General features: G+C 65.0%; 52 protein-coding genes and 2 riboswitches (2 of these 54 cut by a window edge). Of the genes, 20 read left to right on the forward strand and 32 right to left on the reverse strand.

Annotation, left to right across the window (positions count from 1 at the left end; all coding sequences use genetic code 11):
• On the forward strand, positions 1 to 768 hold the 3' portion of the coding sequence (gene panB / locus AC5LXK_RS29745; protein WP_493392217.1) for a 3-methyl-2-oxobutanoate hydroxymethyltransferase. The gene continues 87 nt to the left of window position 1, outside the view; the window shows 768 of its 855 coding nt (coding positions 88-855); the start codon falls outside the window, past its left edge; its stop codon occupies positions 766 to 768.
• 37 nt (positions 769 to 805) lie between these two features.
• On the opposite strand, the gene AC5LXK_RS29750 is transcribed toward panB, so the two are convergent.
• On the reverse strand, positions 806 to 1,297 hold the full coding sequence (locus AC5LXK_RS29750; RefSeq protein ID WP_493392218.1) for an Lrp/AsnC family transcriptional regulator: 492 nt from the start codon (positions 1,295 to 1,297) through the stop codon (positions 806 to 808).
• A 156-nt stretch (positions 1,298 to 1,453) separates the two neighbouring features.
• On the opposite strand from AC5LXK_RS29750, the gene glmS reads away from it, so the two are divergent.
• Positions 1,454 to 3,283 (forward strand): glutamine--fructose-6-phosphate transaminase (isomerizing), encoded by a 1,830-nt coding sequence (gene glmS, locus AC5LXK_RS29755; protein WP_493392219.1) that lies wholly within the window; start codon positions 1,454 to 1,456, stop codon positions 3,281 to 3,283.
• A 108-nt stretch (positions 3,284 to 3,391) separates the two neighbouring features.
• Here the strand turns inward: glmS and AC5LXK_RS29760 are convergent, their stop codons facing one another.
• From AC5LXK_RS29760 to AC5LXK_RS29800, 9 genes are all read right to left on the reverse strand, one after another.
• Complete coding sequence (locus AC5LXK_RS29760) at positions 3,392 to 5,188, reverse strand: ADP-ribosylglycohydrolase family protein (RefSeq protein WP_493392220.1); 1,797 nt, start codon at positions 5,186 to 5,188, stop codon at positions 3,392 to 3,394.
• Positions 5,185 to 5,877, reverse strand: a complete 693-nt coding sequence (locus tag AC5LXK_RS29765) for a DarT ssDNA thymidine ADP-ribosyltransferase family protein (RefSeq protein WP_493392221.1) — start codon at positions 5,875 to 5,877, stop codon at positions 5,185 to 5,187. Before AC5LXK_RS29765 ends, AC5LXK_RS29760 begins: the two co-directional genes overlap by 4 nt.
• The gene (locus AC5LXK_RS29770) at positions 5,874 to 7,274 is read right to left on the reverse strand and encodes a 3'-5' exonuclease (protein ID WP_493392222.1); all 1,401 of its coding nucleotides are present in this window, start codon (positions 7,272 to 7,274) and stop codon (positions 5,874 to 5,876) included. The genes AC5LXK_RS29765 and AC5LXK_RS29770 overlap by 4 nt, the downstream gene beginning before the upstream one ends.
• 886 nt (positions 7,275 to 8,160) lie before the next feature.
• Positions 8,161 to 8,517, reverse strand: coding sequence for a hypothetical protein (locus AC5LXK_RS29775; protein WP_493392223.1), 357 nt, complete (start codon positions 8,515 to 8,517; stop codon positions 8,161 to 8,163).
• A gap of 42 nt (positions 8,518 to 8,559) precedes the next feature.
• A riboswitch (SAM-I-IV-variant riboswitch) is annotated at positions 8,560 to 8,663 on the reverse strand.
• 163 nt (positions 8,664 to 8,826) lie between these two features.
• On the reverse strand, positions 8,827 to 10,179 hold the full coding sequence (locus AC5LXK_RS29780; RefSeq protein ID WP_493392224.1) for a sensor histidine kinase: 1,353 nt from the start codon (positions 10,177 to 10,179) through the stop codon (positions 8,827 to 8,829).
• 48 nt (positions 10,180 to 10,227) lie between these two features.
• Positions 10,228 to 10,902 (reverse strand): response regulator transcription factor, encoded by a 675-nt coding sequence (locus tag AC5LXK_RS29785; protein ID WP_493392225.1) that lies wholly within the window; start codon positions 10,900 to 10,902, stop codon positions 10,228 to 10,230.
• 8 nt (positions 10,903 to 10,910) lie between these two features.
• The gene (locus AC5LXK_RS29790; protein ID WP_493394082.1) at positions 10,911 to 11,726 is read right to left on the reverse strand and encodes a MipA/OmpV family protein; all 816 of its coding nucleotides are present in this window, start codon (positions 11,724 to 11,726) and stop codon (positions 10,911 to 10,913) included.
• A 185-nt stretch (positions 11,727 to 11,911) separates the two neighbouring features.
• On the reverse strand, positions 11,912 to 12,070 hold the full coding sequence (locus AC5LXK_RS29795) for a hypothetical protein (RefSeq protein ID WP_493392226.1): 159 nt from the start codon (positions 12,068 to 12,070) through the stop codon (positions 11,912 to 11,914).
• Between the two features lie 119 nt (positions 12,071 to 12,189).
• Positions 12,190 to 13,143, reverse strand: a complete 954-nt coding sequence (locus AC5LXK_RS29800; RefSeq protein WP_493392227.1) for a LysR substrate-binding domain-containing protein — start codon at positions 13,141 to 13,143, stop codon at positions 12,190 to 12,192.
• 109 nt (positions 13,144 to 13,252) lie between these two features.
• Here AC5LXK_RS29800 and metC point away from each other — a divergent pair, with 109 nt between their 5' ends.
• The 6 genes from metC to AC5LXK_RS29830 all read left to right on the forward strand — a co-directional run bounded on the left by metC (position 13,253) and on the right by AC5LXK_RS29830 (position 19,647).
• Positions 13,253 to 14,416 carry a cystathionine beta-lyase gene (gene metC, locus AC5LXK_RS29805; RefSeq protein WP_493392228.1) on the forward strand — a complete coding sequence of 388 codons (1,164 nt, stop codon included), beginning with the start codon at positions 13,253 to 13,255 and terminating at the stop codon, positions 14,414 to 14,416.
• A gap of 42 nt (positions 14,417 to 14,458) precedes the next feature.
• A complete protein-coding gene (locus AC5LXK_RS29810) occupies positions 14,459 to 15,298 on the forward strand; it encodes an ABC transporter substrate-binding protein (protein WP_493392229.1) in 840 nt (279 codons plus the stop codon).
• Between the two features lie 3 nt (positions 15,299 to 15,301).
• Positions 15,302 to 15,952: an amino acid ABC transporter permease gene (locus AC5LXK_RS29815; protein ID WP_493392230.1), complete on the forward strand. Its 651-nt coding sequence runs from the start codon at positions 15,302 to 15,304 to the stop codon at positions 15,950 to 15,952.
• An 8-nt stretch (positions 15,953 to 15,960) separates the two neighbouring features.
• Positions 15,961 to 16,719 (forward strand): amino acid ABC transporter ATP-binding protein, encoded by a 759-nt coding sequence (locus AC5LXK_RS29820; protein ID WP_493392231.1) that lies wholly within the window; start codon positions 15,961 to 15,963, stop codon positions 16,717 to 16,719.
• A gap of 87 nt (positions 16,720 to 16,806) precedes the next feature.
• Positions 16,807 to 17,970: an NAD(P)/FAD-dependent oxidoreductase gene (locus tag AC5LXK_RS29825; RefSeq protein ID WP_493392232.1), complete on the forward strand. Its 1,164-nt coding sequence runs from the start codon at positions 16,807 to 16,809 to the stop codon at positions 17,968 to 17,970.
• 192 nt (positions 17,971 to 18,162) lie between these two features.
• Complete coding sequence (locus AC5LXK_RS29830; protein ID WP_493392233.1) at positions 18,163 to 19,647, forward strand: aminotransferase class V-fold PLP-dependent enzyme; 1,485 nt, start codon at positions 18,163 to 18,165, stop codon at positions 19,645 to 19,647.
• 86 nt (positions 19,648 to 19,733) lie between these two features.
• Here the strand turns inward: AC5LXK_RS29830 and AC5LXK_RS29835 are convergent, their stop codons facing one another.
• A complete protein-coding gene (locus AC5LXK_RS29835; protein WP_493392234.1) occupies positions 19,734 to 20,690 on the reverse strand; it encodes a LysR family transcriptional regulator in 957 nt (318 codons plus the stop codon).
• Positions 20,691 to 20,847: 157 nt separating this feature from the next.
• On the opposite strand from AC5LXK_RS29835, the gene AC5LXK_RS29840 reads away from it, so the two are divergent.
• The 3 genes from AC5LXK_RS29840 to AC5LXK_RS29850 all read left to right on the forward strand — a co-directional run bounded on the left by AC5LXK_RS29840 (position 20,848) and on the right by AC5LXK_RS29850 (position 23,546).
• Positions 20,848 to 21,402: a flavodoxin family protein gene (locus AC5LXK_RS29840; RefSeq protein ID WP_493392235.1), complete on the forward strand. Its 555-nt coding sequence runs from the start codon at positions 20,848 to 20,850 to the stop codon at positions 21,400 to 21,402.
• A gap of 28 nt (positions 21,403 to 21,430) precedes the next feature.
• Positions 21,431 to 21,730 (forward strand): superoxide dismutase, encoded by a 300-nt coding sequence (locus tag AC5LXK_RS29845; RefSeq protein ID WP_493392236.1) that lies wholly within the window; start codon positions 21,431 to 21,433, stop codon positions 21,728 to 21,730.
• Positions 21,731 to 22,013: 283 nt separating this feature from the next.
• Positions 22,014 to 23,546 carry an amino acid permease gene (locus AC5LXK_RS29850; protein ID WP_493392237.1) on the forward strand — a complete coding sequence of 511 codons (1,533 nt, stop codon included), beginning with the start codon at positions 22,014 to 22,016 and terminating at the stop codon, positions 23,544 to 23,546.
• Between the two features lie 120 nt (positions 23,547 to 23,666).
• On the opposite strand, the gene glyA is transcribed toward AC5LXK_RS29850, so the two are convergent.
• The 3 genes from glyA to AC5LXK_RS29865 form a co-directional block, all read right to left on the reverse strand.
• Complete coding sequence (glyA, locus tag AC5LXK_RS29855; protein ID WP_493392238.1) at positions 23,667 to 24,914, reverse strand: serine hydroxymethyltransferase; 1,248 nt, start codon at positions 24,912 to 24,914, stop codon at positions 23,667 to 23,669.
• Positions 24,915 to 25,161: 247 nt separating this feature from the next.
• On the reverse strand, positions 25,162 to 25,941 hold the full coding sequence (locus tag AC5LXK_RS29860) for an SDR family NAD(P)-dependent oxidoreductase (RefSeq protein WP_493392239.1): 780 nt from the start codon (positions 25,939 to 25,941) through the stop codon (positions 25,162 to 25,164).
• A gap of 33 nt (positions 25,942 to 25,974) precedes the next feature.
• The gene (locus AC5LXK_RS29865) at positions 25,975 to 27,222 is read right to left on the reverse strand and encodes a D-arabinono-1,4-lactone oxidase (protein WP_493392240.1); all 1,248 of its coding nucleotides are present in this window, start codon (positions 27,220 to 27,222) and stop codon (positions 25,975 to 25,977) included.
• Positions 27,223 to 27,391: 169 nt separating this feature from the next.
• On the opposite strand from AC5LXK_RS29865, the gene AC5LXK_RS29870 reads away from it, so the two are divergent.
• Positions 27,392 to 28,399, forward strand: coding sequence for a helix-turn-helix domain-containing protein (locus AC5LXK_RS29870; RefSeq protein ID WP_493392241.1), 1,008 nt, complete (start codon positions 27,392 to 27,394; stop codon positions 28,397 to 28,399).
• Positions 28,400 to 28,464: 65 nt separating this feature from the next.
• Here AC5LXK_RS29870 and AC5LXK_RS29875 read toward each other — a convergent pair whose 3' ends face one another.
• The 10 genes from AC5LXK_RS29875 to AC5LXK_RS29920 form a co-directional block, all read right to left on the reverse strand.
• Positions 28,465 to 28,857 carry a 2-oxoglutarate dehydrogenase gene (locus tag AC5LXK_RS29875; RefSeq protein WP_493392242.1) on the reverse strand — a complete coding sequence of 131 codons (393 nt, stop codon included), beginning with the start codon at positions 28,855 to 28,857 and terminating at the stop codon, positions 28,465 to 28,467.
• Between the two features lie 82 nt (positions 28,858 to 28,939).
• A complete protein-coding gene (locus AC5LXK_RS29880; RefSeq protein ID WP_493392243.1) occupies positions 28,940 to 30,787 on the reverse strand; it encodes a S10 family serine carboxypeptidase-like protein in 1,848 nt (615 codons plus the stop codon).
• 710 nt (positions 30,788 to 31,497) lie between these two features.
• Positions 31,498 to 33,312 carry an ExeM/NucH family extracellular endonuclease gene (locus AC5LXK_RS29885; RefSeq protein ID WP_493392244.1) on the reverse strand — a complete coding sequence of 605 codons (1,815 nt, stop codon included), beginning with the start codon at positions 33,310 to 33,312 and terminating at the stop codon, positions 31,498 to 31,500.
• A gap of 199 nt (positions 33,313 to 33,511) precedes the next feature.
• The gene (locus AC5LXK_RS29890; RefSeq protein WP_493392245.1) at positions 33,512 to 34,453 is read right to left on the reverse strand and encodes a copper resistance D family protein; all 942 of its coding nucleotides are present in this window, start codon (positions 34,451 to 34,453) and stop codon (positions 33,512 to 33,514) included.
• Positions 34,450 to 34,830 (reverse strand): copper homeostasis periplasmic binding protein CopC, encoded by a 381-nt coding sequence (gene copC / locus AC5LXK_RS29895; RefSeq protein WP_493392246.1) that lies wholly within the window; start codon positions 34,828 to 34,830, stop codon positions 34,450 to 34,452. The genes AC5LXK_RS29890 and copC overlap by 4 nt, the downstream gene beginning before the upstream one ends.
• Positions 34,831 to 34,844: 14 nt before the next feature.
• Positions 34,845 to 35,192: a copper-binding protein gene (locus tag AC5LXK_RS29900; protein WP_493392247.1), complete on the reverse strand. Its 348-nt coding sequence runs from the start codon at positions 35,190 to 35,192 to the stop codon at positions 34,845 to 34,847.
• Positions 35,193 to 35,261: 69 nt separating this feature from the next.
• Entirely contained in the window at positions 35,262 to 36,557 is a 1,296-nt protein-coding gene (locus AC5LXK_RS29905; protein WP_493392248.1) for a multicopper oxidase family protein, read from the reverse strand.
• 1 nt (position 36,558) lies between these two features.
• Positions 36,559 to 38,055 carry a TolC family protein gene (locus AC5LXK_RS29910; RefSeq protein WP_493392249.1) on the reverse strand — a complete coding sequence of 499 codons (1,497 nt, stop codon included), beginning with the start codon at positions 38,053 to 38,055 and terminating at the stop codon, positions 36,559 to 36,561.
• Entirely contained in the window at positions 38,052 to 38,333 is a 282-nt protein-coding gene (locus tag AC5LXK_RS29915; RefSeq protein WP_493392250.1) for a hypothetical protein, read from the reverse strand. The genes AC5LXK_RS29910 and AC5LXK_RS29915 overlap by 4 nt, the downstream gene beginning before the upstream one ends.
• Positions 38,334 to 38,419: 86 nt before the next feature.
• A complete protein-coding gene (locus AC5LXK_RS29920; RefSeq protein WP_493392251.1) occupies positions 38,420 to 38,962 on the reverse strand; it encodes a hypothetical protein in 543 nt (180 codons plus the stop codon).
• 81 nt (positions 38,963 to 39,043) lie between these two features.
• On the opposite strand from AC5LXK_RS29920, the gene AC5LXK_RS29925 reads away from it, so the two are divergent.
• From AC5LXK_RS29925 to AC5LXK_RS29935, 3 genes are all read left to right on the forward strand, one after another.
• Positions 39,044 to 39,715 carry a heavy metal response regulator transcription factor gene (locus AC5LXK_RS29925; protein WP_493392252.1) on the forward strand — a complete coding sequence of 224 codons (672 nt, stop codon included), beginning with the start codon at positions 39,044 to 39,046 and terminating at the stop codon, positions 39,713 to 39,715.
• Entirely contained in the window at positions 39,712 to 41,130 is a 1,419-nt protein-coding gene (locus tag AC5LXK_RS29930; RefSeq protein ID WP_493392253.1) for a heavy metal sensor histidine kinase, read from the forward strand. The genes AC5LXK_RS29925 and AC5LXK_RS29930 overlap by 4 nt, the downstream gene beginning before the upstream one ends.
• Before the next feature lie 154 nt (positions 41,131 to 41,284).
• A riboswitch (yybP-ykoY riboswitch) is annotated at positions 41,285 to 41,459 on the forward strand.
• Between the two features lie 62 nt (positions 41,460 to 41,521).
• Positions 41,522 to 42,532: a sodium:calcium antiporter gene (locus AC5LXK_RS29935; protein ID WP_493392254.1), complete on the forward strand. Its 1,011-nt coding sequence runs from the start codon at positions 41,522 to 41,524 to the stop codon at positions 42,530 to 42,532.
• 5 nt (positions 42,533 to 42,537) lie between these two features.
• On the opposite strand, the gene AC5LXK_RS29940 is transcribed toward AC5LXK_RS29935, so the two are convergent.
• Positions 42,538 to 43,176, reverse strand: a complete 639-nt coding sequence (locus AC5LXK_RS29940) for a glutathione S-transferase C-terminal domain-containing protein (protein WP_493392255.1) — start codon at positions 43,174 to 43,176, stop codon at positions 42,538 to 42,540.
• 136 nt (positions 43,177 to 43,312) lie between these two features.
• On the opposite strand from AC5LXK_RS29940, the gene AC5LXK_RS29945 reads away from it, so the two are divergent.
• The 4 genes from AC5LXK_RS29945 (at position 43,313) to AC5LXK_RS29960 (ending at position 46,586) form a co-directional block, all read left to right on the forward strand.
• The gene (locus AC5LXK_RS29945) at positions 43,313 to 43,717 is read left to right on the forward strand and encodes a winged helix-turn-helix transcriptional regulator (protein WP_493392256.1); all 405 of its coding nucleotides are present in this window, start codon (positions 43,313 to 43,315) and stop codon (positions 43,715 to 43,717) included.
• A gap of 22 nt (positions 43,718 to 43,739) precedes the next feature.
• Positions 43,740 to 44,108, forward strand: coding sequence for a hypothetical protein (locus tag AC5LXK_RS29950; RefSeq protein WP_493392257.1), 369 nt, complete (start codon positions 43,740 to 43,742; stop codon positions 44,106 to 44,108).
• A 40-nt stretch (positions 44,109 to 44,148) separates the two neighbouring features.
• Positions 44,149 to 45,012, forward strand: a complete 864-nt coding sequence (locus AC5LXK_RS29955; RefSeq protein ID WP_493392258.1) for an XAC2610-related protein — start codon at positions 44,149 to 44,151, stop codon at positions 45,010 to 45,012.
• A 182-nt stretch (positions 45,013 to 45,194) separates the two neighbouring features.
• A complete protein-coding gene (locus AC5LXK_RS29960) occupies positions 45,195 to 46,586 on the forward strand; it encodes an MFS transporter (protein ID WP_493392259.1) in 1,392 nt (463 codons plus the stop codon).
• A 57-nt stretch (positions 46,587 to 46,643) separates the two neighbouring features.
• On the opposite strand, the gene AC5LXK_RS29965 is transcribed toward AC5LXK_RS29960, so the two are convergent.
• The 4 genes from AC5LXK_RS29965 to AC5LXK_RS29980 all read right to left on the reverse strand — a co-directional run bounded on the left by AC5LXK_RS29965 (position 46,644) and on the right by AC5LXK_RS29980 (position 52,544).
• Positions 46,644 to 47,720, reverse strand: a complete 1,077-nt coding sequence (locus AC5LXK_RS29965; protein WP_493392260.1) for a C45 family autoproteolytic acyltransferase/hydrolase — start codon at positions 47,718 to 47,720, stop codon at positions 46,644 to 46,646.
• An 87-nt stretch (positions 47,721 to 47,807) separates the two neighbouring features.
• Positions 47,808 to 49,397 carry a DUF3138 family protein gene (locus tag AC5LXK_RS29970; RefSeq protein ID WP_493392261.1) on the reverse strand — a complete coding sequence of 530 codons (1,590 nt, stop codon included), beginning with the start codon at positions 49,395 to 49,397 and terminating at the stop codon, positions 47,808 to 47,810.
• A 96-nt stretch (positions 49,398 to 49,493) separates the two neighbouring features.
• Entirely contained in the window at positions 49,494 to 50,609 is a 1,116-nt protein-coding gene (locus AC5LXK_RS29975) for a polyamine ABC transporter substrate-binding protein (protein ID WP_493392262.1), read from the reverse strand.
• A gap of 210 nt (positions 50,610 to 50,819) precedes the next feature.
• Positions 50,820 to 52,544 carry an amidohydrolase gene (locus tag AC5LXK_RS29980; RefSeq protein ID WP_493392263.1) on the reverse strand — a complete coding sequence of 575 codons (1,725 nt, stop codon included), beginning with the start codon at positions 52,542 to 52,544 and terminating at the stop codon, positions 50,820 to 50,822.
• Between the two features lie 238 nt (positions 52,545 to 52,782).
• Between AC5LXK_RS29980 and AC5LXK_RS29985 the strand changes: the two genes are divergently transcribed.
• Positions 52,783 to 53,613: a helix-turn-helix transcriptional regulator gene (locus AC5LXK_RS29985; protein ID WP_493392264.1), complete on the forward strand. Its 831-nt coding sequence runs from the start codon at positions 52,783 to 52,785 to the stop codon at positions 53,611 to 53,613.
• Between the two features lie 13 nt (positions 53,614 to 53,626).
• Here the strand turns inward: AC5LXK_RS29985 and AC5LXK_RS29990 are convergent, their stop codons facing one another.
• From AC5LXK_RS29990 to AC5LXK_RS30000, 3 genes are all read right to left on the reverse strand, one after another.
• Positions 53,627 to 54,547, reverse strand: a complete 921-nt coding sequence (locus AC5LXK_RS29990; RefSeq protein ID WP_493392265.1) for a LysR family transcriptional regulator — start codon at positions 54,545 to 54,547, stop codon at positions 53,627 to 53,629.
• 131 nt (positions 54,548 to 54,678) lie between these two features.
• On the reverse strand, positions 54,679 to 55,869 hold the full coding sequence (locus AC5LXK_RS29995; RefSeq protein WP_493392266.1) for an MFS transporter: 1,191 nt from the start codon (positions 55,867 to 55,869) through the stop codon (positions 54,679 to 54,681).
• Positions 55,870 to 55,956: 87 nt separating this feature from the next.
• Positions 55,957 to 56,933 carry the 3' portion of an NAD(P)/FAD-dependent oxidoreductase gene (locus AC5LXK_RS30000; protein ID WP_493392267.1) on the reverse strand. It continues 484 nt past the right edge of the window, so only the last 977 of its 1,461 coding nucleotides appear in the window; its start codon lies beyond the right edge, outside the window; it ends in the stop codon at positions 55,957 to 55,959.

Below are 56,933 nucleotides of genomic sequence, written 5' to 3' on the forward strand. Positions count from 1 at the left end.
TATTCCGCGCCGATGGCGAAACTCGTCGACGAAGTGGCCGACGTGATCATCGTCGGCGATTCCGTCGGCATGGTGCTGTACGGGATGCCCGATACGCTGCGCGTCACGCTCGACATGATGATTGCACACGGTGCCGCCGTCGTGCGCGGCGCCGCGCAGGCGTGCGTCGTCGTCGACCTGCCGTTCTCGACGTATCAGGAATCGCCCGCGCAGGCGTATCGCTCCGCCGCGCGCCTCCTCGCCGAAACCGGCGCGCAGGCCGTGAAGCTCGAAGGCGGCACCGAGATGGCCGACACGATCCGCTTCCTGACCGATCGCGGCATCCCGGTGATGGCGCATGTCGGCCTCATGCCGCAGCAGGCCAATGCGACGGGCGGCTTTCGCGCACAGGGGATGGACCCGCATTCGGCCGCACGGGTGTTCGACGCCGCGTGTGCGGCCGAGCAGGCCGGTGCATTCAGCGTGGTGATCGAAGGCACCGCAGAAGCGCTCGCGCGCCATCTGACCGACACGCTGACGATCCCGACGATCGGCATCGGCGCATCGCCCGCGTGCGACGGGCAAGTGCTCGTGACCGAGGACATGACCGGCGCATTCGATGCGTACACGCCGCGCTTCGTGAAGCGCTACGCCGATGCGAATGCGGTGATGCGCGACGCGATCCGCCAGTATGCGCACGACGTGCGGCAGCGCGTGTTTCCGGAGCCCGCGCATTGCTTCGGGTACGGCAAGCCGTTGCAACTGGCGGAGGCGGCCGCGGCTGCGTGATGCGTGATGCTTCTTCGGGTCGAACGGCGCAGTCGCATCACGCGCGCTTGCGCATCGCATGCGAGACGCGTGCGTTCGCTTCGAATTTCGCGCGATGCGTCGAGAAGAAGGTCCGCACGTTGCGAACGTTCGATGCGCCGGTGAACAACCGCCGTGCGAACTCGTCGTATTCGGCGACGTCGGCCAGATCGGCTACCACGACGAAATCGGGCCCCGGCGACACGCGGTAGCACTGCGTGACGGCCGGCTCCGCGCAGACGTAGGTTTCGAACGCGTCGTAGTCCTCGGCCGTCTGCCGGTCGAGGCTGATCTCGATCAGCGCGGTGACGGCCGTGCCGATCGCGACCGGGTCGAGCACCGCGACCTGCCGGCGGATCACGCCGGCTTCCGTCAGCCGCCGCACGCGACGCATGCAGGTGGGCGGCGACGACAGCGCGCGCTCGGCCAGTTGCAGGTTCGACACCGACGCGTCGTCCTGCAGGATCGCGAGGATGCGCAAGTCGAGATCGTCGAGGGTGATGCCAGCCATCGGCGGCTCCTTCCGGTCAGTGTGTGAAATTTAATTTCAACATGATCGATGATACGCCGTCCATTTCACTTTTATCTGATTTTTGAAATTTAATTCCATTTCACTGATTCTACTATCGCTCTCACGGGTCCAGACAGGACATTTACGGAGCGCGATATGTGTGGAATTGTCGGGGCGGTCGCCCAGCGGGACATCCTGCCGAACCTGGTCGACGGCCTGAAGCGGCTCGAATACCGCGGCTACGATTCGTGCGGCGTCGTGGTCTACCGCGACCGGGCGCTGGCGCGCGCCCGCAGCGTCGATCGGGTCGCCAACCTGCAGCGCGAGATCGCCGGGCAGGCGCTGTCGGGTTACACCGGCATCGCGCATACGCGCTGGGCCACGCATGGCGCGCCCGTCACGCTCAACGCGCATCCGCACTTCTCGCCGAGCGACGCAAATGCGCGCATCGCGCTGTCGCACAACGGGATCATCGAGAACTGCGATCAGTTGCGCGCGGAATTGCAGGCGCACGGTTATGTGTTCGCGAGCCAGACCGACAGCGAGGCGATCGCGCATCTGATCGACCACCTGTACGACGGCGACCTGTTCGATGCGGTCCGGCGTGCGGTGGCGCGACTGCGTGGCAGCTATGCGATTGCGGTGATGTGCCGCGACGAGCCGCACCGGATCGTCGGCGCGCGCGACGGGATGCCGCTCGTGGTGGGTGTCGGTGAAGGCGAGAATTTTCTGGCATCCGATGCGATCGCGCTGTCGGGTATCACCGATCGCATCGCGTATCTGGAGAACGGCGACGTCGCCGATATCCAGCTGCATCGTTACTGGATCGTCGATACGAACGGCCAGCGCGTCGAGCGCGCAGTGCAACGCGTCGCCGCGCATAGCGGCGCGGCCGATCTCGGGTCGTATCGTTACTACATGCAGAAGGAGATCTTCGAGCAGCCACAGGCCGTGGCCGATACGCTGCTCGACGTTTCGTCGATCATGCCGGAGCTGTTCGGCGATGGTGCGTGGCGCGTGTTCAATGATGTCGATTCGGTGCTGCTGCTCGCGTGCGGCGGCAGTTATCACGCGGCATTGACCGCGAAGTACTGGATCGAGAGCATCGCGAAGCTGCCGGCGAGCGTCGAGATTGCCAGCGAGTTTCGTTATCGCGACAGCGTGCCGAATCCGCGTACGCTGGTGGTCGCAGTGTCGCAGAGCGGCGAGACGGCGGATGTGCTCGGGGCTGTGCATGTCGCGAAACGCAGCGGGATGATGCATACGCTCGCGATCTGCAACGTCGCGACGAGTGCGCTGATGCGTGAATGTGCGCTGCAGTTCGTCACGCGGGCGGGGGTCGAGATCGGGGTGGCTTCGACGAAGGCGTTCACGACGCAGCTTGTGGCGTTGTTCCTGCTGACGTTGTCACTGGCACAGGTGCGTGGAAGGTTGAGCGACGACGAGGAGAAGGAGCATCTGCGCGCGCTGCGGCATCTGCCCGATGCGATGTCGAAAGTGCTCGCGCTGGAGCCGCAGATCATGGCGTGGTCAGAGTTGCTCGCACGACGCGACAACATGCTGTTTCTCGGGCGCGGGATGCATTATCCGATCGCGCTCGAAGGCGCGCTGAAGATGAAGGAGATTTCTTATATTCACGCGGAGGCTTATCCGGCGGGTGAGCTGAAGCATGGGCCGCTGGCGCTCGTGAGTAACGAGATGCCGGTGATCGCGGTCGCACCGAATGACATGCTGCTTGAGAAGCTCCGGTCGAACATGCATGAGGTTAGCGCGCGGAACGGGCGGCTGTTCGTGTTCGCGGATGTGGACTGCGGGTTGGTGCCGAGTGAGGGAATCGAGGTGATTCGGCTCAACGAGTACTACGGGCCGTTGTCGCCGATTCTGCATACGGTGCCGATGCAACTGCTGTCGTATCACGCCGCGCTGGCGCGGGGGACGGATATTGATAAGCCGAGGAATCTGGCGAAGTCGGTGACGGTGGAGTGAGGGGAAGCGTTGCGCAATCCCTAGCACCACCATTGCATTGCGGGGGGACTGCACGCATCGCGGCAGTCACACCTTCGAGGTTGGCACAGTACATGCACCATGATTTTCTCAATTCGTTGCATGGGCCTTTAGGCGCTCGAATACTTCGACGAGATACCCGGCAGGGTCTCGACACTCGAAAGAGCGGGTATTTCCTCGCAACACGATTTCCGAAGAGTCAACACCCGCTTCGGTCAATCTTGCCAAGCATGAGTTTACGTCGGAGACGTTGACGAAAAGTTTGACGCCCACACAAGGTTGGGGTGCGTCCGTATCTTCCCGTAAAGCAAGCGTTGATGAAAAGCGAACAACCTTTTGCGATACGCCGGTGACTTTCAGCCCCAGAAAAATTTCGTAGAATACGCGCGACTCGCCAAGGTCTATAACGAGGAGAGACATGCCAACCGCGGGTTCGAAATCAACTTCCGAGTACGGAGGAGTCTCCGCCGTCAATTCCCCCCTTCTCTGACGCTTTGTGCTCTCCGAAATGCTTTGCGGGCTGTCCAGCTTTTTGATCGACCCGCCGCCCGGAATAAACAGCGTCAACCCAGCATCCGTCGCTACTACATGCGTTTCAAATACGCGCTCGCCGAGCCGCTCGTGACGACACTCAACGGACGTCACTCGCAACCCAATCGGCAACAAGCTTCCCGATGAAACCTCGTCGCCTCTCAGTTGCCTTTTGAATTCAGCAAGGTCCCGTTTGGTTACCTGGTTGCAAGTCGCATCGGTCGTACACATGAAAACCAGATGCTTTGCAGCGTGCTGAATGTAGTCAACATCTTGAAGTTTTCTCTCATAGTTTTGCAGCCACGACGTGCCGTTTATTACACCCAGAAGACTGGCCGTCATTGACGCAAGAGTATCTGTGTCCGCCCCCTCGGACGCGGCCGCGCAACGCATGCCTTCTAACGGGGAAGCGGCATATCGGGATGCGTAGTACAGCGCTGCAACAGCGGTGGTCGTACCGGCACCATTCGTCTTTGGACTTACGCCCCCGAGTGCCTTCATGACAACCATGTCATCCGAAAGAACTCCAGCCTCCAAACCATCGATGGCATGACGACAAAGACCAACAAACTCACCTACCGTGAGACGCCAACGTTCATCGAAATCTTCTACGTGCTTTCTCGTTGCCGGAAGCCACGACAGCCACTGGTGAGAAATGTCCGGCAGTACTCCCCAGACATTTGTCTCTTCAACGCATTGGCGAAGCAAGGACCCATAGTCGAGTGTGCCGACTCTCTTGAAAGCGCTCCAGAGGATGTATCCAAAGGCGAGTGCACCTACGAGCGCCCGCGGATGGCCATGCGTCGTTACGCCGTCGGCCAGAATGTCTTCCGCCAGCGCGGAGAAGTTGACGTCTCTCGCATGAGATACGCAATGCGGCAATACACGCATCGCAACGCCATTGCCTCCGGCTTCAAAGTATCGCTTGGGAACGTCTTTGACTTTGGACTCCCACGGAGCAACTCCTGCCAGCCATGAGTTGGCTGCACGTTTCGTTGCGCCACCACCGCCGCGTTCGTAGCAAGTCCAAAAAGGCAATTCGACGCGAGCAAAATGTTCCCACCAATACTTCTCGGTCGTGCGCGAGCGCGATACGGCTAGAATAAGCTGAGTATCGTCACTATAAGCTCCTGCGTCTATTCGGTCCAAACGAGGTGAGAATCTGCTGCCGCTACGCTTCGTCCAGTCGACGAATTGACCGTTCCATTTTCGAACATCGAGTTTGCCGGCCGCTCTGCCCTCGAATGGCCAGCCGAGAGCGTCTCCGACAGCAGCACCAACAAATGCTGCAACAGCGCGTTCGGGGCTCGTAATGGTCGCCTGCTCTTCGGGACGGTTCATGATGCTTTCGCTCATACTGCGGTCTCGGCGGGGCGACGCCCCGTCCAAATATGTTGTCTCAGTTCCATTTTATCGAACAAGACCGGGGCAACAACCGTCGGCACGGTCGGTGCTGACAGGCCTAACGTGCTCCAGCGCGCTCTCTCGGTTTGGGCCTGCCTCTCCGTGCACATAGCCATGCCTTGAATGGCATCTATTGGGATGGGTCCAGGTACGAGAACTTCTGCTTGCATGTCTGTCGGTGAACAAGACAAGTGTGAGGCTTGACGCCTGAAAGACCGCCCCCCCGTCCCTTGGATTCGTGGCGCAAACATGGACTCATATCCCAACCATCCACCCGCTATCAGCGCACCGCTCTCAGCAGCTGCATTTCGCGGACAAAAGAGTGTACTGGGTGACCACAAAACCACGGGATCAATAAACAGGATCACCCAGTCCAGGAAAATCAACTCCTTTTTTGTCACGATATCAAGGTAGTAGCTATTGGGATACTCGACCGAACAGCATATCTTGTCGCGGTGTCCATCCAACCGGTATCCATCGGTCGGATTGACCTCGTCGAGGGACTCTGTGTCCAGCGTCTGACGGTCCTTCAGATATCCGGAGGCTAGGACGTGAATGAGATTTCTTGACGGCGTAAAGTGGCACAAGCGTGTAATTCCCCGCCTAGTGCAATCATTCAGGATGTCCGTGTTCGCAGTCATCGTGAACTCCTGTCGTAAAGCCAATCATCCTGTGGTAGCAATTCCGTAATGCTTCCAGTGTAGGTGAGCATTAGCGAAGTCTTTGCGCGAGTGATACCGACATAGAGGAGTCTGCTGTCTTCGGCACGTATCTCGTCCACTTCGTCCGCCTCGATGTCTTTCAAGTTCGGTATATCAGAGTCGGATAAGAATGGGAGAATTACTAGATCAAACTCAAGGCCCTTAGCAGAGTGATAGGTACCAAAGTAGGCACCATGCCCTGCCATCCAATTTGCATCTTCTCCCTTGAGTTGCGCCGCCTCGGAGGGTAAATACGGGCGGATTTCTCGAATTTTCTCGTGAGTACGTAGCAGAACTGCCACGCTTTTAGTTCGATACTGCGTTTCCACCAATTTCCCGACCAGATCGCGCTCCGCTTCCGGATCGACGAAGCGAACGAGTGCTGGTTTGGGGCCGTCGGCAGCAGACACAATCGGCGCAATCATGTCCTGGCCACCCAGAAAATACGGCATCTCTGACACTGCAACTGCTAGATTGGCAATGTTGCGCGTGTTTCGGTAATTTTTCTCGAAGCGCCAGACCTGTCGCGTTTGAAATCCAACCTCCCGCCAACTCATTCCACGACCGTGACCATAGATTCGCTGCGCTACATCCCCAAAAAATGTAATGGAGCCGCCTGCTGGAATAGTCTTCGTTAAGGACCGAATCATCTCTATTGAAAGGTCTTGTCCTTCGTCCACAATGACATGCTTGTACATCCTTGGACGCTCATCCTGGTCCAGTGAACTCGACACCGCGGCTGCAATGTCGTCCAGGTCGTAGAGCTTTCCTGATTTCGCTCTCAATTCACGGTAGCGCTCAAGTATTTCCCACATGATGGGGCGCAACACGCGATCCATCTGTGCCGAAGCTCGACCTGTCCGAGTTACTTCGTTGTAGCGGTCGACCGATTCGATATTGCGCCCGTTCAACCACTGTATCTCGTCTAGAAAAAATTTCAGCGGCCGATGGAAGAAGGCATGATCTTCATAGCTGTCTTTGATGTCTTGAAGCGCCCGTTCGATGAGCTGCTCGCGCTGACGTGGTATTGCGATACACCGGTCGGGTAGTTTGTCGCACGACTTCAGATAGCCACGAGCAAAGAGGTGGTAGTTCCGAACATCAACATTTTCTGGAATCTCGCTCCCGAAACTCTTGATGTAGTTCATCAGCGCTTTGTTGTACGTGACAATCAACGTTCTGCCCGCATCCGGCAGAAGATTGTTCGTCAGATACCTTGCGCGAGCCACTGCCATCGTAGTCTTGCCGCTACCGGCGGTGCCGAGTACTACGTGCTGCCCGGTTGCTGGTAGACACACGACTTCCAGCTGCTTTCCTATTGGTTTTGGTAATGCCATATAAATGCAACCGCCGCCTTCAGCGTTCTCCGTTTTCGTTTTAGTGGCTAGCGAATGTGCCTTACTACCATAAATTTCTGCTGAGCATCAGGCGTGATCCCGAACTATTTTTCACACCACTCCACTCGATAAGACTTGGTACATCTATCATGAAACTGCCTTTGATGCTGCTTTCAACAACGCATGCCGCATATCCCATCTCACAGTCGCTTTAGGGACGTAAAATTTGCAACACAAGACGCGATTAGGTGCATAAAATGAAAAACTGAAATTACACACCCAATGCGCCTCGATGTTTACTCTATCCCCTGATGATACCCAATACTAAGGATACTTGTCAGTGCTTGCATGATCATCGCGAGCATTGAACACTACGTCCCGTGGCCCAACCTGGATTTGGGAGTATGCCCACACATCGCTGTCAGATACATCTTGACGCCGAACACATCAATCATGATGTCAAGCCTAGCGCCTCAATTTCGAGATCAAACTATTCGGATGTGGAGCAAACCGAAAAACACGGGGAATTTATGTCTCGACAGAAAAATAACGAGTGATCATTTCTATGACGACTGCATAAAGTCTACGCAGATTGTGGGGGATATTTCTTTCGAGCAACCATTGAATCGGTAGAATCTGACCGCCTATGGATAGCATAGAGTGCTTTCCGCGACTATGCGCTTGGCCAAATCTCACGTAAAGAGAATCATTGAATACTACTTGTCTGTCGCATCGCCTTACGTTTTTGCAAAGCGTAGAGCCTCAATGGCGCAGCGCGGTGACACTGTAAGTTCTTGATTTTTCGCTGACAGCGGTCACGGAAGCGCATCCTTCTGCGCTCGCAAACAAAATTATTCAACATCGGCATCATCAACGAATGCCTCGCCTAACGCCCGCTCCCCGATGCATTTTCGGCGGTAGCCGAACCACCCCGCACGAAATGATGCTCCACCCTCGTGCGGAGCACACCCTCCAGCGCAGCAAGCCGTTCACGCAGCCGCACCGCCTGCCCTTCCGTCATTTCACCGAGAACGATCTTCTGCTCGAGCACATCACCACGCCGGGCGATGGCCCACCGATCGACCGTGGCCGTTTCACCTTCGAGCACAGCTGCAGCTGTCGAGACGATGCCCGGATTCAATCCCGATACGAGATGAACCGTGTGCGTCAGCGTAAAACCGGGAAGAAACTGCGACCAGTCTTCACAGACTGCCGGGCGGGAAGTGGAGGAAACTTGGCTCATGGTAGCTCCGGTTAAGTGATTACCGAACCGGTGCCAGCCGTGCTGCTCCCGTTTCGTTGCCGTAAATCGGCCGCATCGCCTCAGGGGCGTCCACCTTGCCCGGGAGGGCAGGTTGGCGTCGGAGAATCCGACTCTGGATGCTTGACTTCTCACGTTCGACATTTCGAACTTTGATTCATTATATCGAAAAATCGACACCGGGCAAGTGGCTATCGAAAAGCAGCACTTCTGCGGCACAGGCCCCCTCGCCCCGAGGGAACCCACGGACCTGCACGCCCCGCATAAGGGTCGGAATCCCCTCAAACCAGCCTAAAACCACACGCTGAACCGCGTCCCTGTCGCCAGCACATCGACCGTCAGTTTCCATTGATGGGCCACCGCAATCTCCTTGCAGATCGCCAGCCCGAGACCGGCCCCGTCGTACCGCGAATCCGGCGCCCGCCAGTATCGGTCGAAGAGCCGCGGCAGATGCTCCCGCTGAATGCCCGGCCCTTCATCGTCGACATGAATCGCCGTGTCGAGAACGGTCAGCACGACGACGCCGTCCGAAGGCGACGCGTTGATCGCATTCTCGAGAAGGTTCTTGAGCAGGATGAAAAGCGCCCCGCTATCCGCCCGTATGGGTGAAGCGGATTCGCGCGCTTCGATATGGAGCTTCACCTGCTTCGCATCCGCTTTTCCGGCCAGCAGGCTCACGACGTCTCGCGCAACGTCGACGCCGTTCACGTCGCCGAAGCTGAAGTTCTGCGCCTCGCTCACTTCGGCCAGATGCAGTAGCTGCTTGACCTGCCGCGCCATCAGGTCGATCTCGCGAAGGAGCAGCGCCTTCTGCCGGATATCGGGCTGCAGCTCGATCTGGCCTCTGACCAGCGTAAGCGGCGTCTGCAACTCATGCGCGGCATCGGCCAGAAACTGCTGCTGAACCGCGAAGCCGTTCTCGAGCCGGGTCAGTGCATCGTTGAACGCATCGATCAGCGGCTTGATCTCGCTCGGAATGCCATCCGGGGACAACCGCGTCTTCAGGTTACGCGGCTCGATGCCCGTCGCCGCACGCGATACCTCCCGCAACGGCTTCAGCACGCGGCTGATCGTCAACGGCAGCGTCAGCCCGAAAATGATGGTCGCAATGGCCAGCACAAACCCGACGGTCTTCGGTATCGGATCGATTCTCGCGATGATGAGCGCATCGAGCAGCTGCCTGCTTTGCGCCACCTGCACGTAATAAACGACGCTGCCGTTCGATGCGCGCTGCGTGGCAACCGAATACGCGTTGCCGTCGATCGTGGCGGGCCGTACCTTGCCGGCCGCCTTCGCGAGGTCCTCCGTCAACCACGGCCGATCGCCGTTCGAAGGCATCGACGCCAGCAACGTCTTCCCCGTCGCATCGAGCACGCGATACTTCACCTCGGTCGGCAGGAGCCGGAACATCAGCGCCGGACGCTCGCCCAGTTGCACCGCTGCCGGACGCCCGGTGGCGTCGAAGCGCAAGCCGGCCTCGATATGATGGATGCTCTCCATCTGCTGCCGTCGCCCGAAGAACTCCGGGTACTGATCGAGGGCATACACCGACAGCGCGGACAGCAGCGCCAGGCTGATCGCGAACGCAACGACGTTGGTCACCCACAGACGCGTCGACAGGCGTCGAATCCAGTGATGGAACATGATGGCTTTCTTACCCTGAAGCAGCAACGAGCGAGACGCGACGAAGCGTCATGCGTCCCGCAGTGCGAAGCCGGCACCGCGGATATTGGTCAGCCGCATCGTTGCACCGATCGCAGCCAGCTTCTTGCGCAAGCGGTGCACGGTCACCTCGAGCGCGTTCGGCGTGACCGCCTCCCCGAGCCCCCATGCGGCATGCTCGAGGATCGAATGCCGTACGGTCCGGCCGGCGGCTTCGATCAGGCAAAGCATGATCTGCAACTCGGCCGGCGCAAGCAGCACCGTCCGGTCGCCACATCGCATCACACGCTGCGGCGGATCCACTGTGACATCCGAGAACGACGCGACGAGCGTCGTCAGCAGCGCCGGGCGCCGCATCAGCGTGCGCACGCGCGCGACGAGTTCGCTCATTTCGAACGGCTTGGTCACGTAATCGTCGGCACCGCTTTCGAGCCCGTCGATGCGATCATGCAACGCGTCGCGCGCCGTCAGCATCAGGCAAGGCGTCATTCGCCCTGCCGCGCGCAGCGTCCGCAGGAACGCCAGCCCTTCCCCGTCGGGCAATCCGCGGTCGATGATCATCAACGCGTAGTCGGCCCGATCCACACCATAAGCGGCTTCCCGCACGTTGCCGAACCGGTCGGATTCGATTCCCGCAGCGGCCAACGCCTGGGACAACAGGTCGGCGAGGCGCTCATGATCCTCGACAATCGCCACTCTTGGCATACTCGCACTCACTTGAACCGATACATGTAGCCAATCCTGGCTTCGGGAACGAACCGTCTTCCGACGATCGGGCTGTCGGTGATGGCATCGCCGAGACGCGTCACGCCGACGTCCACAAAGATCGTCTGCTGCTTGGTCGGGCGGTAGTCGATACGCGTGCCGGCCGACACGTTCACGGTCGAACCCGCGCTGTAGGCGGCGCGCCACGCGCGCGCCTCCGATGGTCGCACGCCGTAATAGTAGTCGACGTATTTGTCGCTCAGCCATTCCGCACCGACGTGCGGCGCGACCGAGAATGGGCCGAAAGCAAACGCCTTCTCGAAGCCGATTTTCGCGCGCTCGCCCTTGTTTCCGCCGAACAGGAAGGTGCCCGTCAACGTACCGAGCCCGGTGCCCCACGCCAGTGCAGGCCCGTACCATAGTGCGCCCTTGCGATTTTCCATGCCGTTCAGGATCGGCGCGTCCGAGCCCTTGTAGCCGTCGAAGAGCGAGAACTGGCCGCGCAGCGCGACGCTGACACCGCCCCAGCTGCCGATTTTCAGGTCGGCCGTGGTACCGATGGCCTGTACCCACTTGTTGTCGAAATAGACCAGCGGAAACGGCAACACGCGGTTGCTATCGCCCTGGTAGACCGACGGCGCGATGCCGACTCCGGCACCCAGCCCCCAATGCGTCACGTTCGTCGCGTTGTCGAGTATGGTCAGCCCCGAATTGCCGGTGTCGGGCGGGATCATGCCCTCGTCCGCCCACGCGGACGCAGACGAAAGTGCAAATGATGCGGCAAGCAGCAATAACGGACGTTCGCGGCGGGAAGCAGTTTTCACAATCATTTTCCTGGAGTCGACGATCGAAACGGGGGCTACTGTAGGACCAGTCGACTTACCGCTCACTTACCAGGAAAAATATCGTCGTACCGTGGACTGCCCGGGAAATCCAGATGGCGGGAAATATCGGCGCAGGGCGTGCATGTGTCGCCTTGCGGGCTTGAGAAACGCGGTGCCGAACTCCGTCAGAACACCATATGCGACCCGACCCGCGCCACCGCCTGGCTCGCGGAACGGCCTGCGGTGCGGTCCCGGTCGAACGCGCCGGGCTGGTTGTCCAGAAGTGCGAGCCGCTGGAACGGGCCATTCCGGAAACCGTACAGCCCGGAAATGTCCCGAGACATTGCATTGCCCTTCGAAAAGAGCGAATCCATTATCAAGTCGTACTGATTGCCCACCGTGATGCTGCCGAATCCCTCATGGACATCGGGGCGTCCGTGCACGCCCCCGGGCAGCCGCCACCTCAACCGCCACCGCCCGCCCCCCGCGCACTCCCCCGCCCCTTCCTGCCTGACAACGCAGCCAACGCATTCCGGTCGGCCTCCAGCTGAATCCGCATGTGCTGCAGAAACACCCGCGCGTTCTCCGACATCGGCGTGCCCGGACGAAACACCAGCACGCCCGTAAACGCGACGTCGACATCGAACGGCCTGACGACCAGCCCGCGCTGGACGAAATCGAGCGCCACGAGCGGATGCGCGAACCCCACGCCCACGCCGGCCAGCGCGAGTTCGCACACGGTGTGCGAATACGGCGTTTCCACCAGCGGCTTCAGCGCGACACCGAGCCCGCGCAACTGCGTTTCGAGCCGCAACCGCGTGCTGTCCTCCGGGTTCAGCGCGATGAAGGGCGCCTGCGACAGATCCTCGGCCCTGATCACGCTTTTGGCCGCGAGCGGATGCCCGGCGCTCATCACGGCCACGCCCGGCATGCTGACGAACGACGAATGCTCCAGCCCGGCCATCGACATCTCGTCGGACATCAACCCGAAATCCACCTGCCCGGCCGACACCTTCTCGTGAACCTCGCGCGAGCTCATCACTTGCAGCGAAATCTGCACGTCGCGCGCCGCCGCGTCGAACGACGCGATCACGCGCGGCAGGAAGCCGGTGCCGAGTGCGGGCAGCGACGCGATCGCAAGCCGCCCCAAACCGTACGAACGCAGGCTGCGGATCCGGTGCTCGATCACCTCGAAGCCGAGAAAGTAGCGATCCACGTCGCGCATCAGCGCGACGGCTTCCTGCGTCGGCACGAGACGGCTGCGCACGCGCTCGAACAGCCGGAACCCGGCCATGCCTTCGAGCCGCCGGATCGACTGGCTCACCGCCGGCTGCGAAATCTCCAGCACGCCGGCCGCCTTGCTGGTGCTGCCGGCGTTCATCACGGCCCGGAACACCTCGATATCGCGCACGCTCACCTATAACCTCTGCTTATCAACCTAATTATTTCCGATGTTGATGCAAACCGGCGCGAAAGTAAAACTTCATGTCATCCCATCTGACAGCCACGGAAACCAGACCCGCACCATGACGACCACCACGCCGCTCCCCCCGCAACCGTTCCGCAGCCTGTCGCCGGCGGTCATGCGCGCATCGACCGTCGTGTTCGATTCGCTCGACGATTTCGCCCGCCGCAAGGAGCGCCAGCCCGACGGCTACAGCTACGGCATCACCGGCACGCCGACTGCGCGCGAACTGGAACGCCGCATCGCCGCGCTCGAAGGCGGCGCGCACTGCGTGCTTGCGCCGTCCGGACAGGCCGCGCTGATGACGTCCGTGATGGGCTTCGTGCGCGGCGGCGATCACCTGCTCGTGTCGGCGGCCTGCTACGGCGCGCTCAAGACCTTCGCGCAGAAATGGCTCGCGCTGTTCGCCGTCGAAGTCGAACTGTACGAACCGTCGATCGGCGCCGGCATCGAGCGGTACGTGAGGCCGAATACGCGCATGATCTGCATGGAATCGCCGGGCACGGTGACGATGGAGATGCCGGACATCCCCGCGATCGTCGACGTCGCGCGCCGCCACGGCGTGATGACGATGATGGACAACACGTGGGCCAGCCCGCTCGCGTTCCGTCCGCTCGAGCACGGCGTGGACCTGAGCGTCGAAGCGGCCACGAAGCTGTTCGGCGGCCACTCCGACCTGCTGCTCGGCGCGATCAGCATGAACGACTTCGGCTACTACGAGACGTTGCGCGAGACGCAGAGCATCCTGGGCCAGCAGGCGAGCCCCGACGACTGCTTCCTCGTGCTGCGCGGCCTCGAAACCCTCAAGGTCCGTTTCGACGCGCAAAGCGCGGCGGCGCTGCGCGTCGCGCAATCGCTCGAAGCGCATCCGGCCGTGCGCAAGGTGCTGTTCCCCGCGCTGCCGTCCGATACCGGCCACGCGATCTGGAAGCGCGATTTCTCCGGCAACGGCTGCCTGTTCTCGCTGATGCTCGAACCCGCGCCGGAAGCCGCGTTCACCGCGTTCTTCGATGCGCTGCGCCACTTCGCGATCGGCGCGAGCTGGGGCGGCGTGCACAGCCTCGCCGCGTACTACCCGGCGCCGCTGCAGGCCCAGCGCCCGTTCCCGCTGACCGACCAGCCGATCATCCGCCTGTCGATCGGGCTCGAATCCCCCGATCTGCTGATCGACGATCTGTGCACCGGCCTCGCCGCGTTCACCGACGTCCGGAACCGCGCAGCGTAACGCGCCAGTCGTGCGCGACAAACCGACACCCAAGGAGACACCATGAAAAATCAGACCACACGCGCGCTGGCCAGATGCCTCGTCACGCTCGGCATCACGGGCGCGCTGGCATTGTCCAGCGCTCATGCCGGTGCGGCGGACCTGCTCGCGGCCGCACGCACCAGCGGCACGCTGCGGGTCGCGAACACGCAGAGCAGCCCGCCGTGGAGCCTGCTGGACGACCGCAACCAGCCGGCCGGCTATGACGTCGAAGTCGCGCGCGAAGTCGGCAAGCGCATCGGCGTGAAGCAGGTCGTGTTCATCGCCGATGCGTACAAGAACTTCGTCGAAGGGCTCAAGGCCGGCAAGTACGACCTCGTGATGAACGACCTGACGCCGACGGCCGAGCGCAGCAAGCAGGTCGATTTCGCGAAGCCGTACGGCGTCGAAGATTTCCGCATCTTCGTGCGCACCGACAACGCGAACATCCACGGGCAGGCAGATCTCAAGGGCAAGCGCGTCGGCGTGACCACGGGCTCGTCGAACGAAGCCTGGGCGCGCGCACATCTGAAGGATTCCGACATCCGCGCGTACGACAACGGCGGCCTCGTGTTCAACGATCTCGGCAGCGGCCGCCTCGACGCCGTGATCATCTCCCACTTCGGCGGGATGAAATACGCGAACGTGAATCACCTGCCGGTCAAGGAAGTCGGCGAACCGCTGATCTACCAGCTTTCCGCACCGGCACTCGTGAAGGGGCAACCGGCGCTGCTTGCCGCCGTCGACAAGGCGATCGACGACATGGCGGCCGACGGCACGCTCGAACGGCTCGCGAAACGCTGGGTCGGCCCGACCTACGACATGGTCGGCAACATCGCCAAGGCGAAGGCGCAGAAGGAGTAACGCATGTTCGATCTCTTCATGCGGTCGCTGCCGCTGCTCGAAAGCGCGGTGACGATGACCGTGTTCCTCGGCCTCGCGTCGTTCGTGCTCGGGTCGGCACTGGGGCTCGCCGTCGCACTCGCGCGGGTTTCGTCGATCCGCTTCCTGCGCGGCGTCGCGTTCGCGTACGTGTCGGTCTTCCGCGGCACGCCGCTGCTGGTGCAGATCCTGCTGATCTACTTTGGCCTGCCGCGCTACGGCATCACGCTCGACCCGGTGCCAGCCGCGCTGCTCGCGCTCACGCTCTTTTCCGCGGCATACCTCAGCGAGAACTTCCGCTCGGGGATCAACGCGGTCGATCGCGGCCAGTGGGAGGCCGCGCATTCGCTCGGCATGAGCTACTGGAAGATGATGTGGCGCGTGATCCTGCCGCAAGGGCTGCGCATCGCGATCCCGCCCGTCGGCAGCCGGATGATCGCGCTGATCAAGGACACGTCGCTGGCGTCCACGATCACCGTCGTCGAACTCACGCGCGTGGCCGACCAGGTCGGCGCGTCAACCTTCCGCTACCTCGAGATGTTCCTGATGGTCGGCCTCATCTACTGGGTCATCAACCAGGTGCTGACGATCGTCCAGACGATTTTCGAAGGCCGGGTGTCGCGGCGCTTTCAATGAATACCACCATGCATACCATCGTCGTTCAGGGGCTGACCAAGTCGTTCGGGACAAACGCCGTGCTGCGGGGCGTCGACTTCCGCGTCGCGCGCGGGGAAGTCGTCGTGCTGATGGGGCCGTCCGGCTCCGGCAAGACCACGCTGCTGCGTTCGCTGAATTTTCTGGAACTGCCCGACGCGGGCACGGTGTCGGTGTGCGGCATCGACATCACGCGCACGGGCGGCACCGCGCTGTCGCGCGACGAGCAGAAACGCATCAAGGCCATTCGCCAGCGCACGGCGATGGTGTTCCAGTCGTTCAACCTGTTCCCGCATCGCACCGCGCTGGAAAACGTCATCGAGGGGCTCGTGAGCGTCAAGGGCGTGAGAAAGGCCGAGGCGGTCGAGCGCGGCCTGCACCTGCTCGATCGCGTCGGCCTCGCGCACAAGGCCGGTGAATACCCCGCGCGGCTGTCCGGCGGCCAGAAGCAGCGCGTGGCCATCGCGCGCGGCCTCGCGATGGATCCGGAAGTCATCCTGTTCGACGAGCCGACTTCCGCGCTCGATCCGGCGCTGCGCGAAGACGTGCTCGCGGTCATGCGGGAACTCGCGGGCAACGGGATGACGATGCTCGTCGTCACGCACGAAGTGCGCTTTGCGCAGGACGTCGCCGATCGCGTGGTGTTCATGGAGAACGGCGTGGTGGTCGAAGACACGACGCCCGATGCGTTCTTCACGGCCAGCACCCACCCGCGCGTACGCCAGTTCCTCAATCTCATCGAGACCTGACGCACACCTGACCGACACACGGCCGCCGGGTCATCCGGCCATTTATTTCGTTAGTTTTACGAATCATATCAATCCAAGGAGACACTCATGAACCGCCGGCAATTCTTCCCCGTCCTTGCAGCGCCGCTTGCCGGCGCCTTTCCCGAGATCGTGCGGGCGGCGAGATCGAAAGACCGCGTGATCGTGATCGGCAGCGGCGTGATGGGCGCATCGATCGCGTATCACCTCGCCAGGCGCGGCGCCGAGGTCACGCTCATCGAGAAGGATGCGCCGGCGTCCGGCACGACGCGCAACTCGTTCGCGTGGATCAACGCGAACAACAAGACCCCCTACTCGTACTACGCGCTGAACTACGAAGGCATTCTCGGGTGGCGCCGCCTTCAGCTTGAAATCGGCCCGTCGCTGCAGATTCAATGGGGCGGCGGCATCTCGTGGTACGGCCCGGACCCGCAACAGATCGACAAGCTCCACTACACGACCGCGCTGCATCAGCCGTGGGGCTATCCGATCAGCAACATCACACGCGACGATCTCGAACGGCTCGTGCCCGGCGTGCGCGCCGGCGACTTCGGCACGGGCTGGCATTCGACCATCGACGGGACGCTCGACCCGGTCGCCGCGACGCTGGCGCTGGTCGAGGCCGGCATCCGGGCCGGTGTCACGCTGACGAAGGCCAACGTCGCGACGATCGACTTCAAGGGCGACCGCGCGACCGGCGTCACGACGGACAAGGGGCCGTTCGTCGCGGATCACGTCGTGATCGCGGCCGGCAACGACTCCACGCGGCTCGGCGCGCAGGCAGGCATCCCCGTCCCGCTCCGCACGTCGAAAGGCATCCTGGCCCATAGCAAGCCGATGCCGCCGCTCGTGCATCAGGTGCTGATGCCGGCCGGCCTCGACATCAAGCAGAATCCCGACGGGCGCATCGTGGCCGGCTCGAACTTCGGCGACACCGGTGCGCTGGTGCCCACGCCCGAACTCGGCGCGAAGCTGCTCGAACGCGTGACCGGGTTGCTGCCGGAGACCCGGGGGATCGAACTCGACACCATGACGCTCGGCTTTCGCGTCATGCCCCGCGACGAGTATCCGATCATGGGCCGCGGCCGCCAGTACCGGAACGTCCACGTGGCCGCGATGCACAGCGGCATGACGTCCGCGCCGGCCATCGGCCAGCTGTTCGCGATCGAAGTGCTCGACGGTATCGAAACGGCGCAGCTTCAGGACTTCCGCCCGCAACGCTTCTCCGCGTGAACCCGCCCGCCGGCCCGGCCGTGCAGGCGCCTGCATGCGCACGGCCGGGCCCACGGAGAAACGAATTCCCCCATTCCGCATTCAAAGAAAACGTTATTCCATATCGAGCTGAATCGCCAGCCAACTTTGGATCCTTTTTCCCTCCTGTCCCCCGTATCATTTCTCGCATTACGCAATGAACAAGAGACGGACATGAGCGATACCCACACGCTGCACTACCTCGACTACGCGGCCACGACGCCCGCCGATCCCCGCGTGATCGAAGCGATGACCGCCTGCCTCGGCTTCGACGGCATCTTCGGCAACCCCGCATCGAGCTCGCACGCCGCCGGCCGGCTGGCGAAAGACAAGGTCGAGCACGCCCGCGCGCAAGTCGCCGCGCTCATCGGCGCGGATGCCGACGAGATCGTCTGGACGTCGGGCGCCACCGAATCGAACAACCTCGCGCTGAAGGGCTATGCCGAAAACGCGACCGGCAAGCGCCACCTGGTCACGAGCCGCATCGAGCACAAGGCCATCCTCGACACGATGGCGAACCTGGCGAAGCACGGCACGCAAGTCACCTTCCTGACGCCCACGCGCGACGGCGAAATCACCGCCGACGCGGTAGCGGCCGCGATCGGCCCCGATACGGGCCTCGTATCGCTGATGCTCGTGAACAACGAAATCGGCACGCTCACCGACATCGGCGCGATCGCCCGCATCGTGCACGCGGCCGGCGCGCTGCTCCACGTCGACGCCGCGCAGGCGCTCGGCAAGACGCCGATCGACGTGCGCGCGCTCGGCATCGACATGATGTCGATGTCCGCGCACAAGGTTTACGGTCCCAAGGGTATCGGCGCGCTGTTCGTTCGCCGCGAGATCGCCGCGCGCATCGCCCCGCAAATCCATGGCGGCGGACACGAGCGCGGGTTGCGCTCGGGCACGCTCGCGACGCATCAGATCGTCGGCATGGGTGTCGCGTGCGAACTGGCCGCCGACAAGCTCGACGGCGAAACCGCACGGATCGCGGCGCTCGGCGCACGCCTGACCGATGCGCTGGTCGCGCTCGGCGACGTCACGCAGAACGCAGCCGCGGCCCGCCGCATCCCGCACACGCTGAGCCTGACCGTGAATGCACCGGGCTTCTTCCCGTTCATGCTCGGCGACGCACTCGCCGTGTCGTCGACTTCCGCATGCAACTCGACCAGCGGCGCCCCGTCGCACGTGCTGACCGCGATCGGCCTCGATGCGGAGACGGCCGGCCGCACCGTGCGCGTGAGCTTCGGCCGCTTCACGACGGAGCAGGACGTCGATTTCGCGATCGCGTGTTTCCGCCACGCGATCGAGCAATGCCGCACGGCCGCGGCGACCGGCTTCACCGCGTCGCGCCAGATCACGCCGGCCGACCTGAAGGCGATCCGGAATGCCGGCTTCCGGTCGGTCATCTGCAACCGGCCCGACGGCGAAGGCGACGATCAACCGGCATTCGATGCAATCGCCGCGGCCGCCCGCGAACTGGGCCTCGAAACACGCTACCTGCCGGTCCAGCGCGACCGCATCGGCGACGCGGAGATCGACGCGTTCGGCGCACTGGTCGATACGTTGCCGAAGCCGGTACTCGCGTATTGCCGCAGCGGCAGCCGCTCGGGCATGCTGTGGAACAGGTTGATGGAGCGCCGCACCGCGACGGCCTGAGCGCCACCCGCACGGAACGAAACACCACCGACTTGCCGCCCGCGTTCGCGCGGGCGGCCCCTCCCGAACGACGCCCGCCGCAGTCGTCACGCCCCATACGCATCCAGCGCCTTCAACGGCACATGCAGACGCTCGTCGGCGGCAAACGCCTCCAGCAGGTAATCGACGGTCGCCTGCACGCGCGACGCCTTCAGTGCGCGATGCGGATACTGCATCGCCATCTCGTAGTTGCCCGGCATGAAGTGGCGGCGCAGCAGCACCTTCAGCCTGCCGGCGCGCACATGCTCCCACGCGAGATGCACGCCGACCCGCGCGATGCCCAGCCCGTCGACGGCGGCCTGCACCCCGGCTTCCGGCGCCGAGAACGTCAGCAGTGCCGGTTCACCCGGATCGAACTCGACGAGGCTTCCGTCCCGCATCCTGAATCCCCACGTCGCGACCTCGCCGCCCAGAAATCGGCGCGCGATCAGCCGGTGCGCGCCGAGCTCGTCCGGCGTTCGCGGAATCCCGTGGCCCGCCAGATACGCGGGTGATGCAACCAGTACCGCATGCATGCGAAAGATCGGCCGCGACACCAGCGCCGAATCGCGAATGTTGCCGCCGCGTATGACGATGTCGTAGCCGTCGCGCACGACATCGACGATCCGGTCGTCGAAATCGGCTTCCACCGACAAGCCGGGGTAACGCGCCAGCAACCCGGACAACACCGGTTGCAGGTGATCGCGCCCGAACGCGGCGCTGGTTGAAATGCGCACGCGCCCCTGCGGGCCGAGCCGCTGCGCGACGATGCTGTCGACCGCCGAATCCAGCGCTTCCAGCGCGACGCGCGCCTGGCGCAGGAACACGGCGCCTTCGTCGGTCAGCTTCAGCGTGCGCGTGGTGCGGTTCATCAGCCGCACGCCGAGCGCCTGTTCGAGGCCGGCGACGTTCTTGCTGACGGCGGCGGACGTGATGCCGAGCATGCGGCCGGCCGCCGCAAAGCTGCCGCCGTCGGCCGCGTGCACGAACGACAGGATCGCGCGCGTTCGTTGTGACAAATCCAAAGCGGCCTCCTTCGATCGACACGCCGCACGGTACACCTTCGCTTGCCGCCGATTATCAACCTGAAGTTGAAGGCGACTCAACCCTGACCCAACTTCTGGTTGCGGCCCGCGCCGCCCACAATGCGGCCATCGTTCAACGAATCGCAAAGGAGTTGCCATGCTTGCCACCATCGTTTTCGACAGCGGCCACGGACATACCGAGCGACAGGCGCAAGCCGTCGCGGAAGGCGTGCGTCGCGTACCGGGCGCGGAAGTCCGGCTCGTCGCGGTCGCCGACGGCGAGATTCCGTGGGACGCGCTCGCCGCCAGCGACGCGATCATCTTCGGCTCGCCGACGTACAACGGCTCGATCAGTTCGCGCCTCAAGAAGTTCATGGAAGACTCGACGCGGCCCGCGTGGATTCCGCAAACGTGGCGCAACAAGGTCGCGGCCGGCTTTACCAACTCCGGCGCGCAGCACGGCGACAAGCTGAATTCGCTGATGACGATGACGCTCTTTGCCGCGCAGCACGGGATGATCTGGGTCGGGCTCGACCTGTTCGCCGGCACCACGGCGAACGAGCGCAACCGGATCGGCGGCTGGCTCGGCGCGATGGCGCAATCCGACGACGTGTCGCCGGAGCTGTCGCCGATCGCCAGCGACCTCGAAACCGCCGCGCATCTCGGGCAGCGCGTCGCCGAACTGGCGTCGCGGTTCGCGGCCGGCGCATAACGCACACGACGCTCTCGAGGAGATCGACATGAAACTGCTGTGCCTTGACGTCCCGCTGCCCGGCGCGAGCCCGGCCGCGTATCAGCCGCACCTGCTCGACGAAGTGCGCTACGGCTGGCAACTGCTCAAGCGCGGGATCGTCCGCGACATCTATTTCCGTCAGGATCGCCCCGGCGTCGCGATCATTGCGGAGTGCGATTCGATCGACAGTGCGCGCGAAGCGCTGCGCGAGTTTCCGCTGGCCAAGGCCGGGCTGATCGACTGGGACATCATTCCGCTCGGTGCGTTTCTCGGCTGGGAAGCGCTGTTTGCGGCGGAAAACGCGTAACCGGCTGCCCCGACGCCCGCCCCCGGGCGCTCCCGGGGCCAGCATGCGCAACCCGCATCGCGCTGCCCTCATCCGGTGCACGCCTCCGGATTTTCACTACCTTGCCGAAATCTGATAGAGCCGGGAGATTTGATTTCATACCGTTCACGCATCGGACTGGAAAGCGATTGCCGGCTCCCCCGCGGCATCGCGTGCCGCCGACGAATCCCAGGAGCGGGCCGCGCCACACGGCCCGGGCGGCGATGACGGTCCTGCCACGCAGGACATTCGTGACGGAGCGACTATGGATGCAAAATTCCAGCCTGATTCAGGCACCGACAGTGACGTAAGCCTGCTGCACAAGATGGGCTATGCGCAGGAACTGTCGAGACGTATGAACGGTTTCTCGAACTTCGCCGTGTCGTTTTCGGTGATCTGCATCCTGTCGGGCGGCATTACCGCGTTCCAGCTCGCGTTTTCCGCTGCCGGCGGCGCATCGATCGGCCTCGGCTGGCCGCTGGGCTCGCTGTTCGCGCTGATCGTCGCCGTGTCGATGTCGCAGATCGCCTCCGCGTTTCCGACGGCCGGCGGCCTCTATCACTGGGGCGCGATCCTCGGCGGGAAGAAGTGGGGGTGGATGACCGCGTGGCTCAACCTGATCGGCCTGATCTTCGTGATCGCCGCGATCAACTTCGGCACCTACGACCCGTTTTTCAAGACGCTGATCGCACCGATGTTCGGCGTGAGCCCCGACAGCCTGACGTGGTGGCACCAGACCGCGTTCATCGCGTTCATCACGATCTCGCAGGCGATCCTCAATGCACGCGGTATCAAGATCGCGAGCAAGATCACCGACCTGTCGGGCTACCTGATCTTCGTGGTGACGATCGCGCTGGTGGTGTCGCTGCTCTACTACTCGCCCGTCGCGTTCGATCTGCACCGGCTGGTCACCTTCACCAACTTCACCGGCGTCGACGGCGGCGCCTGGCCGAAGCAGGCCACGCCGCTCGCGTTCCTGTCCGGCCTGCTGCTCGTGACCTACACGATCACCGGCTTCGACGCGTCCGCGCACACGTCGGAAGAGACGCACGATGCGGCCAGGAACGTTCCGCGCGGCATCATCGGGTCGGTGTTCTGGTCCGCGGTGTTCGGCTACGTGATGGTGTGTGCGTTCGTGCTGGTGATGCCCGACCTGACCGCCAGCATGAAACAGGGGACGGGCTTCTTCGAAGCGATCCTCGCGCCGATTCCGAAGGGGCTGCGCGTCACCCTCGAGCTCGCGATGTTCTTCATCAACTACGTATGCGGGCTCGCGGCGATCATGTCGACGTCGCGGATGATGTATGCGTTCGCCCGCGACGGCGGGCTGCCCGCGTCGAAGCTGCTGCGCAGCGTGAACCCGACTCACCGGACGCCCGGGCCCGCGATCTGGACGTGCGCGGTGCTCGCGATCGTCGTCACGCTGTACGGCGACGCGTTTTCGGTGCTGAGCGCCGGCAGCGCGGTGTTCCTGTTCATCTCGTACGCGATGCCGATCGGCTCCGGGATGCTGGCCGAAGGCCGCTCGTGGACCGACAAGGGGCCGTTCCGGCTGGGCATCTGGTCGAAGCCGTGCGCGCTGCTCGCACTGGTCGGCGCCTGTGTGCTCGCGTATGTCGGCATCCAGCCGCCGAACGAAAAGGTGCTGTACGTACTGGTCGCCTTCGTGGTGGTGCTGATGGTGATCTGGTACGGCTTCGGCGTGCGCAACACGTTCGCGGGGCCGCCGGTGCTGAAGGACACGCGGAACCTCGACCGCATCCGCGAACTCGAGGCAAACGTCGATCCGTCGGTCTGAAGCGCCCTCGAAGCAGGCTAAAAAAACCGACTCGCCGGTCCGATGCCGCGAGTCGGTTTTTTTGTTGCAACGTGAAGCGATGCGGGTCGACCGCGTTGCGGCGATCGACCCTCGCGCTCATCAGCCGTAGACGGGGAAGCGCTTCGTCAGCTCGGCGACCTGCGCACGCACGCGCTCGATCGTCGCTGCATCTTCCGGGTTGTCCAGCACGTCGGCGATCAGGTTGCCCACCTGCTCCGCTTCCGCCGGGCCGAAGCCACGCGTCGTCATCGCCGGCGAACCCAGCCGCACGCCGCTCGTCACGAACGGCTTCTCCGGATCGTTCGGGATCGCGTTCTTGTTCACCGTGATGTGCGCCGCGCCCAGTGCCGCTTCCGCTGCCTTGCCCGTGATGTGCTTCGCGCGCAGGTCCACCAGCATCACGTGGCTTTCCGTACGGCCCGACACGATCCGCAGACCGCGCTTCACCAGCGTTTCAGCCAGCACGCGCGCGTTCTCGACCACCTTCTCCTGGTACGACTTGAACTCCGGCGACAGCGCTTCCTTGAACGCCACTGCCTTCGCCGCGATCACGTGCATCAGCGGGCCGCCCTGGATCCCCGGGAAGATCGCCGAGTTGATCGGCTTCTCGTACTCCGCCTTCATCAGGATCACGCCGCCGCGCGGGCCGCGCAGGCTCTTGTGCGTCGTCGTCGTCACGAAATCCGCGTGCGGCACCGGGTTCGGGTACACGCCCGCCGCGATCAGGCCCGCGTAGTGCGCCATGTCGACCATCAGGTACGCGCCCACCGACTTCGCGATCTTCGCGAGGCGTTCGAAATCGATCTTCAGCGAAAACGCCGATGCGCCCGCGACGATCAGCTTCGGCTTGTGTTCCTGCGCGAGCTGCTCGGCCGCTTCGTAATCGATGTCTTCGTTTTCGTTCAGGCCGTAGCTCACCACGTTGAACCACTTGCCCGACATGTTCACCGGCGAGCCGTGCGTCAGGTGGCCGCCGTGCGCGAGGCTCATGCCCATGATCGTGTCGCCCGGCTTGAGCATCGCGAAGAACACGCCCTGGTTCGCCTGCGAACCCGAGTTCGGCTGCACGTTCGCCGCTTCCGCGCCGAACAGCTGCTTCACGCGGTCGATCGCGAGCTGCTCCACCACGTCGACGTACTCGCAGCCGCCGTAGTAGCGCTTGCCCGGGTACCCTTCCGCGTACTTGTTCGTGAGCTGCGAGCCCTGGGCGGCCATCACGGCCGGGCTCGTGTAGTTTTCCGACGCGATCAGCTCGATGTGATCTTCCTGACGACGGTTTTCCTGCTCGATCGCTGCAAAAAGTTCCGGATCGACGTTGGCAACGGTGCTGGTGGTGCGATTGAACATGATGGTTGACCAAAAAGAGAGTGATGGACTGACCGCGGGATGCCGGCTGCATGGTGATTCGGCCTTCGCATTCCATCAGACGCGCCACCGTTCAGATAGAAGGATTGCGACAACCCGCTAGGACGCCCCGCGCGATGCGCAGGCAAAAAAAATCGAAGGGCCGCATCGCTGCGGCACCTTCGACCCGGCTTGCCGATCGTGCGGCAGGCGTAGCGCCTGCCCTTCGGCTTCTTGCGAACCGCCGTGGTCAGACGGCGGAAAAACAGTTGTCGACGAACAGATGGGTGCCGTTGACGAAACTCGACTCGTCGGACGCGAGGAACAGCGCGGCCGCCGCGACTTCCGACGGCTCGCACAGGCGGCCCTGCTGAATCGCGATCGCCGCTTCGGTCGCATCGACGCCCATCGCCTGCAGGTCCTTCAGCTCGCGCATCCCGTGCGGCGTGCGGATGAACCCCGGCGCCAGCGCGTTGCAGCGGATCCCGCGGTCACGGTACTCGACGGCAATCGCCCGCGCGAACATGTGGCACGCGCCCTTGGTCGCGTCGTACAGCACCTCGCCCGGCGTCGCGCAGACGGCCGAAATCGACGACGTACAGACGATGCTGCCGCGCCCTTTCTCCAGCATCTGCGGCAGCACGGCCTGCGTCATCAGGAACATGCTCTTGACGTTCACGCCCATCAGCCAGTCCCACTCCGATTCCTCGATGTCGAGGAACGGTTTGACGATCAGCGTGCCCGCGTGATTGAACAGGATGTCCGCGTTGCCGTACTGCTTGTGCGCGGCATCGACCGCCTTCCGGACCTCCGCCTGCTTCGACACGTCCGCGCCGAGGCCGATCGCCTGCAGGCCCGCATCGCGCAGCCGCGCGGCGAGCGTTTCGGCCGCCTCGCCGTCGCGGTCGACGATCGCGACCTTCGCACCCTGCGCGGCGAACAGTTCGGACGCCGCCCCGCCGCATCCGCCGGCGCCACCGCTGACGATGGCGACCTTGCCGGCCAGGCGGCCGTCAATCCTGACATTCATGTTTCGTTCTCCAGTCTGGTTCGTTCGGTCTGCTCAACTGAACAGCGTCCGCAGGTGATCGTTGAGGAAGTAGCCTTCGGGATCCACGCTGCGGCGCAGCGCGCGGAACGCCTCGGCCTTGGGGAACCAGCGATCGACGTCGTCGCGGTTCGTGAAATGCAGCTTGCCCCAGTGCGGGCGCGAGCCGTAGTCGCGCAGGATGTCGTCGACGTCCTTCAGGAACGGCCAGTAGTCGACGCCGTTCGGGCCGCCCGAGCACGAGATGGTTACGCTGTCCTGGTGATGGAACGGGCTGATCCACGCCGGATCGCCCTTCGTGAAGCGGTATTCGACCGGAAAGATGCAGTCGCGGTGTTTCGTGAGGATGAGGTCGCGCACGCGGCGCAACGCTTCCTTGCCGTGTTGCGCGGGCACCGCGTATTCGAGTTCATGGAAATTCGGCACGTAGTGGATCGCATACACCTCCGAGCTGTACGCGATCTTCTCGTGTTCTCCTTCGTAAAACGTGCGCTCGCCGGTGATGTCCATCACCTTGATCTCGCACACGTCGTAGTCCTTCTTCGAGTTCGACACCTTCGTGGTGTCGGGCAGGCAGTACAGGTCGCGGCTTTCGGACGTCGGGCACCAGAAGAAGCCGAAATGCCGGTGCTTCGCCGCCAGCTCGTCGTACTGCTCCATCAACGCTTCGAAGTCCTCGCGCCACACGCGGTCGTGCAGCCAGAACGCATCGGTCACCTGCAGCGTCATTTCCGATATCACGCCGAACATGCCGATATTCACCTGCGTCGCATGCAGCAGGTCGAGGTCCTGCCGGTCGCTCACGGTCATGATCGAGCCGTCGGGGCGCACGATGCGCATCCCGACGACCTGCGACGACAGGTTGCCCAGCGTCGTGCCCGTGCCGTGCGTGCCGGTGGCGAGCGCGCCGGCGATCGCCTGCGAGTCGATATCGCCCTGGTTGACGAGCGACAGGCCGGCCTCCTTCAGGTGACGCGTCACCGCATTCAATTTGGTACCGGCCTTCACCGTCACGCGCTTGCGCGCCTGGTCGACCTCGACGATGCCCTGGTAATCCTGCAGCGACAGCAGCAGGCCGCTCGTGGCCACGACGGGCGTGAACGAGTGTCCCGATCCCGCGCAGCGCACGTGCTTGCCCTGGCGCGTCGCGGTGCGCACCAGTTCCGCGATCTCGGCCTCGCTGGTCGGCGACGCGAGGTGTGCGGCCATGCACGACTGGTTGCCGACCCAGTTTCTCCAGAATCCGCCACGGGGAAGTTCCATCGACGTCGCTCCGGCATTGGTGTCGTGCCAAAGGTAGAGCGTCGAGCGGCTTTTCACTATCGGATTTCGGCAAGTCAGGGTTTTGACGGGGAGAAGCCGGGCGCGGCTTTTTGACCGGCGATCCAAGCGGCTACAATGAATCGATCCGGACCGCCCCTTCCCGCCCCCGATGACGCCGTCTGCCCACCCGAGCGATTTCTCCGGCGACCCGCTGTTCGCGCACACGGTCGCGTTCTGCGCGTTCACCGACGTGGAGGAACAGGCGCGCTCGTTCGACGGCTGGAACATGAACTACACGCAGATCTCCGGCGGGCTGTTTCACGGCTCGTCGTCGATCATGTCGCTGGGCGGCATCAAGCTGCTGGTCGAAGACCTCGACAAGGTGATCCTGCAGCAAGGCGCGGTGCCGTCCGAGCGGATCGCCGTGGCCGTGCCGCTGGAACTGGAAGGGCATGCGCGCCTGTGCGGCGAGAAGAGCGGGCGCGACAGCCTGCACGTGTTCTCGAGCCAGCCGCAATTCGAGTTCTACTCGCCCGACCGGCACGTCCTCGTGAACGTCGAGATCGAGCCCGAGAAGCTGTCGACGGAAACGATGCGCACGGTGGCCGCGTCGCTGCGCGCCCGCACCCATTCGCCGGTGATCCCGATGGCGGCCGGCATGGCCGACCATCTGCGCGACCTGCTGCGCCAGACGCTGGCCGCCGCGGCAAGCAGCGCGCGCATCGACGACGTGACGACACGCGACAGGATCGAACTGCTCGAGCGCACCGTGCTGTATGCGATTTCGGAAGCGATGACGGTCGCCGCACCGGACGCCGGCGCGCAGGTCGCGCGCCCGACGAAATACTGGTCGCTGGTGAACGCGGTGCAGGAGCGGCTTCAGGACGCGTCGACCTGCCCGCTGTCGATCGCCGAACTGTGCGTGCAGCTCGGCATCAGCCGGCGCACCGCGCAGTACGCGTTCCACGACACGTTGAACCTGAACCCGATTGCCTACCTGCGGGCCGTGCGACTGAATCACGTGCGCCGCGAGCTGCGGCTCGGCGATTCCGTGACGTCCGCCGCCACCAAGTGGGGCTTCTGGCACCTGAGCAGCTTCGCGCAGGACTATCGCGCGATGTTCGGCGAGCTGCCGTCGGTCACGGCGAAGCGCTACGCCGCGCGCCGGAACGCCTAGACACGCGTCACCCTCCGGCGGCCGGTGCGATGAAGGTCGCACCGGCCGCCGCCCTGCCTGCTACGTCACTCGTCCTGCTGTTCCTGCTGTGCCTGCACCTGCCGCTGCTGGATGAACTGCCGCACATCGCTCATCGTCACGCGGCCGGAGTGCTTCGTATCGATCTCGTCGAAGTGCTTCGACACGAAGCCGAGCCCGCTGCTCTGCGCCTGCGCCTTCGTCACGGCCGCGCCGTTGCTCAGCACGGTATTGCCGCCGAGCCTCGCGTTGACACGCTCCTGCGCCTGCTGCTGCAGTGTCGAGCCGGTCGACGGCAGCACCGGCGCGACCCGCGTGGAAGGAAAGAACGGACCGTCGACACCGTGCCCGCCGTGCGGCAGCTTCACCGGCGCCACCGCCTGCGGCGGCAACGCATAGGCACTGCTCATCACGGCACCGAGCACGATCACCGGGGACATACGCCGCATCAATTTGATTAGGGACATGATCACTCGCATTCAATGGATGAATAGAGGGTTCCTGTGACAAGGAGTCCGTCGCTTAAGGGGCCGCCGCCAGCGTCGTCGCGGCCGTCGCACCCGGGATGCTGCCCGTCGGCACACTGGCCGGGTTCTCGTCCGGCCACGGCGGCGGCAGCGTGTGCAGCGTCAGCGCCGTCGGAATCCGTGCGCCCTTGTAGAACGTCTTCAGGTCCCGCTTCATCTGCGGACGGGCGACGTCGTCCAGGTAGATCATGTGACCGCCCTGGAAGAAGTTCACCTGCAGCTTCGGATTCAGGCCCTGCACCGTCTGCAGCCGCGCGAGTTGCTTCTCGGTGTTGAAGAACGGCGTCGCGAGATCGTGGAAGCCGTTTTCCGAAAGCACGCGAAGCTTCGGGTTGAGCTGCAGCGCACCGAGCAGATCGGGGATCGTGTCGGGCATCGGCTGGCCGTCGTGCGTGAAGTCCCAGAGACCGATGATGTTGTCGTTCAGCGGGACATACGTCGCGTTCGGCGCGGTGTAGCCGAGGTAATCCGGCATCTGCGTCGCGAGCGCGTTCGTGAACGGCTGCGAAATCAGGATGTCGGACGGATCGCCGTCGGTCTGCAGGCGCGGATCGGAGTTCGGCAACGACACGCGTCCGTCATACCGGCCGATCGTCGTGCCGGGCAGCAGGCTCGTGCCGAACGGATTCGCGTTGAAGTAGCCGCGCAGCGCCTGTTGCGTCAGGCTCGACGGGATCGACCACAGCCTGAGCGTCGCATCGCTCGGGAACACCGGCGTGCCGAGTGCATCCGGAATGCCGAGCTGGCTCAACACCCACGACTGCGAGTACTTCTGCAGCTGGTTGTAGATCAGCGTCGTGAACAGCTCCGTCTGCAGTGCGTACAGACCCTGGTTCACCGGCGCCGGCGAGACCTGGTTGAAGTACGCCGCGACCGCCGCATAGCCCGGCAGATAGCCGGCCACCGTATCGGTATCGAGCAGCAGCCCTTCCGTCGACTGCGTGATCGCCACCGCTTCCGTCGCATCCGCGAAGTAGTTCAGGATCGCGGACTGCAGCACGATGCCCGTCAGGTGCACGCCTGCCGATTCGAGCGCGAGCGCGAGCATGTCGGTACGCGGCGTGCCGTACGATTCGCCGTACAGGTAGATCGGCGACGTGCTGCGGCTGTTGACGTTCAGGTAGCGCTGGATGAAGTCGCGCATGATGTTCACGTCCGCGTCGGAACCCCAGTACTTCTGGTTGGTGTTCGGCAACACGGCTTCCGACAGCCCCGTTCCGGGCGGGTCGATGAACACGAGGTCGGTGGTGTCGATCAGGCTTTCGGCGTTGTCGACGAGCGGATAGTTCGGCCAGTTGGTGCCGAACAGCGGATCAGGCGTGGCCACGCGGGTCGGCGCGAACGAGCCGAGCCGCAGCCAGATCGACGACGAGCCGGGGCCGCCGTTGTACACGAACGTGACGGGGCGCGGCTTGCCGTTCTTGCTCGGCGCGGTGTACGCGACGTACGACATCGACGCTTCCGCATTGCCGCTCGCATCCTGCGCGGTCAGGTGGCCGGTGGTCGTCGTGTAGTTGACCGTCGAGCCGCTCCCCTTCCACTGGTAATGCATGACGGCCGCTTTCTCGGAGACCTGCGCGGCGGCAAGGCCGTCCGTCGCATTCATCGAGTACGCGACCTGGTCGACATAAGGCTGGTTGGCCGCCGGCGCCTGGTTGCCGGCCGCTTGCGCGCTGGCCTGCTGGCTGGCCGTGGTCTGCGCGAGGCTCGACGCGCCGACGGACGACGAATCGTCGCCGCCGCATGCCGCGAGCGCCAGGGTCATGACGGTCAATGCGCCTAGCCCGGCCAGCCGGCCGCGACGATCGCGGCGGATGCCGGTACAGCTCCTGTCTGGTTTCATCTCATTCCTTGTGGCTGGTTCTGATACCACTTCACAAAGGCCGCCAACGCCTGCGAAACGCGCAGGCCTACCCGCCACTCGCGTTGCACGGTCGGCAGTCAGCGGTTGGGGATGGGACTTCTCAGAGACTGAACTTGATACAGACACAGCAAACTGCTGGCGAGAATGATGCTCGGACGCGCCCCCTGCAGTCTGGACAACTTTTATATGACCAAAATTTACGACATGACAAAAATAGGCGGTGCTGCGCCGCGTTGTCAACGATCATTCGGATATTAAAAATCCCGTAATGATGCGAAGTGTCGTCAGTGTCTGGATTTTGAAAGAATATGGGATTATTCGTGCAAGGTGCGTCTTGCCGGCAATACCGCGCCGAATATTTTACTTTTCACGCATAACACGGAAGCCTTTCCCGCATTGACGCAACGCACCGAAAGCCTTCATATCGACAGGATTTTTCTTTCATTTTTATTATTATTGAACGATTAAGGCGATATGGCGACATGCGAACGCCAATCGAAGATTCGATTCACTTCAACCATTCCTCAATTGCATTACCGATGTGCACCGCGCCATCCATAAAATACCGATTCAGTTAATTCACATCCAATTTCACGGAATTATTTACCCGGCATTCGAACGGCATTTCCGGGCAGGCGGCGACGCGCGGCATGGCCGCACGTCGCCGGTTGCCACGACTCAACCCGCGATCACTTCCCGCCGCCCGGCAGCGCGATATCGATCAGCACCGGGTCGTGATCCGACGAACGGTACGCATCCGGTGCGTAGAACGTCTTCTGCTGCTCGGCCGACTTGTACGCGAGCGTGTACTGCAGCGCGAGCGGCTCGTCCGCGTTGATGTGCCATTCGTGCACGGCCTTCACGTGCGACGCGAGCGGCAGCGTCGCGAGCGCGTGATCGAGATAGCCGGCTTCGCCGTTGTACACGTAGCTGTATGCATTCGCGCCGATCAGGCGCGCGACGAGGTTGCGGTAGCCGCGCGATTCGAGCGTGCGGATCGGGTCTTCGTACGTGTAGCTGTTGAAGTCGCCGATCAGCAGCACGCCCTGGCCCGCGACACCCGTCGGGTTGCCGGCAAGCCAGTCGGCCACCTTCGCCGCCGCGCGCGTGCGCGTCGGGTTCCAGCAACCCTGGCCGTCACCCTGGTCGAGATCGTCGTTCGCGGCGTCCGGGCAGTTCTTCGACTTCAGGTGGTTCACGGCCACCGTCAGCGCCTGCTTGTTGCCGTTGACCCTCCGGAACGACTGCGCGAGCGGCTGGCGGTTCTTGTCGTCGATCGCGAGCGTCGCGGCGCGGCCGACCGGCTCGACCTTGCGGCTGTCGTAGATCATCGCGACCGTGATCGCATCGCCGCCGAGGCGTGACGTACCCGGATCGACCACGCGCCAGTGGTTGCCGAGCTTCGCCGCGAGCTGGCGCACCGCGCTCAGTTCGCCGTAGCCGTTGTTCTGGATTTCCATCAGGCCGATCACGTCCGCGTCGATCGCCTTGAGCGCGCTGACGATCTTCGCTTCCTGGCGCTGGAATTCCTGGAAGGTCTTCGCGCCGCGGTTGTTCGGATCGTCGAAGCCGCCGCCGAGACCGTTGCCGTTGAAGTAGTTCAGGACGTTGAACGACGCGACGCGCAGGTTCGACTTCGGATCGCGCGCCGGTGCGTTGGTGCGCGGGTTCGGTCGCGCGTCGAACGCCGGTACGGCCGCGCCGGGCAGCGGCTGCACGCGCCACGCGCCGTAACGCACCTCGAGCACGCCTTCGACATCGCGCACCGTGTAGCCCGCGCGCAGCGTGTTCGCGGCCGACAGGCCCGGCGCCGGATACGGCACGGTTGCCGGGTTCTGCTTGTTCGAGCCGTCGTCGAGCACCAGGCGGTTGCGCGCGTTCGCGTCGATCTGCGTCTGCGCCTGGGCGGGCGGCACGACGCTCGTCGGCGTCCGCAGGCGGCCGTTGCTGAGCATCACGCTGCCGTAGCGGCCGAGCTCGTAGTTGTCGGTGACGTTCAGCGTCTGCGGCAGGCGCACGAGCATCCCTTCGTACGCGGCGAACGCGTTCGGGCTGTCGACCGGCAGCGTGAGCGTCGCGGGCGTCACCGTCTGGCCGTTCGCGCACACCGCGATCGCGCCCGACAGCGTGAGCTGCGTCTGCCCGTATTTCTCCTCGACCTTGCCCGTCACGTGCACGAGATCGCCGGCCTGCGCACGCGCTTTCGGCGCATAGACGAACAGGCCTTCGGACACACCCGGCTGATTGCGGCGCTGCGCATCGGCCTGCTGGACGAAGAAGCCGCCGAAGCCGTCCGTGCCGCCGAAATCGGCGGTGACGACGGCTTCGATCGACACGTTCTGGCCGGCGAGCGGCGACGGCGCGCCCGGCCCCTGGATATCGGCGATCGGTGTCGTGCTGCCGCCGCAGTTCGGGCTGACGGGTGCGGCAGTGGCGGCGAATACCGGCGCGGCGAGCGTCGGAAGCAGCAATAGCGGGGTAAACAGGCGGATTGTCGAGCGCATGACGGGGAATCCCGGTTGTGAGGGTGGCGAAAGCTTAGCGGCGCTCAATGACAGTTTTTGGTAATCAAAAGATAGGCCGATGTAATTGTCGTTATCACGCCGAGGTCGCCACCCAACGCACGAACAGGCCCGAAAATGCGGGGAAATCATCTGACCAAAGCGCGCTGCACTCGCGACGATTCCCCCGCGTGCCGCCGCGCTACGCCGTCCCCGGCAGCGCACTCGACACGAGCACGGCGGCCACCATCAGCACGCCGCCGAGCACGACCGCCTCGATCCGCAACACTGCGCCGAATCGTTGCAACGCGCGAGCCGGCATCGCCGCGGCCGGATCCTTCAGCGCGGCCATCAGCTTCGGCATCCCGAAGAAGCGGTTGTGACCGCCGAGCGCCGCCGCGATCAGCACCAGCGCGAGCTTCAGCAGCAGGATCTGCCCGTACGTCGAAGTGAACAGGTTGGCGGGCGTATCGACGCCGCGCCAACCGTTGTATGCGCCGGTCGCGAACAGCACGACCAGCGCACCGGTCGATGCATCGGACAGCGACTGCACGAACGACGCACCCGTCGCGCGTTCGCTCGCGGGCATGCCGGCAAACCGCGGCATCACGCCGAACGCCGTCACGAGCACGAGCCCGACCCATGCGCTGATCGCCAGCAGATGCAGCCAGTCGATCCATACCGGCACGCTGAACAGCCCCGCGTCCACCGGATGACCGCCGTTGCTGCGCGCGAGCGCGACGCAGGCGAGCGCGGCCCACATCGCAAACGGCAAGCGCATGTCGCCCGCGCGCCTGACGAACGACAGCAGCACGACGACGAGCATGAACGCGGCGCCGGCCAGCCATGCATGACCGAACCCCGTGCCCGCGAGCATCGAGCAGACGGCCGGCCCCGCGTCGAGCAATGACACTTCGCTCATCAGCGCGCAGTGCGCCCAGAACGCGGTGATGCTCGCGATCAGCGATACGACGGACGCGATGCGCAGCGTCACGGCGAGCCGTCGCCCGATGCCCTGTTGCCACGCCGACGCGCCACGTGCGAGCCAGTGACTGCCGAGCAGCGCGCCGACTATCACGGCGAACCCCGTGTTCTGGATCGCCACCGACACGAGCCGCAGGAGGCCGACGATGCCGTCGTTCATCCCTTCACCCGGAACGTGTAGGTGCCCTTCGTGCGATGCGCATCGGCCGTCATCGCCGCCCATTGCACCGTGTATGCGCCCGGCGCGAGCTTCGGCATCGCGAGCGCCATCACGCGCGGGTTCGACGCATCGACCTTCGCCTTGTCCTGCGTGACGGCGTTGCCGTTCGCGTCCGACACCTTTACCGAGCTGAATGCCGGCTCGAGGTCTTCGTTGAACGTGAGCCGCACCGTGTCGGGAGCCGGGTCGACCGTGCTGCCCGCCGCCGGCACGGCGCTTTCCAGCCTGCCGTGCGCCGAGGCCGCGACCGGCGCGGCCGCGAAGAGTGCGACAGCCGCAACGAGCGCGGCCAGCCGTCCGGGGTTCGTGGTCTTCATGTTCACGCTCCGCGTCACGGCTTCTTCAGTTCGACGACGGTCAGCGCGCCGTCCACGTCTTCGGCAACGAAGTCGATCGTGTCACCCACCTTCACCTGCGCCAGCATCGCCGGGTCCTTCACCTTGAACGTCATCGTCATCGCGTCCATCCCGAGGTTCTCCAGCGGGCCGTGCTTGATCGTCAGCTTGCCGGCGGCCGTATCGACCTTGCGGATTTCGCCGTGCGACATGCGCTGCGCCGTGTCGGCGCCCTGCTGCGCACCGCCGCTCATGTCCATGCCGGCCATGTTGCCGGCCGCATGCGACGCGGCGGAGAACGCCAGCGCACAACCCGTTGCCATCAGAACCAGTGCTTTCTTCATCGTGTCGACTCCCTTGTGAATGAATCAAAACCGGCGGCCGCATCGGTACGGCCGCCGCGTGCTGCGTGCTCAGCCGTCCGGCAATTCGCCGGTGTATTCGTATGCGACGGTGCCCTTCGGATGCTTGAACCAGCCCGGATCGCGATAGTCGTTGCGGCCGAGCCCCTGCCGCACCTTGAGCACCGTGAACATCCCGCCCATCTCCAGCGGCCCGAACGGGCCCGTGCCCGTCATCATCGGCAGCGTGTTGTCGGGCAGCGGCATCTCCATGCCGCCCATCGCACCGCCCGTGCTGCCCATCGCCATGTAGTCGGGCACGAGCTTGCCGATGCGCTTCGCGAGATCCTTCTGCGGCACGCCGATCAGGTTCGGTACCTGGTGGCCCATCGCATTCATCGTGTGGTGCGACTTGTGGCAATGGAATGCCCAGTCGCCCGGGCGATCGGCGGTGAACTCGATCGCGCGCATCTGGCCCACCGCGACATCGGCCGTCACCTCCGGCCAGCGCGCGGCCGGCGGAATCCAGCCGCCGTCGGTGCCCGCGACTTCGAAGCTGTAGCCGTGCAGGTGGATCGGGTGGTTCGTCATCGTCAGGTTGCCGAAACGAATCCGCACGCGATCGCCCGCGCGCACCGGCAGCGGATCGATGCCCGGGAACACGCGCGAGTTGAAGGTCCACATGTTGAAGTCGGTCATCTCGTTCACGCGCGGCGTATAGCTGCCCGGGTCGATGTCGTATGCGGCGAGCAGGAACACGAAGTCGCGATCGACCGGCATCGTGCCGCGATCCTTCGGATGCACGATGAACATGCCCATCATCCCCATCGCCATCTGCACCATCTCGTCGGCGTGCGGGTGATACATGAACGTGCCGTGCGATTCGAGCTGGAACTCGTAGACGAACGTCTTGCCGGGCGGGATGTGCGGCTGCGTGAGGCCGCCGACGCCGTCCATCCCGTTCGGCAGCCGCAGCCCGTGCCAGTGGATCGTCGTGTGCTCGGGCAGCCGGTTGGTCACGAAGATGCGGACCTTGTCGCCTTCGACGGCCTCGATCGTCGGGCCCGGCGACTGGCCGTTGTAGCCCCACAGGTTCGCGTTCATGCCGGGCGCCATCTCGCGCACGACGGGCTCGGCCGTCAGGTGGAATTCCTTCCAGCCGTTCTTCATCCGCCACGGCAGCGACCAGCCGTTGAGCGTCGCGACGGGCGTGTAGGGGCGGCCGTTCGGCGGCGCGAGCGGCGGCTGCGTGCCGGTCTTCGCCATCGTGGGCGCGTCGGGCAGCGACGCGGCGCCGGCCTTGCTGACCATCGCCGCACCGAGCAGCGCGGCGCCCGAGCCGCTGAGAAATTGTCGACGGGACACCATGTCAATGACCTTCCGGATGCGTTTGCGTGGCGGGCGCCGGTGGCGCCGCCGGGGTGGAAGCCGGCTGCGGCGCAGCGTCGGCTTGTGAAGCGGATTCGGGTTTGGCTGGTTGCGTCGCGCGCGGCGCGCCGCCCGGTGACGGCAACCGGCCGCCGACAGCCATCTGCAGATCGGTTTCCGCGAGCCAGTAATCCTTCAGCGCGTCGATGTAGCCGTTGACCGCGCCGACCTGCTCGCGCGCATCGGTCAGCAGTTCGAACACGCTCGCGAGCATCCCGTTGTAGCGCAGCAGCAATTCGTCGGAGATCGTCTTGCGCAGCGGCACGACCTCGTCGCGATAATGTGTCGCGACGTCGTAGCTCGTCACGTACGCCGCGTACGATTCACGCACGTCGGAGCGTGCGTCGATCGCGGTTTTCGCGAGCCGGTTCGCCGACTGCATGTAGATGGCCTCGGCGCGTGCGACCTTTGCACCGCCCCAGTCGAACAGCGGAATCTCGACGCTGATTTCGTAGCCGTGCTCGTGGCCCTTGCCGGTCTCGTAGTTGTTCACGTAGCCGAGATCGACCGCGTTGACGAAGCGCGTGGCCTTGCTGAGACCGAGCGACGACGCGACACCCTGCGTCTGCAGCTTCGCGGCCTGGATGTCGAAACGGTTGCTCATCGCGAAGCGTTCGAGATCGGGCAGGTCCGGCCGCACCTTCGGCAGGTCGGGCAAGCGCTCGGGCAGCGCGTACTGCGTGCGCTCGCCCCACAGCCCCATCGCGCGCGTAAGCTTCTCGCGCGCGGCGACGGCCTGCTGGCGCGCCTTCGCATGCTGCGCGACCGCGTCGGCATGAAACGCCTGTTCGCGTGCGTAGTCGAGGCGGCTGAAGTTGCCGGCCTGCCGCATGCGCTGCGCGAGTTCGGCGGCCGCGCCCGCGGCATCGCGCACCTGCCGCGCGTAGTTCGCCGCCTGTTCGGCGGCCACGGCCTCGACATACGCGCGGCGCGCGTCGGCCGCGACCTTCAGCATCGCGTCGGCCGTCTCGAGCTTGGTCTGCTCGAAGCGGCGACGTTCGATGTTCGTCGCGAGCGGCATCGTCAGCAGCGCGAACACGTTCGCCGAGAACGTGCGGCCCAGCGTCAGCTCGCCATCCCCGGCACGCGTGCGGCTGAACGCGAAGCGCGGGTTCGGCAGCCGGCCGGCCTGCACGAGATCGGCCTCCGACAGCCCGAGTTCCGCATACGACGCCTGCAGGCCGCGATTGTTGAGCAGCGCGACCTGCACCGCGTCGTCCATCGACAGCGGCTTCGCCAGCAGTTCCCTGGTCCGTTTGTCGACGGCTTCACGGTCGGCATCAGTCTTGACGACCACCGCGTCTTTCCCGATGCGCTCCGACGCGGCGGACGACACCGCGTCGAACCCGCCGTCCTTCGAGAACGTCGTACAGCCCGCGAGGAACGCCAGCACGACCGCGGCCGCGCCGATCCTCGGCGATATCGCAAGCGTCGTCATCGCGCGGCCCCTCCGTGCGTCGAATGGGCGCCGCCGTTGCCGGGCACGTTGCCGGTCGCGCGCGCTTTCGCGGGCCGCTCCGTCACGTCGCGGTTCAGTTGTTTCCAGCCCGGGCCGGAATCGTCGCGATACGGCCGGTAGCCGTCGAACGCGGATGTCACGGCGATGTCCGGCACCGACGCGGCGGCGTCGGCCGGATCGGGAAGCGCGGTTTGCGCAGCCGCGAGCGACGGCACGAGGGCCGCCGCGCTCAACAGCGCTGCAGTGGTCAATCGCATGAATGGGTCTCGTCTCGAGTCGTCCGGCGGAGCGGATGCGGCCGCCGGAACGGATTGCGGATTACGGCCTGTCGGCCGTGCAGGGACTAGACGGGAATCCGGCGAGGCGGCCGGTCGATGCCGCCGGTCAGGAACGACACGACGACGGCAGACAGCGGCTGCGAGACGATCGCGGCGCTGACGTCCGCCGCGGCGGGCACTGCTGGCGCACCCGACATGCCCGTGCCGAAGCAGCAGGACACGCATGCGGAACACGACGACGCATGCCGTGCGTGGCCGTCGTGATCGTGATTGCCGTCGTGGGCGACCGGCATTGCGTGCGGTGCCGCTTCCACCGGCGCGACGGCAGCCCCCGCGCACTGCATCGAAACAGCCGCGAACGACTGGATCGGCAGGCTCAGCGCCAGCAGCACGACAAGGAGGAATTTGCGCCAGTACGACATGAATGCAGGATCACGCAGGCAACGACCGGTTGGGCCGGCGCGGCGCCGCGACGGCGCGCTCCGGGGACAAGACGGCCGCAGCTTATCGCCGCCGCGGTGACGACGACATGGTCGAAACATGACCGGATTGTCATGAAGCATGAGCGATGCGCCGGACGCGAGCTTCATGACAATCCGGTCATCCATCGGTCATCCTTCGCGCACGCGCGGCGCCGTAAGCTCAGGCGTTAAACTGACCGGCTGGAATCATGAACGGCCTGCCTCACCATGCGGATACTGATAGTCGAAGACGAACCCAAGATGGCGTCGTACCTCCGGAAGGGGTTGATGGAGGCGAGCTATACGGTCGACGTCGCGGAAAACGGCAAGGACGGGCTGTTCCTCGCGCTGCACGAGGATTTCGATCTCGTCGTGCTCGACGTGATGCTGCCGGAGCTGGACGGCTTCGAGGTGCTTCGGCGGCTGCGTGCGCAGAAGCAGACGCCCGTGCTGCTGCTCACGGCGCGCGAGGCGATCGAGGACAAGGTCGCCGGGCTCGAACTCGGCGCCGACGACTACCTGCTCAAGCCGTTCGCGTATGCCGAATTCCTCGCGCGCATCCGCTCGCTGTTGCGGCGCGCGCCGCGCCATGTGCGCGACCTCCTGCACGTCGCCGATCTCGAAGTCGACCTGCTCAAGCGTCGCGTGCGGCGCGCCGACACCCGCATCGACCTGACCGCGCAGGAATTCGCGCTGCTGCAGCTGCTCGTGGAACGCGAGGGCGAAGTGCTGACGCGCACCTTCATCACGTCGCAGATCTGGGACATGAATTTCGACAGCGACACGAACGTCGTCGATGCGGCGATCAAGCGCCTGCGCGCGAAGATCGACAACGCGTACGAGAAGAAGCTGATCCACACGATTCGCGGCATGGGCTACGTGCTCGAGGATCGTTCGTGACCGCGAACCCGGTTTCGTATTCGCTGCTGCGACGCCTGACGCTCGCGTTCGCGATCGTCGCCGCGCTCGTGTTCGCGCTGACCGGCGCGTACCTGTACCGCTCGCTGTCCGCCGAGCTGACGCGGCGCGACGACATCGAGATCTCCGGCAAGCTCAACCAGTTCCTGCAGCTCGCGCGCGCGAGCGGATCGACGGCCGCATTGCGCGCCGATCCCGCCGTGTTCCATGAAGTGCTGCTGTCGCATCCGGGCGTCTATCTCGGCATCTACGACGCGCAGAACCGCCCGCTCGTCGAGCATTCCGACGAAGCCGGCAACACGCTTGCGTCGGTGATCGAAGCGCCGCATGCGGCGGGCAGCGCCGTGGGCCCGTTCACCTGCGCGCCGCCCGGCATCGGCACGTCGCGCTGCGTGTACGCACGTGAAACGCTGCCGTCCGGCGAAGCGATCCAGGTCGCCCTCTCGCGCACGGCGACCGATCGCCAGTCGCTGCTCGAAAGCTATCGCGTCGACATCTGGCTCGCGGCGGCCGTCGGCGCGCTGCTGGTCGGCGCGCTCGGTTATGCGGTTGCCTCGCGCGGCCTGCGCCCGGTCGAAAGCCTCGGCCGGCAGACGTCGCGCATCGAGGCGCACAACCTGAACGCACGCCTCGACGCACGCGGCGGCCCGGTCGAGTTGCGCGAGCTCGCGACGTCGGTCAACCGGATGCTCGACCGTCTCGAACGCGCATTCGTGCGGCTGTCGCAGTTCTCGTCCGATCTCGCGCACGACATGCGTACGCCGCTCGCGAACGTGATCAGCTCGTCGCAGGTCACGCTGTCGCGTGCCCGGACGACCGAAGAATACGAAGCGCTGATCGATTCGAACATCGAGGAATGCGAACGGCTGCAGCGGATGATCGAGAACATGCTGTTTCTCGCGCGCACCGACAACGCGCGGCAACACCTGAAGACCGCCGAACTCGACGCGGGCAGCGAGCTGCGCCGGCTCGCATCGTATTTCCACGCGCTGGCCGACGAAGCCGGCGTACGCATCGACGTGCAGGGCGATGCGACGGTCGCCGCGGACGCAACGCTGTTCCGGCGCGCGGTGAGCAACCTCGCGTCGAATGCGCTCGAACATGCGGAAGCCGCGTCGACGATCGATCTGGCCGTGTCGACGCAAGGCCGCTACGCGGTCGTCGAGGTCACGAATCGCGGCGTCGCGATTCCGCCGGAACAGGTCGAACGGATCTTCGAACGCTTCTACCGCATCGATTCGTCGCGCCACGGCGCGGCGCGCAACGCAGGGCTCGGGCTCGCGATCGTGAAGTCGATCATGGAACTGCATCGCGGCAAGGTCGAAGTGGCGAGCCGCGACGGACGTACGACGTTCTTGCTTTATTTTCCGCGCGTCGTCGAAGGTCAATCCGGTTAGCGATTCTCATTTGCAGCACGCACATGGGATGCCGCCCGCGCGCCCGATTGCTTCCCGATACGGCACCAGTATGCGCGACGCGCGGACCTTTCTTCACGCGGTGCAGGGATATGCGTGCGCAAGCTTGCCGAAAGCAATCGGCTCGGCTAGACTGCATTCCGTCTTTGGGGAGTAGCCTGCTTTCCGTCCCCGGAAAGCGAACGCGTCAACACACTCGGCCTGCGGCCGTGGCGCGTTCAGCCTGATCGGCCTGGCGAGACCATGGGCGCATCGCGTCGTTCCTGGTCGGACGTCGGCGGATGCGCCATGGTTCGTCTGCGTCCGACCACGGAGTCCCCATGTTCCTCCCCGCTCTCTCCCATCGCGCCACCGCTGCCTGCGGAGGTGCCGCATGACCTTCATGTTCCTCGAACTGGCGTTCATGCTGGTCGTCATCCTCATTGCCGCCGAAGTCTTCACCAATGCGCTCGAACATCTCGGCGAACGCCTGAAGATTTCCGAAGGCGTCACCGGTTCGCTGTTCGCGGCCGTCGGCACCGCACTGCCCGAAACGATGGTGCCGCTGCTCGCGCTGGCCGGCGGCACCGCGAACCAGGCCGTCAACGAGGAAATCGGCGTCGGTGCGATCCTCGGCGCGCCGCTGATGCTCGCGACGCTCACCACGTTCCTGATGACGCTCGCCGTGATCCGCTCGCGCGGGCTGCGCGGCACGATCGCGCCCGAACGCACGGGCTTCGTGCGCGACATGAACTACTTCCTCGTCGCGTTCTCGCTGGCGACCGCCGCGATGTTCGTCCCGCATCACAACTGGGCCGTGCGTGCGCTGCTCGCCGCGATGCTGGTCGGCATTTACGTGCTGTACGTCGTGATGACGTTCCGCGCGTCGACCCGGCTCGTCGATGCCGGGCACGGCACCGAGGCGCCGCATGCAATGTTCCTGTCGCGCGTGGGCCTGCCGACCAACCTGGCGACGATCGCGCTGCAATTGCTGATCGGCCTCGCGTTGCTGATCGCCGGCGCGAAGGGCTTCATTCACGGCGTGGAAGGCGTGTCGCAGGTACTCGGCATCTCGGCGCTGCTGCTGTCGCTGATCATCGTGCCGATCGCGACGGAGTTGCCGGAGAAGGTCAACAGCGTGCTGTGGATCCGCCGCAAGAAGGACACGCTCGCGTTCGGCAACATCACCGGCGCGATGGTGTTCCAGGGCACGCTGCTGCCGGCGATCGGCATCATGCTGACGCCGTGGGAGCCGCGCCCCGAGGTGCTGACCGGCGTGATCATCACGCTCGCGGCGGCCGCGTGGCTGCGCTTCAATGCACGCACGCGCGGGCTCGCGATCTGGGCGCTGCTCGCGAACGGCGCCGGCTATGCGGGGTATCTGTTCCTGACGCTGGCGCGCTGAGTGCGTCAGGATGCGTTCGGTCGTGCGTCGGCCTGCAGCACCTGCTGCACGGCCGGCCGCGCCCGCACGCGTTCGTACCACGCGCGCAGATGCGCATGCCGGCTCAGGTCGATGTCCGCGTTGTACACGGAGCGCATCCAGTCGGCCTTGCCCCAGCCGGTGAGCGCGAACAGGTACGCATCGGCAACCGTGAACGTGTCGCCCGTCACGAATGTCCTGCCGTCGAGCTGGCGGTCGATCCAGGCGAAACGGCTGTCGAGCTTCTGCCGCACCGGCTCCACGTACTTCCCCGCCTGCACCGCGTACAGCAGCGGGATGAAGCCCTTGTGGATCTCCGTGCCGAGAAAGTTGAGCCATTCCATCAGCCGGTAGCGCGCGAGCGTGCCGTAGGCCGGCGCGAGTGCGGCTTCCGGGCGCTGGTCCGCGAGATACTGCGCGATCACCGGCCCTTCGCGCAGCATCGTGCCGTCGTCGAGTTCGAGCAGCGGCACATAGCCGAGTTCGGTCACGTCGTAGTAGTTGCGGCCGCCTTCGACGACATGCTTGCGCGCGTCGACCCTGACGATCTCCGCATCGATATCGCCTTCGCGCAGCACGATGCAGATCGCCTGCGAACAGCTGCCGGGAGCGTGATAGAGCTTCATGCGTTTCCTTCGTGAATTGTCCATGTATCGATTCGCCGCGACGCGGGCGCTAATATCTCGCATCGGCACACGGCTGAGAAGACGGCAGTCGTTTGTGCCGTAGTCACAAAAAATTTACCGACCAGGGTTCGGCACGATGAAAACGAGTGCGACAGGATGTTCCGTTGAAGAAGCGATGCGCCTGCTCGGCGGCCGCTGGCGGCTGCTGCTGGTGTCGTACCTGCTCGACGGGCCGCGGCGCTTCAGTGACCTGCGGCGCGACATGCCGGGCATCTCGCAGCGCATGCTGACGCTCGACCTGCGTGCGCTGGAAGACGCCGGGCTCGTCCGGCGCACCGTCTATCCGGAAGTGCCGGTACGTGTCGAGTACGATCTGACCGCGGACGGCGACCGGCTGCGGCCGGTGGTCGACGTCATGCGCGAATTCGGGCTGTGGCTGAAGGCGCGCGACGCGCAGGCCGATGCGTCACCCGAAGCAGATACCGAAGCCGAAGCCGAAGCCGAGGCTGCGATCGAAGCAGCAATACACTCCCCCCGATAACCATTACGCAGGAATCAGGTTCATGGAACTTCATGCTACCGTCGGCGCGGCAACGTCCGACCTCGACGACGACGAAAGCTTCGCCAACATCTACTGTCACGACGCGGAGCAGGACTATTGCTTCGCACTGTCGCGCTTTCCGGACGACGCGCTGATCGAAGTGATGGTGCGCGACCAGATCACCCTGCGCGTCAAGGATCTGTCGGTGCGCCTGACCGACGATACGATCGACGTCGAAATCGAACCGGGCCTCGCCGCGCGCCTCGACGGCCAGACGCGCTACGTGATCCGGCTCGCGCCGGGCCAGTACGATCCGGGCACGCTGCGCGCCGCGCTGAAGGAGATCTTCGTCGGCAAGAACGGGTATCGCGACGACAGTACGCCGCGCTAACCGGCCGCCTGCACACGCCCCTTCGTCCCGACAACCGCTCATGAAACGCTCCCTGCGATTCCACCCGCGCCCCCGCATCACCGCGCTGCTGCTCACCGCCTGCGCATCGATCGCCCCCGCCGCGCATGCAGCCAAACCGCTGCTCGAGTTCAAGGTCGACGACACCGTCACCGCCCGCGTCGAGCGCGCCGACAGCGCGCACATCACGGTCCGCTTCCTGCCGAGCGGAAAGACCCAGACGCTCGACGTCACGGCCACCGACGAGGAAGGCCACTATCACCTCGCGACCGACGACTACAACTTCGACGGCCACCGCGATCTCGCCGTGCACGCGTTGCTCGGCATGGTCAACGAAAGCTACGGCATCTACCTGTACAACGCCGCGCGCCAGCGGTTCGAGCCGCTGACGATGCCGGCGGGCAACGTGCCGCACGGCAATTGCGACGACCTGATCAACGTGGAAGCGAAGCCGAAGGAGCGCACGCTGTACAGCTCGTGCCGCGGCGGCCCGATCTGGTACACCGATGCCTATCGCTTCGACGGCAGCGGCAAGATGTACCTGTATCAATCCAGCGAAGCGATACCCGACGATCTGCGCGACCTGCTCGATGGCGATTCGGGCCCGTCGTCGATGCTGCTGACCTACGACGAGCACGGCAAGCGCGTGTCGCGTCGCCCGCAGGGCTACGACGCCGGCAAGGTGATGTTCAAGGTGCGCCCGGCGCGCCTGCCGCTGCACGACGCGATGACCGATGCGCCCACGCGCCGCTATGTCGTCGCGGGCGACACGCTGGAGCTGATCGACGCGAGCGACGATTTCCAGTGGCTCAAGGTGCGGTATCGCAATCCGCACGCCGGCGCCGTGCAGGGCTGGATCAGTGCGAAGGAGGCGACGGCCGACTGATGCGCGATGCGGCGCGTTCGCCGCCCTTTCCCACATACTGAACGCCCAACATCCCATTAATAGGGATGCCTGCTCAAATGTTGACGCCCTTCGTTCCACGGCTCTAACGTTCGCCCCAACGCCATTCGATTCGGCCGCCCCGCCCGCAGGCGGCGGCCGGGCAAAGAACACAGGAGACGACCGTGGCCCAATCCGCGTCACGCACCCATGCCAATCCGCCGGAACAGCCACCCGCGCACGCCGGCACCTCATCCGAATCCGCCGCCCGCGCGGCAGCGGCAGCGACCGCCACCACGCCACCGAGCCGCAAGCGCCTGTTGATCCTCGCGCTGCTGTTCATCACGGTCGTGATCAACTATCTCGACCGCAGCAACCTGTCGATCGCGGCGCCGGCGTTGTTCAAGGAGCTGAACATCGACCCCGTGCGCGCGGGCCTGGTGTTCTCCGCATTCGGCTGGACCTACGCACTGATGCAGATCCCGGGCGGCTGGCTCGTCGACAAGGTGTCGCCGCGCGTGCTGTATGCGGGCGCGCTCGCCCTGTGGTCGGCCGCGACGCTGCTGCTCGGGTTCGCCGGATCGTTCGTCGGGCTGATCGTGCTGCGTCTCGCGGTCGGCGCGCTCGAAGCGCCCGCCTACCCGATCAACAACCGCGTGGTCACGACATGGTTCCCGACCCGCGAGCGCGCGAGCGCGATCGGCGGTTACACGTCGGGCCAGTTCGTCGGCCTCGCGTTCCTCACGCCGGTGCTCGCGTGGCTGCAGGTGCATCTCGGCTGGCACATGGTGTTCGTCGCGACCGGCGTCGCCGGCATCGCGTGGGCCGCGATCTGGTATGCGGTGTATCGCGAGCCGCGCGCGTTTCGCGGCGTCAATGCGGCCGAGATCGCGCTGATCCGCGACGGCGGCGGCCTCGTCGATCTGGAAGACCGCATCGCGGCGCGCAGCGAACGCACACCGTCGACGTGGCGCGACCTCGGCGTGGTGCTCGGCCGGCGCAAGCTGTGGGGCATCTACCTCGGCCAGTTCGCGCTGAACTCGACGCTGTGGTTCTTCCTCACGTGGTTCCCGACCTACCTCGTCAAGTATCGCGGGATGGATTTCATCAAGTCGGGCTTCCTCGCATCGCTGCCGTTTCTCGCCGCGTTCGTCGGCGTGCTGTGCTCGGGCGTGCTGTCGGACTGGCTGATGCGCCGCGGCGCATCGCAAGGATTCGCGCGCAAGCTGCCGATCATTTCGGGGCTGCTGATCTCGACCTGCATCATCGGCGCGAACTACGTGACGTCCACGGGCTGGGTGATCGCCTTCATGACGATCGCGTTCTTCGGCAACGGCTTCGCATCGATCACGTGGTCGCTCGTGTCGGGGCTTGCACCCGCGCGGCTGCTCGGCCTCACGGGCGGCATGTTCAACCTGATCGGCAACCTGTCGGCGATCGCGACGCCGATCGTGATCGGGCTGCTGGTCGATGGCGCAGACTTCTCGCGCGCGATCACCTACATCGCCGCGATGGCGCTCGCGGGCAGCCTGTCGTACGGCTTGCTGGTCGGCAAGGTCGAGCGCATCGACGCATGAGCACCACGAGGGCGGCACGTGCGTGCCGCCCGGCTTTATTACCGCCTGCGTACTACATCAGAACCGCGTGAACCCGTCGTGCGCGAGATCGTGCGGATTGCCGGCCACGTAATCGAGTGCGCACGCGTCGGTATCGATACCGACGCTCAGCAGCGTTTCCCAACGCTCGGTGTCGGGCATCGACAGGTCCGGGTGGAAACACACGACGGCCGCGTCCCCGGCCGCACCGCACATCGCCGCCGCACGTTCGCGCACGTCGGCACTCGTCATGCCCGTCACGACCTCGTTCAGGTGCGCGAAGCGTTCGCGCGTGGTCGAGCTGTCGGGCATGCATTCGCCGCCGCTCAACGCGTGATCGAGGAAGTGGTTGGTATGCAGCAGCCAGCCGTCCGGGCGCGGCACGACCACCCCGACACCCGACGGACTCAGCTCGATGCTTGCCGCACGTGGGTGCGCGTCGTGCCGCGTGAACACGGTCAGCACCGTCGATGCGCTCACGCGCGCGGTGCGTGCGATCTCGATCGCCTCCTGCACCGTCGTCGCGTCTTCGAGCAGGCGCCGCGCGATCGCGTGCACGGGTACGCCGGCGCTGTCGTTGTCGCTCGCGTGGTGCAGGATGTTGAAATGCAGCCCGAGCCCCGCGCTGTTCACGCCGAGCTTCGCGAGCATCCCGAATTCGGTGAACAGCTTGACGGTGCGGCCCTGCGGGGTCGCGAACTGCATCAGCAGCCCCTGCGGCGCGAGGCTGTCGTGCCAGTCCCACGTCTGCAGCGTGCGCGGCGCGTGCGGCCCGGCGGGCGCGTAGACGGTCGTCGAGCACTCGCCTTCGGCCGACGCCGGTGCGGTCGCGAGAATCTCGGTGCGCGCGTTCAGGCACGCGAGCTGCCAGCGCGGCAGGTCGACGCCGTCGGCGATCGCCTCGACTTCGGCGGCGAGACGCGGGCACCATGCGCCGAGCACGGCCAGGCTCGCTTCGCCGATCTCCCGCGCGCGCTGCGGCTCGATGCCGAGCTTCGGGAAGAACGCGAGATACAGCGCGACCGTCTCGCGGATCTCCGGCGCGAAGCGCGCGCCGATCAGGCGGCCCCGCTCACGCGGATCGGTGATGTCGGTCGCGAATGTGTGCAGCTTCAAGATCAAACCTCCTGTGTCGAATGAGATCCGGGCCCGCACGGCCCGGAATGTGATGCGTTGTACTGAAAATTCGGCACGCGCCGGCGATCAGAACGAGTAGATGAACTGCATCCCGGCCAGGTCGTTGCTGCGCGAGTACGTGCCGTTGCTCTTCAGGAACACCGGATGGTTTGCCGCGTCGTGGCGGTATTCGACCTTCACGGTAATCTGTTGCGTCGGATAGAACAGCAGGTCAGCCGTGATCGCATAGCGTTGCGCGCCCTTGCACTCGGTGGCGTTCGTCGACGAACCCTGGAAGCACGACGGATCGATGCCGAAGCCGCTCGACCCGTTCACCGACGGGTTGCCGCCCGCGAGCCCGTACTGGATGTTCGTGCCGCCGCCGCCGTTCGCCGTGTTGTTCAGGTAGTCGAAACGCAGCGTCGCGCCCATGCGGCCGACCCACGACGTCGTCCACTTCGTATGGCCGAGCAGCGACATCCCGTACCAGCGGGCCGTGCCGCCGTTCCACGCGCCCTTCTGCAGCTCGCCGTAGTCGACCTGCGCGTTGACCTGCGTCTTGTCGTGCGTATAGGTCATGTCGGCTTCCACGTACTTGTAGAGGCCGGTCGGCGACGAGCCGTTGCACTGGTAACCGTAGCCGCCCGCCACCGCGCACGGCGAGAACAGCGACTGCCGGCCGAGCATCCCGGAGATGCCGAAGTCGAAGGCCGTCGACGTCGCGTTGTCGAAGCGTGCGGTGATCGTCGGCGTCCAGTTGGTCTTGGTCGTGTTGTTCGCCGCGTTCGCGATCGCGCCGGCCGTGCGCAGCACCTCGTTGCCGACGATCACCTGCCAGAAGCGCGTCATCGCCGCGTTGGAGCCCTTCAGCCCGATGCCGACGAGATTGCCCGGCTCGCTGAAGTCGTACAGCAGCCCGTGCGTGAGCGTCAGCATCTGGTTCGACGGCTGCACCTCGTAGCCCGCGAGGCTCGGCATCATCCCGACTTCGAACGTGCGCGTCGTGCTGAGCGGCACGTTGACCTGCGCCTGCGTGATGATGTTGTTGCCGATGCCGCCGTGCGAATTGCTGAACACGTTGCCGAAGCCGCGGTTCGGCTGGATCACGATCTCCGCCGACGGCGCCATCGGGCCGACGCCGAAGGTCTTCTTGATGTCGAGGTAGACATCGCCGATCGTGCTGTTGAAGTAGTCGTACGCGCCCGGATCGTGGTTCAGGAACTGGAAGCCGGACGTGCGCTGCGCACGGTTGAACAGGTACACGGGATCGACGTAGCCGGTGATGCTCAGGCCCGCCAGCGGGCCGGTCGTCGCGGCTTCCTGCAGCGAGTCGACCTTCAGCGACGCATTCGCGATCTGCTCGCGCATCTGCTGCAGGTCGTCGTTCGTGAAGGCCGGTGCGGAATCGGCCGCCGGCGCAGCGGCGGCCGCTGCCGTGTTGATCGTGCCGATCTTCGCGCCGCCGGATGCGGCAGGGGCGGCGGCGGTCGTTGCCGCACCGGCGGGCTTCGCCGCCAGCATGCCCGCACGCAACTCGTTCACCTGTTGCTGCAGCGCGGTGACCTGCGCCTGCAGCGCCTTCATCCTGCTCGCGTCGGTCGCCTGCGGCGTGTGCGCGAATGCCGAGGCTGCGTCGAACGCGAGCAGGCACAGCGCCGTCATGTGTTTGATTTTCATGTTCTGGGTGGTCGTCGGGACGAGCGCGCCCCCGCCCGCCGCGATCAGCGGCGGGGCGCGCAAAAGGGATACGGGAGTAGGGGAACGGCGGCCGGCTTACTCGGTCTTCAGCTTCGTCCACAGACGGTTCTGCAGACGCATCAGCTCGGGCGGAACCGGCTTGCTGAGGCTCAGCTTTCGGATCACGTCGGCGGGCGGGAACACGGCCGGATCGCTCGTCACTTCGGCGCGCACGAGATGCCGCGACGACGGCACGGCCGACGGATACGACGTGTCGTTGGTCAGGTTCGCGCTCTCCTTCTCCGACAGCACGAAGTTGATGAACTTCAGCGCGGCGTCCGGATGCGGCGCATCCTTCGGAATCGCCATCATGTCGAACCACATCGCGCTGCCCTCGCTGGGGATCACGTACTTGATGTGATACGACTTCTTCGCGGCAGCGGCCGCGATCCGCGCGGAATTCACGTCGCCCGACCAGCCGAGCGCGAGGCAGATGTCGCCGCCCGCGAGATCGTTGATGTAGCTGCTCGAGTTGAACTGCGTGATGTACGGCCGCACCGTCTTCAGCAGCTCGTACGCGGCCTGGTAGTCCGCCGGGTTCGTCGTGTTCGGATCCTTCTTCAGGTACACGAACGCCATCCCGAACGCATCGACCGGCGAATCGAGCACCGACACGCCGCAGCTCTTCAGCTTCTTCGCATACTTCGGATCGAACAGCAGCGACCAGCTGTCGAGCGGCGCGTCGTTGCCGAGCGCGGCCTTCACCTTCTCGACGTTCATCCCGAGCCCGTCGGTGCCCCACGTCCACGGAATGCCGAACTGGTTGCCCGGGTCATCCTTCGACAGCACCTTCATGATTTCCGGGTCGAGCAGCCCGTAGTTCGGCACCTGGGCCTTGTCGATCTTGCGGTAGATGCCGGCCTGCAGCTGCCGTGCCCAGAAGATGTCGGACGGCACGACGACGTCGTAGCCCGACGTGCCCGACAGCAGCTTCGCCTGCAGCGTCTCGTTCGAATCGAACTCCTGGTAGACGACCTTGATGCCGGTCGCCTTCTCGAAGTTCGCGATCGTCGCCTTGCCGATCGAGTTGCCCCAGTTGTACACGTTGACGACGTCCGCCGCGTGCGCAACGGGTACGCCGGCGCATGCAAGCCCGCCCAGCGCGAGCGCCGTGCATGCCGTCTTCAGTTGTCGTTTCCAGTCCCCTGCCATGTCTTCCTCCGTCGATATCATGATCCGCTCGCGACGAGCGGTGTGTGCTTCGGTCCGGAAAAATGTAGCCAGAGGAAATTGGCCGGTCTGCCCTGCCAATAGGGGGACACGCCGCACAATCGGCACATCCGGTTCCGGCCGGATGCGCCGAACGGCGAAAACGGAAGCCGTTTGAAAGCTTCCGTCTCCGCTTCGTCCGCCGATCTCCGGTCAGTTCGCCTGCATCCCCGTGCGCGCGCCGAAATCGTCACCCACGTGCGTGATGCGGCCGCCCATCATCGTCAGCCCGACGTCGATGCGGCCGATGTCGTACTGGCCGACCTCGAACAGGTCGTTCTCGAGCACGACGAGATCCGCACGCTTGCCCGGGGTCAGCGAGCCGACCTCGTGTTCCATCCCGAGCTGGTACGCGCCGTGGATCGTGTACGCGGCAATCAGCTGCGGAATGCTCAGGCGCTCGGCGATGTCCGGGAACACCGCCGCATCGGGCTCGCCCGCGAGCTGGCGCGTATGGCCCGACTCGATGTGTTCGAGCGGCTTGTGCTGGCAGCGGCACTGGCACGCGAGGCCGTCCATGCCGATCGACACCGTCACGCCTTCGTCGAGGAACGTGCGGAACTTGTACATGTTGCTCCAGCGTTCGTGGCCGTAGTGGTCGCGCAACTGCTCGGTGTACGCGTCGACCACGCCCCACTGCAGCTGCGTGTTCGCCATCACGCCCGCGCGGCGAAAGCGCGGGATGTCGTCCGGATGCGTGAGGAACGCGTGCGTGATCACGTGGCGGCGATCGCGCGGCGGGTTCGAGCGGTTGACTTCGTCGAAGCCGTCGAGCGCCATCCGCACGGCCGCGTCGCCGACACAATGGACCATCACGTTCGCGTTCGCGCGATCGGCCTCGACCAGATAGCGGTTGAACGTGTCGGCCGGCATCGTCGGCGCGCCGCAGGTGTCGGGGCGGTCCGCGTACGGTTCGAGCAGGTAGGCGGTGTGGTTCGCCTCGGTGCCGTCGAGGAACAGCTTCAGCGCGCGCGCCTTCACGAGCGGCGAGTCGTACTGCTCGCGATACCGGACGAGCGTGCCGACCGGATCGTCGATCTCGCCGATCACCGCGACGCTGCCGACCACGCGCAGCCTCAGGTCGCCCGCGCGCTCCATCGTCTGCAGCGTCTCGTACAGCAGCGACTGGTCGCCGCTCGCGTCGAAGAAGCCCGCATCGAACACGGTCGTCACGCCGGCCGCGCACAGCTTCTTCTGCCACGGCGGAATCGATTTCAGGTACAGGTCGATGCCGGTCGGCAGCAGGCCGGCCGCGCTGATCCGCTGCATCAGCAGCGAATACGCGGCGCCGTCGACGATCAGCCCGGTCGGCTCGCCCGTCACCGCGTCCTTCTCGAACCAGCTCGCGCCTTCCTGAACGGGCGGCGTCGACGCGTTGATGCCTGCGATCTCCAGCGCCTTCGAGTTCACCCACATCGAATGGAAATCGGTCGACAGCAGGCACACCGGGCGATCCGCGCAGACCGCATCGAGCGTTTCCTTGCGCAGCATCGCCGGCGGGATCGTCGCCTGCACCCAGCCCATCCCGGTGATCGCCGGCTCGTCCGGATGCGACTCGACGTACGCGCGCAGCGCGGCGAGCACCTTCCGCGGATCCTCGTAGTTCACGAACGCCTGGAATGCGAACGCGGTGGTCTCGAAGTGCCAGTGCGATTCGACGAAGCCCGGCAGCACGAGCCGGCCGGCCGCGTCGACGACCTTCGTCTGCGCGCCGACGAATGCCTGCACGGCCGCCGTATCGCCGACGTGGACGATCCGGCCGTCGCGCACGGCAACGGCCTGCGCCCACGGCTTGTGCGGATCGACGGTGTAGACCTTCGCGTTGGTCAGAACGAAATCCGCCGGCGTCGTGGCGGCCTGCGTCGGTTGAATCTGCATTGCCTGTCCTTTGTGGTCATCAGGTTTTCGAAGCACTTTCACTATAGACAGACGATTCGCACCGGTATGCCCCCCCGGCGCGGGGGCTTTTGCGATTTCCGGGCGCCGTGCGCACGGTCTTGTCGTCGTTTTGGGGACAACCCGCAAAATCCGCCGGGTTTATCCGGTGAACCCCCGGCTGACGCCTGCGCGGCGTTCGCGTAACGTCGCGCTGTCCCTCGACTGCCCCGCCCCGACCATGCGACTTCTCCAGCCCGACCCTGCCGCCCGCGGCCATTACCTGATCGGCGTGCGCCCCGACACGCTCGGCTCGACGTTGCGCGCGGTCGGCACGCCGGATTTCGTCGGTGCGGTCACCGAGTTCGTCAACGACAGCATCGACGCCGACGCCGTGCACCTCGAACGCTGGCGCGCGGACACGGGCAGCACGACGGGCTTCGTCGTCGAATGGCTCGGCAGCGGCAGCCTGCGCTTCGCGGCCGATACGCTGCGCGTGATGGACGTGTACTACCAGGACTATTGCCAGAGCGACCCGCTGGTCGCGCCGCTGCGCGGCAAGGCCGGCACGGTGCTCGTGCAGCGCCACGTCGACGGCATCGCGCAGGGCGAGTTCCGCCGGCGGATCTTCGACGAACCCGGGATCGGACAGGAATGCCTGCTCGTGCACGGCAACGCGCACCTGCAGTACGCGCTCGGGCTCGCGCGCACCGTCGGGCGCGCCGCGTTCGCGACGGACGAGCTGTTCCATTTCAGGCAGATGGTCGACCTGCTGTTCCCGATGTTCGAGCTGCATGCGCGCACCTGCGCGGCACGGCGCGTGGCGGCGGTGTCGGTGAATGCCGAGTCGCAGGCGAGCTTCGACGCGCGGCTCGAACGGCAGGACGTGCAGCTGTCGCGCCGCGAGCACGAGATCTGCCGGCTGATGCTGTGCGGGCGCTCGGTGCCCGAAGCCGCGCAGCAGCTAGACGTCAAGCTGTCGACGGCCGAGTCGTACGTGAAGCGCGCGTTCGCGAAGCTCGGCGTGCGCACGCGCCGCGAGCTGTTCGACTGGGTGCTCGTCGACTGCTGAACGCGCGGCGCGCTTACGCGGCCAGCGCGGCCGCCTTGATGTTGAACGCGCGCAGCAGATCCTCGCAGAACGCGTCGACGATCGGCTTGTCGCTCGTGCTGCGCTTCATCGCGAGATGCAGCGGTACATCGAAGCTGAACGTCGTGCGTCCGACAGCCTTCACGAGCCCGCGCTGCTCGAACGGCTCCGCGTAATGCGCGGGCAGGTAGCCGAGATGGCCGCCCGACAGGATCAGGATCGTCGCTGCCTCGATGCTGTCCGCGCTCGCGGTCACGCGCCGCTCCGGCAGCGGATACTGCTCCTCCGGCACCGGATAGGTGCGCCACACCCAGTCGTGCAGTTGCAGGTCGTCGGCCGTCACCGGACGCGACGCATGGAACAGCGGATGCCCGCGCCCGCAGTAGATCACCTGCTGCTCGGTGAACAGCGGCGTGTAGAGCAGCCCCGGCACGCGATGCCAGAAGTAGCCGATCGCGAGATCGAGCTGGTGGTTGACGAGGCTTTCCTCGAGCTCCTGCGGCGACGCGACCTTCATCGAGAACGTGACGGCCTGGTCGCGCTTGCGGAACGCGCCGATCGCATCGGCCACGCGTGCGTTCTCGACGAGCGGCGCCTGCCCGATCAACCCGATCGACAGCGTGCCGACCAGCTTGCGGTCGATGTCGCGCACGCGCGCGACGAATTCGGACGTCGCCGCGACGAGCGTGCGCGCGGTGGCCGCGAAACGTTCGCCCTTCGACGTCAGGCGAAACCCGCCGCGCCCGCGATCGCACAGCTTGAAGCCGACGCGCGCCTCGAGCGCCGACAGCTGCGTGCTGATCGTCGACTGCCGCACGCCGAGCGATGCCTCGGCGGCCGTGATGCCGCGTGCGTCGACGACGGCAAGAAAGACCCGGATGAGCCGGAGATCGAGATCGGAGGTATTCGAAAACATGCGTCAAGCCGCTGCGCGTACGCGCGTTGCCCGGCTGGCCGGCACGGCGCGCGAACGCGCCCCGCCGACCGCCTCGCCGATGGACCGAACCGGACCCGCGCCGCCATCGGCAGCAGCGCGCGTCGCAACCGTCACTCCGATGCCACCGCGAGCGCGCGCTCCATGCCGAACACGGCTGGCCGCAGCCGCCCGTAGCAGAGGAACGCCACCGCACACAGCACGATCGCCGCGATCAGCGCCGACTGCGTGCCCGCGCTTTCGATCAGCGAACCGCCCGCGACCGAGCCGACGCCATAGCCGAGCGCGACGCAACCCGGCGACAGCGCGGCCGACTTGCCGATCAGGTCGTATTGCGGAATCGTCGCGTAGATCAGCAGCGCGCCACCGGTCCAGCAGCCGATGAACACGATCGCGCCGAGCGTGAACGTCGCGGCCGACGCCGGCATCGCGAGCAGCACGGCCGCGACCGAGCAGCCGCCGAGATTCACCAGCGTCCAGCGGCGCAATCCCGCGCCCGCACCGAGCTTCGGCATCGCCGCGCAGATCACAAGGCTCGCGATGTTCGCGATGCCGAGCACGAGCGACACAGACTTGCCGCTCAGGCCGGCATCGGTGCCGATCTTCTCGAGGAAGGTCCACACGACGCCGACGCCGCCGTACAGCGCAAGCTGCGCGCACAGCACGAGCATCGCGCCCTTGCGGTCGATGCGGCCGGCCACGCCGGCCGGCGTCGGCGCGGCCATCGTCTCGCCGCGCCGGAACAGCGGCGTCGCGAGCACGAACATGCCGAGCACGCACGCGACGAAGCCGAACACGCCGTGCGCGCCCCATGTGCCGCTCAGCATCGGGAAAACATAGGCGAGCAGCACCATGCTCCACATCACCTGCCCCATCAGCATGATCCCGAGATTGCGTTCCGGCGCACGCGAGTACGACAGGTAGCGCAGCGCGATGCCGTTCAATCCGCCCGAGCCGACGCCCGCAATGAACTGCAGCGTCGAATACGCGACGAGCCCGTGCGTCGCGAGCGTGCCGAGGTTCGCACCGGCCGCGAGCGTCACCGCGCCCGCCAGCACGAGCCGCACCGGCTGGCGGCCGAGCACGAACGCGACGAGCAGCGTGCCGGTCGATTCGCCGAGCACCTCGATGAAACTGGACAGCCCGAGCGCCGCTTCGCCGAAGCCCCAATGACGTTCGACCTGCCCGACGATCGCGGGCAGGCCGAGAAACACCGTCGGCCCGAGCATGCCGAGCAGCAGCATCACGACGACGAACAGCGCGTTTTCCTGTCGCGCTTCATCCTGCAGGTTTACAACATTCATCTGGTGTCTCTCTCCGTGTCCGCTGCGCGGACCGTCTCCTCGCGGGAGCTTGTCATGACGGCGGCCCGGCCCGGGCCGCCGTGTCGCTTACATCGGGAAGCCCATCGCCTTGATGCCGCTGATCCACGCGCGCTTCCAGCCGCCTTCGGCATCCGCGCCGTCGAACGCATGGAACGTGATCTTCGCGGCGACCCAGCGCATCGGCTCCGGCGGGATGTAGCTCGGGCTCTGGTTCGCGATGTCGAGCCGGCGCTCGGGGCTGTCGCGGTCGAACAGGATGTTCAGCCCCATGAACGCGCCGAACCGGCTCGCCGCGACGCCGAAGCCCGTATAGCCGGCGACGAACACGGCCTTGTCGTCGAGATAGCGCTTCGCGAACACCGAGCCGCGCGAACAGTAGTCGATCGGGCCGCCCCACGCATGCGAGAAGCGCACGTCGCTCAGTTGCGGGAACGTGCGGTAGAACGCCTCCGCGAGCCGGTGGTAGGTTTCGCGCTGGCCGTCCTGGTGCGGCTCCGGGTCGCCGTCGAAGTGATAGCTGACCAGACCGCCGAAGATGATGTTGTTGTGCTTCGTCAGCCGGAAATAGTTGAGCTGCGTGCGCGTGTCGTACACGCCCTGGCGATTCTTCCAGCCGATCCGCGCGAGCTGCTCGTCGGTCAGCGGCTCGGTGGCGAGCACGTGATCGCGCACCTGCATCACGCGGCGGTTGATGTCGGGAATCCCGACCTTCGCGGTACCGCTGCCGAACACGACGCGCGGCGCGCGCACGCTGCCCTTCGGCGTCTTCACGAACACCGTGCTGCCTTCGTCGGTCACGGTCGTGAGCGGCGTGTGCTCGTACAACTTCACGCCGAGCGACAGCGCCGCGCGCTTCAGCCCCCACGCGAGCTTCGCCGGATGCACGATGCCGCTGCGGTTGCGCGACCACAGCGCACCCGCGAACATCGGCGAATTCAGTTGTTCGAGCGTTTCGTCGCGGTTCAGCAGAACGACGTCGTGGCCGTATTCGCGATGCAGGTCGTAGTCGCCCTTCAGGTGCGCGATGTGCTCGGGATCGACCG

Source organism: Burkholderia pulmonis, from assembly GCF_984667975.1.

Coding starts and splice junctions, on each gene's coding strand:
- AC5LXK_RS29750 (WP_493392218.1), bottom strand. CDS start 1,297: ATGGCTGGCATCACCCTCGACGATCTCGACTTGCGCATCCTCGCGATC.
- glmS (WP_493392219.1), top strand. CDS start 1,454: ATGTGTGGAATTGTCGGGGCGGTCGCCCAGCGGGACATCCTGCCGAAC.
- AC5LXK_RS29760 (WP_493392220.1), bottom strand. CDS start 5,188: ATGAGCGAAAGCATCATGAACCGTCCCGAAGAGCAGGCGACCATTACG.
- AC5LXK_RS29765 (WP_493392221.1), bottom strand. CDS start 5,877: ATGACTGCGAACACGGACATCCTGAATGATTGCACTAGGCGGGGAATT.
- AC5LXK_RS29770 (WP_493392222.1), bottom strand. CDS start 7,274: ATGGCATTACCAAAACCAATAGGAAAGCAGCTGGAAGTCGTGTGTCTA.
- AC5LXK_RS29775 (WP_493392223.1), bottom strand. CDS start 8,517: ATGAGCCAAGTTTCCTCCACTTCCCGCCCGGCAGTCTGTGAAGACTGG.
- AC5LXK_RS29780 (WP_493392224.1), bottom strand. CDS start 10,179: ATGTTCCATCACTGGATTCGACGCCTGTCGACGCGTCTGTGGGTGACC.
- AC5LXK_RS29785 (WP_493392225.1), bottom strand. CDS start 10,902: ATGCCAAGAGTGGCGATTGTCGAGGATCATGAGCGCCTCGCCGACCTG.
- AC5LXK_RS29795 (WP_493392226.1), bottom strand. CDS start 12,070: ATGTCTCGGGACATTTCCGGGCTGTACGGTTTCCGGAATGGCCCGTTC.
- metC (WP_493392228.1), top strand. CDS start 13,253: ATGACGACCACCACGCCGCTCCCCCCGCAACCGTTCCGCAGCCTGTCG.
- AC5LXK_RS29810 (WP_493392229.1), top strand. CDS start 14,459: ATGAAAAATCAGACCACACGCGCGCTGGCCAGATGCCTCGTCACGCTC.
- AC5LXK_RS29815 (WP_493392230.1), top strand. CDS start 15,302: ATGTTCGATCTCTTCATGCGGTCGCTGCCGCTGCTCGAAAGCGCGGTG.
- AC5LXK_RS29820 (WP_493392231.1), top strand. CDS start 15,961: ATGCATACCATCGTCGTTCAGGGGCTGACCAAGTCGTTCGGGACAAAC.
- AC5LXK_RS29825 (WP_493392232.1), top strand. CDS start 16,807: ATGAACCGCCGGCAATTCTTCCCCGTCCTTGCAGCGCCGCTTGCCGGC.
- AC5LXK_RS29830 (WP_493392233.1), top strand. CDS start 18,163: ATGAGCGATACCCACACGCTGCACTACCTCGACTACGCGGCCACGACG.
- AC5LXK_RS29840 (WP_493392235.1), top strand. CDS start 20,848: ATGCTTGCCACCATCGTTTTCGACAGCGGCCACGGACATACCGAGCGA.
- AC5LXK_RS29845 (WP_493392236.1), top strand. CDS start 21,431: ATGAAACTGCTGTGCCTTGACGTCCCGCTGCCCGGCGCGAGCCCGGCC.
- AC5LXK_RS29850 (WP_493392237.1), top strand. CDS start 22,014: ATGGATGCAAAATTCCAGCCTGATTCAGGCACCGACAGTGACGTAAGC.
- glyA (WP_493392238.1), bottom strand. CDS start 24,914: ATGTTCAATCGCACCACCAGCACCGTTGCCAACGTCGATCCGGAACTT.
- AC5LXK_RS29860 (WP_493392239.1), bottom strand. CDS start 25,941: ATGAATGTCAGGATTGACGGCCGCCTGGCCGGCAAGGTCGCCATCGTC.
- AC5LXK_RS29865 (WP_493392240.1), bottom strand. CDS start 27,222: ATGGAACTTCCCCGTGGCGGATTCTGGAGAAACTGGGTCGGCAACCAG.
- AC5LXK_RS29870 (WP_493392241.1), top strand. CDS start 27,392: ATGACGCCGTCTGCCCACCCGAGCGATTTCTCCGGCGACCCGCTGTTC.
- AC5LXK_RS29875 (WP_493392242.1), bottom strand. CDS start 28,857: ATGTCCCCGGTGATCGTGCTCGGTGCCGTGATGAGCAGTGCCTATGCG.
- AC5LXK_RS29880 (WP_493392243.1), bottom strand. CDS start 30,787: ATGAAACCAGACAGGAGCTGTACCGGCATCCGCCGCGATCGTCGCGGC.
- AC5LXK_RS29885 (WP_493392244.1), bottom strand. CDS start 33,312: ATGCGCTCGACAATCCGCCTGTTTACCCCGCTATTGCTGCTTCCGACG.
- AC5LXK_RS29890 (WP_493392245.1), bottom strand. CDS start 34,453: ATGAACGACGGCATCGTCGGCCTCCTGCGGCTCGTGTCGGTGGCGATC.
- copC (WP_493392246.1), bottom strand. CDS start 34,830: ATGAAGACCACGAACCCCGGACGGCTGGCCGCGCTCGTTGCGGCTGTC.
- AC5LXK_RS29900 (WP_493392247.1), bottom strand. CDS start 35,192: ATGAAGAAAGCACTGGTTCTGATGGCAACGGGTTGTGCGCTGGCGTTC.
- AC5LXK_RS29905 (WP_493392248.1), bottom strand. CDS start 36,557: ATGGTGTCCCGTCGACAATTTCTCAGCGGCTCGGGCGCCGCGCTGCTC.
- AC5LXK_RS29910 (WP_493392249.1), bottom strand. CDS start 38,055: ATGACGACGCTTGCGATATCGCCGAGGATCGGCGCGGCCGCGGTCGTG.
- AC5LXK_RS29915 (WP_493392250.1), bottom strand. CDS start 38,333: ATGCGATTGACCACTGCAGCGCTGTTGAGCGCGGCGGCCCTCGTGCCG.
- AC5LXK_RS29920 (WP_493392251.1), bottom strand. CDS start 38,962: ATGGATGACCGGATTGTCATGAAGCTCGCGTCCGGCGCATCGCTCATG.
- AC5LXK_RS29925 (WP_493392252.1), top strand. CDS start 39,044: ATGCGGATACTGATAGTCGAAGACGAACCCAAGATGGCGTCGTACCTC.
- AC5LXK_RS29935 (WP_493392254.1), top strand. CDS start 41,522: ATGACCTTCATGTTCCTCGAACTGGCGTTCATGCTGGTCGTCATCCTC.
- AC5LXK_RS29940 (WP_493392255.1), bottom strand. CDS start 43,176: ATGAAGCTCTATCACGCTCCCGGCAGCTGTTCGCAGGCGATCTGCATC.
- AC5LXK_RS29945 (WP_493392256.1), top strand. CDS start 43,313: ATGAAAACGAGTGCGACAGGATGTTCCGTTGAAGAAGCGATGCGCCTG.
- AC5LXK_RS29950 (WP_493392257.1), top strand. CDS start 43,740: ATGGAACTTCATGCTACCGTCGGCGCGGCAACGTCCGACCTCGACGAC.
- AC5LXK_RS29955 (WP_493392258.1), top strand. CDS start 44,149: ATGAAACGCTCCCTGCGATTCCACCCGCGCCCCCGCATCACCGCGCTG.
- AC5LXK_RS29970 (WP_493392261.1), bottom strand. CDS start 49,397: ATGAAAATCAAACACATGACGGCGCTGTGCCTGCTCGCGTTCGACGCA.
- AC5LXK_RS29975 (WP_493392262.1), bottom strand. CDS start 50,609: ATGGCAGGGGACTGGAAACGACAACTGAAGACGGCATGCACGGCGCTC.
- AC5LXK_RS29980 (WP_493392263.1), bottom strand. CDS start 52,544: ATGCAGATTCAACCGACGCAGGCCGCCACGACGCCGGCGGATTTCGTT.
- AC5LXK_RS29985 (WP_493392264.1), top strand. CDS start 52,783: ATGCGACTTCTCCAGCCCGACCCTGCCGCCCGCGGCCATTACCTGATC.
- AC5LXK_RS29990 (WP_493392265.1), bottom strand. CDS start 54,547: ATGTTTTCGAATACCTCCGATCTCGATCTCCGGCTCATCCGGGTCTTT.
- AC5LXK_RS29995 (WP_493392266.1), bottom strand. CDS start 55,869: ATGAATGTTGTAAACCTGCAGGATGAAGCGCGACAGGAAAACGCGCTG.